The sequence below is a fragment of the Nocardia jiangsuensis genome (assembly GCF_042650385.1).
Lineage (GTDB): Bacteria > Actinomycetota > Actinomycetes > Mycobacteriales > Mycobacteriaceae > Nocardia > Nocardia jiangsuensis.
In genome coordinates, this window is record NZ_JBHSAX010000023.1 from 1 (window position 1) to 57,671 (window position 57,671).

Here is a 57,671-nt window from a genome sequence, read left to right on the forward strand (position 1 = left end):
GCAAAACAAAACGCCAGCAAAAAATTGCTGACTAAATGTCCCGACCCTCACACGGGGGTGCAAGAAATCGAGAACCAAAAAAATTTGGCACTGACATTCATCGACACACTATTGAGTTCTCAAAGAACACACGCACACACATCCGAACCGGATTTTCTCTCCGGAGTTTCAGTGAGGCTGTTGGATCAGCCTAGCCCATCAAGAGCTGGTATCCAAATCCGTCAGGCGCTCAGCCGTCCAACCTCGTGTCCCGGTCTCCCGGGTCGGTGTCCGTGTCGCTCTGACATGGAATAAGTTACGCGGCGGGAAACGCGACGTCAAATCGCCTGGTCGGCGCCGGGAAACTGCAGGTCAGCGCAGCCATACCCGGGCAGCGGCCCGGAATCACACCGTTGTGATCCGGGCCACTTTCAAGATCATTCTCGGGCGGCCCGGCGCACGCCGGCGAAGTTGCGCTTGCCTCGGCGCAACACCAGCCACTGTCCGTGCAGGTAGTCGCTGTCGCCGGGGGTCCAGTCGAGGTCGGTGACGCGCTCGTTGTTGACCGCGGCGCCCCCCTCGTTGACGGCGCGGCGGGCCGCTCCCCTGCTCTCCGACAGCCCGGATGCCACCAGCAGGTCGACGATGGTGTTCGCGCCGTTCGGGTCGATCTCGGCGACCGTCCCGTCCACCGCGGCCTCGCGGAGCGCGCCGGCGAGCGTCGCCTCGCCGAGCTCGCGCAGGTCGGCACGGCCGAAGAGGGCCTGGCTCGCCAGCTGTACGCCGCGGGTCTCGGCCTCGCCGTGCACCAGCGTCGTCATCTCGGCGGCGAGCCTGCGCTGCGCCTCTCTGGCGTGCGGGCGCTCGGCGGTGGCCGCCTCCAGCTCGTCCAGCTCCTCGCGGCTCAGGAAGGTGAACCAGCGCAGGTAGCGGACGACGTCGGCATCGGCGGTGTTCACGAAGTACTGGTACCAGGCGTAGGGGCTGGTCAGCTCGGGGTCGAGCCAGAGGCTGCCGCCGCCGGTGGACTTGCCGAACTTCTTGCCGTCCGCCGAGGTGACCAGCGGGACGGTGAGCGCGTGCACCGCCTCGCCGTCCACCCGGCGGTTCAGCTCGACGCCGGCGATGATGTTGCCCCACTGGTCCGACCCGCCGACCTGCAGCAGGCAGCCGTGACTGCGGCGCAGCTGCAGGTAGTCGTTGGCCTGCAGCAGCATGTAGCTGAACTCGGCGTAGGAGATGCCGTCGGTGTCGAGCCGCCGCTTGACGGTCTCCCTGGCCAGCATGACGTTCACCGAGAAGTGCTTGCCGACGTCGCGCAGGAAGTCGACGACCGACAGCGAGCCGGTCCAGTCCAGGTTGTTCACGACGGTGGCACCGGTGGGCGAATCGTCGAGGTCGACGAAGCGCTCCAGCTGGGCGCGAATGCGCTCGGACCACTCGGCGACGGTGTCGGCCGCGTTCATGGTGCGTTCGCCGACGTCGCGCGGGTCGCCGATCAGCCCGGTCGCGCCGCCCGCGAGAACGATGGGCCGGTGCCCCGCCCGCTGGAAGCGGCGCAGGGTGAGCAGCGGGACGAGGTGGCCCGCGTGCAGGCTGGCGGCGGTCGGGTCGAAGCCGGCATAGAGCGAGAGCGGCGCTGCGGCCAGGGCCGCGCGCAAGGCATCCAGATCGGTGGACTGCGCGATCAGGCCGCGCCAGGTCAGTTCGTCGATGATGTCGCTGCTCACGTGGACCGATTGTGCCGCACCGGCGAACCGGGGTGCTGGTCAGGCACCGAACCAGGAGGTCACCGGGTTGCCGCCGCGGCGCTTCGGGAAGGGGCGGTGCTGAAACTACGCGCGCGGGCTGCGGCGGTAGGCGGAGACGGCGGGGGAATCGGGGAGCCAGAAGCGCCACGGGACGTCGGCGGCCAGGCTCACCCCGACCCGCGGACCGGCCGCGACGGCCGCGTCCGGGAGCGGGGGGCCGAGTTCCAGACGGATCGATGTGGCCGGGTCGGTGAGGTCGGTGCCGTAGTCGGCCAGGCTCAGCCCGAGCGCGCTGCCCAGGTTGCCGGGGCCGCGGGCGAGCGCGGCGTCGGTGCGGGCAGCCGGGCGGCGGGAGCGGGCGACGTCGAGCCCGGCGAGCACCTCGCCGGAGCGGAGCAGGGTGGCGCCGGCGGTGCCGTCCGGGCCGGTGGTGACGTTGGCGCACATGTGCATGCCGTAGCTCAGGTAGACGTAGAGCGCGCCCGCCGGACCGAACATGACGGCATTGCGCGCCGTCCGGCCGCGCGCCGAGTGCGAGGCCGGGTCGGGCCACGGGCCGGCCTGGTCGCCGCCGTAGGCCTCCACCTCGACGATCCGCAGCCCCACCGGGCCCGACCAGAGCGTGGCGCCGAGCAGGCGGCGGGCGGCGGTGGGCGGGTCGGTGACGAGTTCCTGCACCCGGCCGATTCTGCCGAACGGTTGTGCCGCGCCTCGATCCGGGCGTAAATTCATCACACAGTGAATTCAACACTCGATGAATAGAGGCGAGATGCTCGATTCCTCCGAACCGGCCGTGCGGGTCGACGGCCTCGATGTCCGGCGCGGTGGCAGGCCGGTGCTGCACGGCATCGCGCTGACCGTTCCGCGTGGCTCGATCACCGGGCTGCTCGGGCCGTCCGGCTGCGGGAAGACCACGCTCATGCGCGCGATCGTCGGCACCCAGCTGGTGCAGGGTGGCAGCGTCACCGTGCTGGGGCGGCCCGCCGGGTCGGCGGCGCTGCGGGCCGCGGTGGGGTACGTGACCCAGGCGCCGAGCATCTACAGCGACATCAGCGTCCGGGAGAACGTCGCCTACTACGCCGCGGTCTACGGACGCGGTGCGGCCGCGGTGGACGAGGCGATCGCCGCGGTCGGGCTCGAAGAGCGTGCCGGCAACCGCGGCGACGCGCTCTCCGGCGGGCAGAAGACCCGGGTCTCGCTGGCCTGCGCGCTGGTCGCGCGGCCGGAGCTACTGGTGCTCGACGAGCCGACCGTCGGGCTGGATCCGGTGCTCCGCGTCGAGCTGTGGAAGCAGTTCGCGGCGCTGGCCGCGGCGGGGACGACGCTGCTGGTCTCCAGCCACGTCATGGACGAGGCCGAGCACTGCGACCGGCTGCTGCTGATGCGCGAGGGCAGGTTGCTGGCCGAGCTCTCCCCCGCCGAGCTGCGCGCCCGCACCGGCGAGCAGAACCTGGAATCCGCCTTTCTGGCGCTGATCACGACCGGAGTGACCGCATGAGCACCGCGCCCCTGCGTCCCTACACGGCCACCACCGGCCGCATCCTGCGCCAGCTGCGCAACGACCGCAGGACCGTCGCCATGATCCTGGTGGTGCCCGCGGTGCTGATGGCGCTGCTGTACTTCGTCTACCAGGACGTCCCCACCCCGCCGCAGGCGCAGTCGTCGCTCTTCGACCGGGTCGGGATCAGCATGCTCGGCATCCTGCCGTTCATCGTCATGTTCCTGATCACCGCCATCGCCATGCAGCGCGAGCGCAGCTCGGGCACGCTGGAGCGGCTGCTCACCACGCCGCTGCGCAAGCTCGACCTGCTCGGCGGCTACGGCACCGCCTTCTCGCTCGCCGCGGCGGCGCAGGCGGGGGTGGCCTGCCTGGTGGCGTTCGTGCTGCTCGGGCTGAACGCGGCGGGCAACCCGGGCTGGGTGATGCTGATCGCGGTGCTGGACGCGGTGCTCGGGGTCGCGCTCGGCCTGCTGGCGAGCGCCTTCGCGCGTACCGAGTTCCAGGCGGTGCAGTTCATGCCGGTGGTGGTGGCGCCGCAGATCTTCCTGTGCGGGCTGCTCGTCCCGCGGGGACAGCTGCCCGGCTGGCTGGAGGCGGTCAGCGATGTCATGCCGCTCAGCTACGCGGTGGACGCGCTGCAGGAGGTGGCGATCCATCCGGAGCCGACCGGGAAGATGTGGCGGGATCTGGCGATCGTCGCCGCCTTCGCGGTGGTCGCGCTCGGGCTCGGTGCGGCGACGCTGCGCCGCCGCACCGCGTGACCGGCGAGGCGCAGGGCCGCTCCGGGCGGCGTCCTGGCAACTCCGGGGCGCGCGCGGCGATTCTGGACGCGGCAAGGAGGCGGTTCAGCGAGAACGGGTTCGACGGGACCTCGATCCGGGCCGTCGCCGGGGACGCCGGGGTCGACCCGGCGCTGGTGCACCACTACTTCGGCAGCAAGCGGCAGCTCTTCGCCGCGGTGGTGGAGCTGCCGATCGACCCCGAGGTGGTCATGCGGGTATTCGCCGCGGCGCCGCTGGACGAGCTGGGGGCGACCATGGTGCGCACGCTGGTGACGCTCTGGGATTCCGAGCTGGGCAGCGCGGCGGTCGCGGTGCTGCGCACGATGGTGGCCGGCACCGATCCCGGGCTGGCGCGCAGCTTCTTCGTCGAGGTGGCGCTGGAGCGGGTGCGGGCCAGGATCGCCACCGAGACCGACGACGGCAGCGGGCGGGTCGCGCTGGTCGCCTCGCAGATGCTCGGCATGCTGATCGCCAGGAAGGTGATCGAGCTGGAGCCGCTGGCCGCCATGCCGGTGGACGCGGTGGTGGCGGCGGTCGGGCCGACCGTGCAGCGCTACCTCACCGGCGAGCTGGGCTGAGCTCAGGCGTCGGTGAAGGCGGCCGCCTCGGCGGCGCTCACCGGGAGCGCCTCGTCGATGAGCAGCACCGGGATGCCGCCGTCGATCGGGTAGGCGCGGCCCAGCCGCTCGTTGTAGAGCACGGTGCCGCCGTCGGCGGTGCGCACCAGCCGCAGCGGGCCCTTGTCCTCCGGGCAGGCCAGCAGGCTCAGCAGGGTCGGGTCGAGGGTGTACTGCTCCGGCATGGGGTCAACCTACCTCGGGCCGGCGGAAGGAGATGTGCCGGTGCCCGAAGAAGCTCGCGACGGCGACCAGCGCCATGACCACGACGGTGGACGGGATCTCCGGCAGCGCAAGCACGTCGACGGCGAGCGAGAGCAGGACGACGTTCAGCAGCAGGCCGCCGGAGTTCACCGCGACGAAGCCGAGGAAGTCGCGCAGCACCCGGCCGCGCACCCGGAACACCAGGGTGCGGTGCAGCGCGAACGCCGTCGTGGTGCCGACGGCGTAGGCGAAGACGACCGAGATCGCGGCGGGCCAGGAGTCCGGCAGGAACCAGAGCCAGAACAGGGTGAGCGCCATGCCGAAGACGGTGTTGAAGCCGCCGATCAGCGCGAAGCCGACCTCCTGGCGGCGCACCAGGCGCAGCAGGAGTCCGGGCTCGGGGTGCTCCGCGGCGGCGACCTCGACAGCGGCCGGACCGCCGAGCGGGGCGACCGGGTGCTGCGGGCCGGGCGGGGTCGTGTCGGCCGCCGCACCCGGCGAGTCCCCGGCCGCCGCACCGCCGGGCTCCGCTCCGGTGCCCGGGGCCGCGCCGCTCGGGTCGGCGAGCACGCCGCGGTCGGGCGGCGGGGCCGTGCTCATGGCGCGACATCCGCCAGGGGCCGGTCCGGCTCGGCGGCGGGAGTCTCGGCGGCCTCCGGCTCGGCGCGGCGGCGGGAGCGGACCCAACCCCACTGCAGGACGCCGAGCCCGGCCAGGCCGATGACGGCGGTGCCGATGCCGATCTTCCAGCCCGGCGGGCGCCAGGTCAGCTCCAGCTCGGCGTTCTCGGTGCCCGCGGGGACGTCGATCGCGATGAACGACTTCGCCACCGTGGTGATCGGGATGTCCCTGCCGTTCAGCGTCGCGCGATAGCCGGGCCAGCCGAGCCGGGCGAAGGTGACCTTGCCGCCGTCGGCCGAACTGACCCGGACCCGGCTGGTGGTGTCGGTCTCGCCGAGCGAGGTCGCGGTGACCCCCGCGCTGTTCGAGATCCGGCCGTTCACGGTGGAGATCAGCCCGTTCTCCCGCTCCAGCACCCAGATGTAGCGGGCGTTGCCCGGGTAGTCGACCCACTTCCAGCCCGCGGGGGCCGGGTTCAGCCCGGCGTCCGGGAAGAGCGCCTTCTGCAGCGTGACCCGGTCGACGTTCATCAGGTCGACCAGGGGCCTGCCGGTGCTCGGCTCGGGCGCGAACATGCGGCGGTAGGCGTCCGGGCAGACGCTGCCGTCCCAGCGCATGCAGAGCAGCTCGCCGAAGTAGAAGTGGCCGCTCGGGGTGTAGCCGTTGACGTAGTCGAGCTCGACCGCGCGGGCGTAGTTGCCGAAGACCAGCGAGCCGTAGGCACCGTCGACGCTCTTGTCCTGCGGCTGCAGCAGGCCGCGGTCACCGAGCTGCAGGGTGGTGCCGGGGAAGTCGGGGAAGGACTTCTGCGCGTCGGAGCGGTGCGCGGGCAGATTCCACGCCATCGGCGTCGGCTGCGCGGCGTCCACCTGGAAGTAGGCGATGGGGAACATGGCGAGCAGGGTCAGCGCACCGGCGAAGGCCGTGCCGCGGGTGCGGCCCAGATACACCACGCCCGCGCCGAGCGCGAGCAGCGCGACGGCGGCCAGCAGGTGCCAGACCACCCGCGCCGGGTCGGCGGAGAACGAGCGCACCAGCAGCGCGAGGACCAGCACCGCAGCGGCGATCGCGCGCGGCCTCCACTCGCGGACCGTGCCGAACCGGCCGATCAGCACGCAGACCAGCACCAGCAGCCCGATGGCGAGCATCGGCAGCACCCGCACCGGCCAGCGCAGCGGCCCGACCGAGCCGGGGCCCGCGGTCCACATGAGCATCATGATCGCGAAGAGCGCCACCGCGGTGAGCTCGCGCCAGGCGCCGCGCGCCTTCGTCCAGTCGATGAAGGCCAGCGCCGGGATCAGGAACCAGGCGATGTAGGTGACCGGCATCGGGTGCACGTAGCTCCACCAGGAGGTGAAGGCGGGCAGCGCGCTGGGCAGGCTGGCGTTCAGCGACTCCGACCAGGGCACGGTGAGGAACTGGTCGTTGATGATCTGCGCGGTGCCGCGCCAGGTGACCTTGGCCGAGAGCATGCTCGGCAGGAAGGCGATCAGCCCGGCCAGCCCGGCGCAGGCGGCGACCGCGGTGAGCCGGGCGATCGGCTGCCAGCGCTTCTGGTGGACCAGCTCGCCGACGGCGACCGCGGCCAGCATGAGCACCGCCTCCACGGCCGGGAAGATGTACTGCGTGGTGATCGTCAGGTAGAGGAAGACGAAGACCGGGATCGGGCCGCCGATGCCGCGGGTGTAGCGCACCGACGAGGCCCAGGCGTGCACCAGCCAAGCGGTGCCGGTGAGCGCCGTCATCCAGCTGGCCTGGTCGAAGAAGAGGAAGAAGCCGGAGAGCGGGAAGGCGACACCCGCCACCGCGGACCACACCGGCCGGGCGCCGTAGACCAGCGCGATCCGGTAGACGCCGAGCGCGGCGATGATCGCGAAGACCAGTTTGACCACGGTGGCGTACACCGCGACGTTGTCGATCGACGGCGCGATCAGGTCGATCAGGAGCTGCGGCGGGTTGAAGAGCCCCGCGTCGTCCATGGTGTTGTTCCCGGCCATCCACTGCTCGGGCACCATCACCGGGAAGACACCGTCCCGCAGCGAACGGCCGAGCCCGACCCAGAGCGCGGTGTACTGCGATTCGGTGTCGTCGGTGTAGTAATGCCTGGCATTGGCCAGCAGGACGGCGGCATAGCCCGCGATCACACCGAGAACGGTGACGAGGCCCCACCGGTACACATTCCGGCGCGACTCCGGTACTGCACTGTCGGTCACGAGTTCCAGACCCTACCGTGCGCGGGTCGCGCGGCAACCGCCCGAAGGGGCCCGCTCGGGCGCGGGGACCGTTACCGCACCGTGTTAGAGTTCCGGTCGTCTCGGGTCCGCCTCCCCCGCCGGGGAGTTGCCGGCACGCACCGTTGTCGAAAGTCGATCCAGCTGATGCCGATCCCCTCCGCTCGTCCCCCTCGTCCGGTCGAGACCGCGCCGCACGGCGAGTTCGCCCGGCCCGGCGTCGACCGGCCGCACTCGATCTCCGTCGTCGTCCCGGTGTACCGGGGCGAGGACACCATCGGGGCGCTGGTCGCGGAGCTGGACCGGCTCGCGGCGGCGGACACCACCCCCGGTGGCGCGCTCTTCGTCGTCGACGAGATCCTGCTGGTGCACGACCACGGCCCGGACCGCTCGGACGTCGTACTGCAGGAGCTGGAGCGGCGCCACCCGCAGGTGCGCCCGATCTGGCTGAGCCGCAACTACGGGCAGGACGCCGCCACCATCGCGGGCATGGCCGCGGCGCGCGGCGACTGGATCGTCACCATGGACGAGGACGGCCAGCACGACCCGGCCTGCATTCCCGCCTTCCTGGACGCGGCGCTCGCCGAGCGCGCCGACCTGGTCTACTCCAAGCCGAGCAACACCCGTCCGCACGGCTTCCTGCGCAACCTGACCTCGCGCGGCGCCAAGCTGGTGCTCGCCACGCTCTTCGCCTTCCCCGACTCCACCCGGTTCGAGAGCTTCCGGCTGATCCGCGGCGACATCGGCCGCAGCCTCGCCGACGTCGCCTCCAACGGCGCCTACCTGGACGTCGCGCTCTCCTGGGTGGTCGGGGCGGTGGCGCAGGTTCCGGTGGCGCTGCGCGCCGAGGGCCGCGAGGACTCCGGCTACAACTACCGCAGGCTCTTCTCGCTGTTCTGGAAGATGGTGCTGTGCAGCGGAACCCGCGGGCTCCGGCTGGTGAGCATGCTCGGGGTGACGCTGGCGCTGGCCGGTGTGGTGGTCGCGGGCGTCGTCGTCTGGGAGGCGATGACCACCGAGGACTGGGCGCCGGAGGGCTGGGCGTCGATGATCGTGGTGGTGCTGCTGTGTTCCGGGGCGACGCTCTTCTCGCTCGGGCTGATCGCCGAGTACCTCGGGGTCGCGCTGCACATCCTGGTCGGCAAGCCGCTGTACCTGACCGTGCGCTCGCCCATCCCCCGGCTCGACCAGCACGCCGGGGAAACCATCACCACCAGGGAGGTAGAGCAGGTTGAGCACTGAGCGCATCCTCTTCAGCCGCCCGCACCGCGCGCAGCGCGAACTCGTCAACCTGGAGGCGGTGCTCGGCTCCGATCACAGCCACGGCGACGGGCCCTTCACCGCGGCGGCCACCGCCAAGCTGAAGGCGATCACCGAGGCGCCGCACGCGCTGCTCACCACCTCCTGCACCTCGGCACTGGAGATGGCCGGGCTGCTGCTCGAGCTCGGCCCGGACGACGAGGTGATCGTCCCCAGCTTCGCCTTCACCTCCACCGCGACCTCGATGGCGCTGCGCGGGGCCACCTGCGTCTTCGCCGACATCGATCCGGAGACCGGCAACCTCGACCCGGCCGCGGTGGCACGCGTGGTGACCGCGCGCACCAAGGCCGTCGTCGTCATCCACTACGGCGGCGTCGCGGCGGACATGGCGGGGCTGCTCGAGCTCGCGGCCGCGCACGGCTTCGCGGTGGTCGAGGACAACGCGCACGGGCTCGGCGGGCGCTGGCGCGGCAGGCCGCTCGGCACCCTGGGCACGCTCGGCACGCTGAGCTTCCACGACACCAAGAACGTGCACTGCGGTGAGGGCGGCGCGCTGCTGCTCTCCGACGAGATCCTGATGGCGCGCGCGGAGATCATCCGGGAGAAGGGCACCGACCGGGCCCGGTTCCTGCGCGGCGCGGTGGACAAGTACTCCTGGCAGGACATCGGCTCCAGCTACCTGCCGAGCGAGCTGAACGCCGCCGTGCTCGACGCCCAGCTGGACGAGTTCGACCTGATCCAGACCGGCAGGCACCGGGTGTGGCACGCCTACGCCACCGCGCTGCCGGAGTGGGCGCGGCGCAACGACATCCGGCTCATGACGGTCCCCGCCGACCGCGAGCACACCGCGCACCTCTACTACCTGCGGGCCCCCTCCGAGCGGCGGCGCGACGATCTGATCCGGCACCTGGCCGGGCTCGGCGTCTCCGCGCCGTTCCACTACGTGCCGCTGGACTCCAGCCCGGCCGGGCTCAAGCTCGGCCGCACGCCGGTGCCGTGCGCGCACAGCGCGGAGTTCTCCGCGACGGTGCTGCGCCTGCCGCTCTGGCCGGATCTCGCCGACGAGCAGGTCGAGCGGGTGATCGACGCGGTCACCGCGTTCACCGTCTGACGGGCCCGCGCGCTACGGCTCGAGGACGTACAGCTTCTCGCGGCCGCCGGCGATCAGCGTCGCCTTGGTGACGCGGTCGGCGTAGCGGCCGAGCTGCGCGTCCAGGGTCTCCTCGGTGTAGCGGTGTGCCTGGGCGCCGTCGCCGGCATCGGTGTAGCGCTTGCCGAGCGCGGCCAGCAGTTTGTTGTCGCTGCTCGCCATGTTGCGCACGGGCTCGGCGATGACCACCCGGTCACCGGCGGCGGCGAGCATGCGGTCGACGACCGGCGAGGCATCGGGCAGGAAGTGATAGAGGCTGGCGTGCATGAGCACCACGTCGGCGGCGGGCAGCGGGGCGCCGTCGCCCAGATTCCAGACGTCGGCGCGGCCGCCTGCCTTGCGCACGTCGGCGACGAAGCGCTCGTTCAGGTCGAGCCCGTGGTAGTCCACCTCCCGGTCACGCAGGTACCGGGTGTAGAGCGTGGACGGGCCGCAGCACAGGTCGAGCACCGACGCGCCGTGCGGGATCTCCGCCGCGACGGCGCGGAACCGGTCCGGGTAGTGCCGCCCGTAGAGGGCGCGCATCAGAACGCCGTAGACCATGCCGTTGCGGTAGATGAGGCTGGTGCTCACGGGCCCCGACTATGCCATCCCCGGATCCGCTCGCGCACGCCGGGTTTCGCGACGAGCGCGAGCGGAGCCGCCGCCGGGCTCCGGCGCGGGTCGATCACCCCGGCAGCCGGCCGGCCTCCGCCTCCGTGAGCACCTCGTAGCTCTCCGACTGCCGGTCGTAGTACCAGGTGTCCGGCCCGGGGGCGGGTGGCATGGTCTCCCGGACCGCCCGCGTCGACGGCCGGAAGGTGGCGCTGCGCGGGATCTCCGGAACCACGTGCACGATGTCGGGGCGCTGGTCCGGGTCGAGCGCGCGCAGCGCCTCGGTGACGTCCTTCGGCTCCAGCCGGTGCCCTTCGCGCACGCTCACCGCCGCCACCGCCAGGCAGTGCCCGCCGTCGGGGAGGCCGTAGGCGACCTCCATGTCCACCGCGCCGATGTCGTTCAGCACGTCGACGATGGGCTGCGAATAGACCGGGCCCCGCTTGCCCTGGATCACCGTGTCGCGCCGGTCCATGAGCCAGTAGTCGCCGTCGGAATCGCGGCGGAAGAGGTTCTCGGTCGGCATCCAGGAGTCGCCGCGCGCGAAGACCCCGCGCAGCCCGCCGGTGGAGAGGTCGACGCTGTCCGCGGCCTTGCCGATGAGCAGCCCGACCTCGTTGTCCGCGCAGCGCCTGGCATAGCCGGAGTCGTCGACCAGGACCTCCTCCGCGATCGGGTCGTAGGCGACCAGCTCGACCCGCGCGGTGCCCGGCACCGGCCTGCCCTTGCAGCCGTGCTTGACGCCGCTGACATTGGCGAGTACCACCTCACCCTCGATGGAGGCGTAGAACTCCAGCACCCGGGCGGGCTCGAACTGCTCGACCGTGCGCCGCCACAGCCCCGCGGGCATGCCGGAGCCGATGAAGAGCCGGATCGGGTGCCGGTGCCCCTTCGGGAAGACCTCGGCGTCCAGGATGTCGCGCATCATGGTCCAGGTGTAGGTCACCACCGTGACGCCGTAGCGGTGCACCTCCTCGCCGAAGCGGTGCGGGTCCAGCGAGCGGGCCAGCGCGATCCGGCTGCCGCCCGCGATGGCGCCGCCGAGGCTGACCAGCAGCCCGGACGAGTGGTGCAGCGGCGCGAGGCAGTACACCGTGTCCCTGCGGTCCAGGTCGGCCGAGGTCGCGGTGCCGAAGGCGGAGAGCGCCCAGCGGTGGTTGGTGATGTACTTGGTCTCCAGCCGGTCGCCGGTGCCGATCACCAGCACGAAGGCCAGCTCGCGGGCCAGCCCCGGGTCCGGGGTGTACCAGCCGGGCAGTGGCACGGCGGCGGGGTCGACCTGCTCCAGGTCGGTGACGTCGCCGCCGGCGGGGATGTCCAGTTCGCGGTCGGCGCCACCGCCGAGGACGAGCACGCGGGCGCCGGTGGCGGCGGCCTGGCGCAGGTTCTCCGGGTCGCTCACCACGGTGCGCACCCCGGTCACGGCGAGCGCGCGCTTCAGCTCGCTGCCCGGCGCGAGCAGCACCGCGACCGCGCCGAGCCGGGAGACCGCGGCGACGGTGGCCAGCGCGCTCGGCCTGGTCTCCATGATCACGCCGACCCGGTTCGCCGGGCGCACGCCCGCCGAGATCAGCCCGCGGACCACATTGTCGATCCTGGCGTTCACCGCCTCGTTGGTGTGCACCCGGTCGTCGAAGAGGAAGAGGTCGCGGTTCGGCGCCCGGTTCGCCTGCTCGGCGAGCAGCCGGCCGAGCGAGATCCGGGTGTGCGGCTGGATGGTGCCGAGCCGGGTGAGCCGGGGCAGCGCCCGCGCGGCCTCGCCGACCAGCTCCACCGAGCCCTTCATCGCCCCGGAGGCGAGATTTTCCAGCGCCTTGCCGAGCCCGGTGCCCGCCTCCACCAGCGAACCGGCGGTGTGGATGGCGCGGGCCGCGGCCGAGCGCGGGGTGTTCGGCGCGACGTACTCCGACATGGGCGTGATCTCCGGCGGCAACGTGTGCTCGCGGTCGAGCCAGTCGATCCACTGCCGCACCAGCGGCCAGGTGCGGTTGCTCGCGGTCGAGCCTGCGACCAGGCCGAAGTGCCCGGCCAGCAGCGTCGCCTCGTAGACGTCGGCGTGCGGGGCCGCGCGCACGATGCCGCGCACCGCGCCGGGCTGGCCGATGTCGTCCACCTCGCCGACGAAGGCGAGGATCGGGCAGCGGAGCTCGGCCAGCGACACCGGGTGGTCGCGGATCACGAAACCGCCGGACATCATCCGGTTGTGCGCCACGAACTGCTTGAGCAGGTCGGCCGCGGCCGGCCCGGCGTAACCGACCCAGCCCTCGCTGTTCAGAAAGCGGCGCTGCCGCTCCTTGGGCAGCAGCGCCTCACGGTCGTGCAGCTGGCGCAGGAAGTCGATCCGTGACTTGGCGGTCTTGACCGGGTCGAGCAGCTGGAAGCCGATGCGCACCATGGAGTCGGTGATCGGCAGCCGGTTCAGCACGTGGTCGGCGACGAAGTCGGCGGCCTCGGAGACCATGCCGTAGGGCAGCCCGAACGGCATGCCGTTGACGATGTCGACCGGGCTGCCGAAGGTCACGATGCTCTCGACGCCCTTGCCGTAGCGGTAGGCGGTGGTCTGGTAGGCGAACATGCCGCCCTGCGAATACCCCATCAGGTGCACGTCGCTGCCGGTGGCCTCGGTGACGGTGTCGATGGCGCTGCTGATCGCCAGGATGTGGTCGGCCAGGTCGCGCTGCCAGCCGCCCTCCTCGGTGGCGGGCGAGCCGAAGTCGACCACCCAGCAGTCGACGCCGCCGCGGTTCAGGATGCCGACCGCGCCGTCCTCGGCGCCCACGTCCCAGATGTCGGCGTTGACCATCAGCGGCGGCACCAGCAGCGCCACCGGGCGGCCGTCCGCGACCTCGTCGGGGAAGTAGTGCCTGAGCCGGTACATGCGTCTGCGCTCGACCACCTCGAACGGCGACGACTCCACATCGTGCGTCAGCCCGCCGAAGCGGATCACCTCGAGCCCGTTCTGTGCCGTCGCCATCAGACGCTGCACCGAACCGGCGATTCCCTGCACACCGAAATTCACGATCGCTCCTGGCCGTACCTCACCGTGACCGCTCTCACACGCATCCGACGTGCCCCGTCGAGCTTCGCACATCGCGTACCCATTATGTCCCGGCCCTACGACCCCGCCGGTCAGGTGCGGCCGGGCTGTGACCCGGGTTCGCCGATAGGCTGGAGAAATGACCGACATCGCGCAGCCGCCGGCCACCGATCGCGAGACCCTGCCCGTCGAGCTCGTCGACGAGACCGGGCAAGCCGTCGGCGCCTGCCCCGTGCTGGAGGCGCACCAGCAGCCCGGCCGGCTGCACCGCGCCTTCTCGGTGGTGCTCTTCGACTCCGAGGGCCGGGTGCTGCTGCAGCGCCGGGCCGCGGTCAAGACCAGGTTCCCGCTGCTCTGGGCCAATGCCTGCTGCGGGCACCCGGCGCCGGGCGAGCCGGTGGTCGCCGCCGCGACGGTCCGGCTGATCGAGGAGCTCGGGCTGACCACCGGGCTCACCGAGCGCGGCGTCTACAGCTACCGCGCCGACGACGAGCGCACCGGCCGGGTCGAGCACGAATGGGACCACGTGCTCACCGGGACGCTGGCGCACGAGGTGCCGCGCCCCGACCCCGCCGAGGTCGCCGAGGTGCGCTGGGTCGCCCCCGACGAACTGCGCGCCGAGCTGCGCGCCCGCCCCGGCGACTTCACCCCGTGGCTCACCGGCGTCCTCGACGTCGCCCTCGGCTGACTTCCCCCGCGTCCTCTCGGGCGCGGGGTTGCCGGTCGATCAACATAGTTGGATGCGCATATCCCGGTATCGACGATCGAAAGACTTGGGGAACTCACAGGCTGGGCTCAGCACCCGGCCAGCAGCCCCGGCCAGAGTGGAACTCGAACGGCGATCACCCCTGATCGCACGCGACGCAACCGGGAGGTCTACCGATGGTCGAGCTGGAGCTGGACGAGTCGACGGTGACGCTGAACGTGCTCGGCGGACACCGCATCCTGGCGCTGCGCGGGCAGCTGACCCTCGACGTCGCCGATATCGAGACCATCACCTCCGCCGAGGTGGATCTGCGCCCGCCGTGGGTGCGCGCCCCCGGCACCTTCTTCCCCGGGGTGATCGCCGCGGGTACCTACCGGGGCAGGGGCCGCAAGGAATTCTGGGACACCACCTTCACCGGCCGCGCCATCCGGATCGACCTGGCCGGTGGCGAGTACACCCGGCTCGTGGTCGACGTGGCCGACCTCGAGGCCGAGCTGGACAAGCTGACCGCCGCCGTGGCGGCCTGAGAACTCGCCCGTCGGGCAGACGGGCCCGCGGGATACCGGCCGGGTAGCGCACTCCGCGCGCCCGGCCGGCGTCGTCTCCGGCTACCGGCTGTAACGCAGCATGGTGCGTACCATCCGGCAGGTGGCGTCCGACGGCGGCCGGATGCCGACCTGCTCGGCGGTGCGCCGGATCTTCTCGTTGTTCGCCTGGGTCGGCAGGTAGGTCCCGGCGTCCAGTAGCGCGATGGCCAGCCGCATGGCCTTGAGCCTGCGGTTGTGCGTGATGTACCAGTGCCTCGGCTTACCCGCGGGCAGCGGGCGCCGGACCAGCGGCGTGTACGGCGTGAGCGGTTCCGACGCGGGCCGCCGGTAGCGGTGGCTCGCGCTGCGGAGTTCGGTGACGCTTCCGATGCGGGCGGTGGCGGATTCGGTCACGGGGCCCTCCCATCCCTGATGGTGTCGAACGCACGGACTCGCGTTCGAACACACTGTCGATTCTACCGGGGGGGTCCGACAAGAAACAGGGTCTGACAGCGGGTTTCGCGACCGGGCCGCGAGGCCGACGCGGGGCTCAACGAGCCTGTGGCCGGACGGGCGACGCGGCCGGACGGGTCCACGGTCGCGCCGCCACCTATCCGCGCAGCCGCGCGACCTCCGCCTTCACCTCGGCGAGCTGATCCGCCACCCGCACACCCGCGGTACCGCCCTTCGCGTCGCGGGAGGCGATGGAACCCGCCACCGTGAGCACCTCGCGCACCGCGGGGGTGAGCGCCGGATCGACCGCCGCGAACTCCGCGTCGGTGAGCTCGTCCAGCCCGACCCCGCGCGCCTCGGCCGCCCGCACGCAGCCACCGGCCGCCTCGTGCGCGACCCGGAACGGAACCCCCTGCCGCACCAGCCATTCCGCGATATCGGTGGCCAGCGTGAAGCCGGCCGGGGCCAGCGCCGCCAGCCGCTCCGGGTGGAAGGTGAGCGTGCCCACCAGCCCCGCGATGGCGGGAAGCAGCAGCTCCAGCTGGGCCACCGAGTCGAAGAGCGGCTCCTTGTCCTCCTGCAGGTCCCGGTTGTAGGCGAGCGGCTGTGCCTTGAGCGTGGCGAGCAGCCCGGTGAGGTTGCCGATCAGCCGCCCCGCCTTGCCGCGGGTGAGCTCGGAGACGTCCGGGTTCTTCTTCTGCGGCATGATCGACGAGCCGGTGGACCAGGCGTCGGCCAGCGTGATGTAGCCGAACTCCGGCGTGCTCCAGACGACGATCTCCTCCGCCATCCGGCTCAGGTCGACGCCGATCATGGCGAGCACGAAGGCCGCCTCCGCCGCGAAGTCGCGGGCCGAGGTGGCGTCGATCGAGTTCGCCGCCGCCGCGTGGAAGTCCAGGTCGGCCGCGATGGCCTCCGGTTCGAGACCGAGCGAGGAGCCGGCGAGCGCCCCCGAGCCGTACGGCGAGATCGCCGCCCGCCTGTCGAAGTCGCGCAGCCGGTCGATGTCGCGGAGCAGCGGGTGCGCGTGCGCGAGCAGGTGGTGCGCGAGCAGCACCGGCTGCGCCGCCTGCAGGTGCGTCTTGCCCGGCATCACCACGTCCGGGTGCGCCTCGGCCTGCGCGACCAGCGCGTCGACCACGTACAGCAGCCCGGCCTCGACCCGGCGGGCGGCGTCCCGCAGCCACATCCGGAAGAGCGTCGCCACCTGGTCGTTCCGGGAGCGCCCCGCGCGCAGCCTGCCGCCGAGCTCCGCGCCGACCCGCTCGATCAGCCCGCGCTCCAGCGCACCGTGCACGTCCTCGTCCGACTCCGCCGGGCCGAACGCCCCGGACGCCACATCGGCGTCCAGCCCGTCCAGCCCGCTGAGCATGGCCTCCAGATCGGGCGCCGAAAGCAGCCCGGCCTTGTGCAGCACCCTGGCGTGCGCCTTCGACGCCCGGACGTCGTACGGGGCCAGGACCCAGTCGAAGTGCGTCGACTTGCTCAGCGCCGCCATGGCCGCGGCCGGGCCGTCGGCGAACCGGCCGCCCCAGAGCGCGCCGGTATTGGTGCCGCCGCTCACTTCTGGTTCAGGTCGCGCCGCGCGGCGACCTTCGAGGAGAGGCCGTGGATCTGCACGAAGCCCTTGGCCAGCGACTGGTCGAAGGTGTCGCCCTCGTCGTAGGTGGCCAGGTTGAAGTCGTACAGCGACTGCTCGCTGCGGCGCCCGTTGACCACGACGTTGCCGCCGTGCAGCACCATCCGGATGTCACCGGAGACGTGCTCCTGGGTCTCCGCGACGAAGGCGTCCAGCGCGCGCTTGAGCGGCGAGAACCACAGGCCGTCGTAGACCAGCTCGCTCCAGCGCTGCTCCACCTGCCGCTTGTACCGCCCCAGCTCCCGCTCGACCGTCACGGCCTCGAGTTCCTGGTGCGCCGTGATCAGCGCGATGGCGCCCGGCGCCTCGTAGATCTCCCGGCTCTTGATGCCGACCAGCCGGTCCTCGACCATGTCCAGCCGGCCGACGCCCTGCCGCCCCGCCCGCCTGTTCAGCTCGACGATGGCCTCCAGCACCGACACCTGCTTGCCGTCGATGGCCACCGGAACGCCCCTGTCGAAGGTGACGATGAGCTCGTCCGGCGCCTCGAAGTTCACCGTCGGGTCGGCGGTGTAGTCGTAGACGTCCTTGGTGGGCGCGTTCCACAGGTCCTCCAGGAACCCGGTCTCCACCGCGCGCCCCCACACGTTCTGGTCGATCGAGAACGGCGACTTCTTGGTGACGCTGATCGGCAGCTGGTTCTCCTCGGCGAAGGCGATCGCCTTCTCCCTGGTCCAGGCGTAGTCGCGGACCGGCGCGATGACGTTCAGATCCGGCGCCAGCGCCCCGATCCCCACCTCGAACCGCACCTGATCGTTGCCCTTGCCGGTGCACCCGTGCGCCACCGTGCTCGCCCCGTGGAACTTGGCCGCCTCCACCAGGTGCTTCACGATCAGCGGCCGGCTGATCGCCGACACCAGCGGGTACTTGCCCTGGTACATCGCGTTCGCCTGCACCGTCGGCAGGCAGTAGTCGTTCGCGAACTCGTCCCGCGCGTCCACCACGATCGCCTCGACCGCCCCGCAATCCAGCGCGCGCTGCCGCACCGCGTTCATGTCCTCGCCGCCCTGGCCCAGGTCGATGGCGACGGCAACGACCTCGGCGCCGGTCTCCTTGCCGATCCAGCTGATGGCGACGGAGGTGTCCAAGCCACCGGAGTAGGCGAGTACGACGCGATCGGACATGGTGTGTGTGCTCCTAAGTTTCTGTGTGGGGTGCTGCCCTCTGCAAATGATTATGCATGAGTCTGCAAAGCCATTCATCGGCGGGGGTCGGGGTGCTCGGGGAAGAGTACTGCGTACCCGCGGGTTCACCATCGTTTGACAGGACGGAGGCGGAGGGAGCAGAGTTGCCGAGCGACGCAGAAGGTACTGGGGGGTAGCAATGGTCGACTCGAGCCGCACTGTCCACGCACGCATCCCGCGGTGAGCGATCACCGTGGCGGTCAGCGGGCACTTCAATCACTACGACAACCCCGACGAATTCTGGGACGACGAACCGCTGGAGCAGCCCCGCGGTGACCGGAGCCGAACCACCGAGGTAGCTACGCGGCCCAGCGGTTCGGCCTTCGCGGCCATGACCTTGGACCGGGGACTCCTGCCGATCGGCATCGCGTTCGACGCGGAGTGGCAGCGATATGTGGCACCGCACGAAGTCGGCGACGAATTGCTGCGGGCCTACCACTTCGCGGTGCAAACGCGCATGACTGCCCTGTTCGCCACCGAGCGGATCCCCACCCCGCACGAGATCTCGGACAATGCGGTGCCGGACCAGCGCACGGTCATGGCCATCCTGCTGGAGACCACGACGTGGGAACAGTTCACAACGGTATCGAGCAGAATCGTCACCAACGAGCGATACGAAGTGCACGGGGGCACCCTGTTCCGCGGCGGGCCGGCTACCACGGTCCGAGCAGACCGAGACTATCTCCTCGCCATCGAGGTCCAGTCGCCGTGGGCGGCAGGGGTGGAGCCGCACCGAATCTTCGACGACATCGTTCGATGCGCCGACCGCGTCCGCGCCCTGCGTCCCCGCTTCGCCGTGACCGGCGACTATTCCCGCTACTCGAACGCCGACCTCGAGTTTCACCTGGATCGGCATCGCCAACGGCTTTTCGACGAGAGGACGGTCTGAGTTGGCCGACAAGGTAGTTGTCTCCCTGGCTTTGATGGAGCACGCGGCGGGAAAGTGGGAGGAGGCCGCCCACCACTTCGAACTCGCGGCGACCAAGGCAATGGGGCTGACCATCGCCGCGAGCAAGGCGGGGGCGTTCGCGGGCGCCCTGGAGAAGTACGCGCCGGCTCCGGGATACTTCACGGACCGGATGCGCGAGGGCCGAGCGGTCTTCGAGGACATCGCCACGGTGCTGCAGCAGGCCCACGACAGCTACCAGGCGAACGAAGAGGCCGGCGCGCACGCGATCCAGAACACCCAGGGCCCGAGATGACCAGCCGGGACGAACTGCTGCGCCAGATCGACACGATAAGGTCGGGCCAGAGCGCGATAGACGAATTGCCGAGCAAAGTCCAGGACTGGCACGGCAAACTCGCCTCTTTGATCCGAACCAATGGTGCCGCCGCCGCGGCGACCGGAAATGTCGCGGCCCCGGTGCTGGCCGAGCGCCAGGTCGATCTGGTGTGGAAAAACAGGGACGACATCAATTCGGCGCTGGGCGAGACCGGAGACAGACTCGCCGGAATGGAACCGGGGTTGAATGTTCCGGTCGAATTCATCGATTTCGCCCTGCAGTGGCGGAACGTCAAGAACGACATCAACAACGCGTTCACAGCGATATCCGAGACGGTCCTCTATACCGAGTGGCAGGGCGATGCGTCGAACCGCTATCGCGATATCCACCAGCGGCAGGGCTTGGCATGCACGTCACTGTCCGAGGCAGCCACGCAGATAGCGGGCAGCCTCGAAAACATCGCGGCGGCCGAACTCGCGCTCTACACCGACCTGGCCACCAAGATTCAGGACATGATCAACACGGTGACCAACCTGACGGGTTCCTATATCTCGTCGGCACTCAACTTCCCCATGGGATACATCACGGCATCGTCGAACCTGGTCAGCGCTACACAGGCGTCGAAAAGCCTGGTGCTCGGCCTCGCCACGTCGATCGCGGACAATGCCTTGACGAACATGGTCGAAGGCAACAAGGTATATGACGCCGTGGCCGCCCCGAGAGGCTTGCCCGCGGGTCGGTGGCCACCCGCCGTCGTCACCAGCTACGGCTACGGCATCGAAGCAGTCCGCGATGCCATCGGAGACGCCTCGGTCACCGATGGCGACAAGTCGGATTGGGAACTCTGATGCGCAGGCCATGGCGCCTCGCCGCACCCGAAATCGCCACCGCGGCCACAATTCTCGTCGCTCTCCTCGCAGGGTGCGCCACGGGGGAGCAACCCGGCACCACGGTCGCCCCTGAGCCGTCCGTGCAGGTCGCGCAGTTGTGCGACTCGGTGCGCGACTTCTTCACCGGCGACCTGGGAGCGGTGGACGTGCGAACGGCGCCGGTCCTGAGCCCGGATGCCACGGTCACCCGCTGGGGCGAGTGTGCGCTCGTCAATGTCGGCGACGGCCTGCGTGTCGGCAACTATCAGCTGCGGCACTCCCCCGACGACCCCGATCCCACCGGCAATTACAAGGGCTACGAAAAGACCGTTCGGGACGGCAGGGAACTCTGGATCTGGGACTGGCGCCGCAATCCATGGTTCGGCTCCGGACAGGTGCTCCTGGCCGCCCGGGTCGGACAATGGAACGCGACACTGGAAATCGTTGTCCCGCAGACTCACACCGCTTCGGGCGAATTGATGATGACAGACGACAACCTGCGCAAAGCGATCGACTTCCTCTTCCGCTATACGGACACACTCATCAGCGAACTGCCCGGCGACCCAGCTTCTCCCGCACCTCCTCGCTGAGCGCTCGCTTTCTGCCATCGGGCTTCCGGAACCAACACATCGCCCGCAGACTCGGCGTGGATATCGGCGCGGCGACACCGACCGACCGCAGGGTCGGTCGGTGTCGTGGAAATGACCCTCGACGCGACCCGCCACTACGATCGGCCCATGACGCGGGCGCGTCTGTTCGGTTTGCACGCGGGCCTTTTCCCACCGGCTACTCCGGCAAATCACGCATCACGGTCGGCGGCTGGCGCACCAACGAGACCGGGCCGATGGAGGTGATCTCCGGCCCGTACGGCAGACAGCGCGTCCCGAACCCCCGGTGCTCAAAGCCGGCCTGGCACACCTGTGGTTCGTGACGATCCATCCGTTCGACGACGGGAACGGCAGAATCGCTCGTGCCATAGAGGACCTCGCTTTCGCTCGATCCAGCAGAGCCGCCGCCGCGTCTACAGCCTGTCCGCCCAGATCCAGCGCGATCGCAAGAACTACTACGCCATCCTCGAACACACTCAGCGAGGCGATCTCGACGTCACCGGCTGGCTGCTCGGGTTCCTCGACGCACTGCGTCGATCGATCAGCGACGCCGATGCCACCATCGACGCGGCACTCGCGAAAGCGAACTTCTGGCGGACCTGGCACACGGCAGCGATGAACCCCCGTCAGCTCGATATGCTCACCCGAATCCTGGACGGCTTCGACGGAACACTGACCACCCGAAATCGGGCGATCAACACCAAGACCTCCCAGGGCTCCGCGACATCAACGAACTCGTCGACCTCGGCGCGCTCCGATGCTCCGATTCGAGCGGACGAAGTACGTCCTACGAACTGATCACCACCGAGGGCGGTTTCCGGCCGGAACGCGATACGCCATAATTCGGTACCGCCGTACCAGCGCAAGACCACTCCTGCGCAGAGCAATTGGCGAGCAAGTAAGGTTTCCGCTGTGACGTCTCCGATTCTGCAGCGTGGACAGAACCTCGTCATTCCCGCGGGCGTGCAGCGCGTCGTCGCGGTGATCGGGTGGGGTGCTTCCGGCGTCGAGGTGGACGCCTCCGCGCTCCTGCTCGGGGACGATCACAAGGTCAGGTCCGATGCCGACTTCGTCTTCTACAACCAGCCGCACTCGGCCGACGGCTCGGTGCGGTTCCGGGCGGGTGCGGGCGGCCCCGCGAATCAGGCGTTGATCGACATCGGGCTCACGGACGTTCCCGCGGGCGTCCGGACCATCGCGCTGGTCGGCAGCGTCGACACCGGCACCTTCGGTGCGCTCGGCGAGCTTTCGCTGACGATTCTCGGTGAGAGCGGCGAGCCGCTGGCCACCTTCGCCACCGCCGACGCCACCACGGAGTCCGCATTCTTGTTCGGGGAGGTCTACCGCCGGGACGACACCTGGAAAGTACGGGCAATGGGGCAGGGCTGGGATTCCGGGCTGGCCGGGCTGGCGACCGACTTCGGCGTCTCGGTGGCCGACGACGACATCGCGCCGGAGGTCTCCACACCCGACCTGGCGCCGTCGGACACCGAGCACGCGGCCGACCCGGTCTACCCGCTGTGGGGGCAGAACCGGAGCTGGCAGAGCTATGACCTGGCGATCGAGAAGGAGTTCCTGCCCGCGATCCGGAGCCTGTACCCGCCGGAGACCTCCGGCCGGTACGGCGACCTCTCCCCCGTGGTCCGGCTGGTTCCCGAACCGGACGGACCGCGCGGGCCGTGGAGTGTGTCGGTGCGCGCGGCGGGCCGCACCATCGGGTATCTGAAGCCGGGCGACGCGCAGACCTGGGCGCCACCGCTCCGGCGCATCGTGGCGTCGGGGCTGTTCCCCATCACGTCGAGCACGATCCGGCTGCACGAGTACGACGACTGGGAGGGTAGGACCGAGGTCGACGCCGACGTGCGCATCGGCTTGGAAGAGCCGGTCCTCGCTATTCCCGTCAACGACCCGCCGAAGTCTCCGTACACGCTGCTGCCGCGCTCCAGGATCGTCCAGGTGACCAAGGAGCACGAGCACTTCGGGGCGCTGTCCCGGTTCGTGCCGGAAGGCGGCATCGGGCTGCTTTTCGTCACCCTGCACGAGAACTCGGCGCCGGGCAGCCGGGCGAAGCCGCACGTCGAGGTCCGCGTCGACGGCATGCGGGTCGGTCAGCTGACGCCGCAGACGAGTCAGCGGTTCCTGCCGATGATCCAGCACCTGGAGTCGCGGGGGCTGCTCACCGCCTGCTGGGGTGAGATCACCGGCTCGTCGGTCGCGGCCAAGCTGCGGATCGACGCCGTCAAGGCGAACGAGGCGAGCCCCGCTGTCCTGGACGGTCCACCGATCACGGTTCCGCTCCTGCGACCGCCGCTGCGCGACCCCCGCGACTACGACCTGACCGCCATGCGACCCCACCTCGCGCCACTGCCTCCGGCGCGACATTCCCCCTAGGATGCTCTGAACGAACAGCGACCGCATGCCGAGCACGGCCGGGACGCGGGGGTGACCGAGGCGAGGGAGTGGCGCGGATGGCGCTGGTGGTGCTGGCGACCAACAACAAATCGATGCCGCGGCTCGACGGCTCGGTCAAGAACAAGGTGTACGACTTCTTCGAGAAGGTGCGTGCCGATGACACGCTGCCGGGGCTGCACATCGAGCCGATCAAGGGCGCGGTGGACTCCCGGGTCCGCACCGGGCGGGTGGATCTCAACTACCGGGCGATCATGTTCCGGATCGACGGCAGGGCGGTCGAGACCACGTACGTCTACCTCGGCACCTGGAAGCACGACGAGGCGAACCAGCTGGCCGAGAAGTCGACGCTGCGGGTGAATCCGGTGAACGGGGTGCTCGAGGGCATCGTCGGCGAGCTGGACGGGCACGGCGATCGCAGGAAGCGCACGGTGGTTCCCGACCCGACCGGGGCGCTGGCCCGGCTCGCGACCCGGCCCGCCGTCGGCTACCTCAGCCACATCGGCTTCACCCCGGCCGATCTGACCGACCGGCTCGGCCTCGCCCCGGAGCTCGCCGAGCGCGCGCTGGCGGCGCCGGATCAGGACGCGGTGCTGGCGGCGGCCCAGACCACCGAGGTCACCTGGCAGCAGAACGCGCTGCTCGAGCTCGCGGTGGGCCGCGCCATCGAGGACATTCGCGACGCGCTCGGCTTCACCGAGCAACCGGTGGATCCGAGCCTGGACGAGAACGAGCAGGTCATCGCGGCACTCGACCACCCGGCGACCAGGATGCAGTTCACGCTGGTGGACGACAACGACGAGCTGCGCCGGGTGATCGAGGAGGGCGACTTCAAGGCGTGGCGCACCTTCCTGCACCCCAATCAGCGGCGGTACGTGGAGAAGAGCAACCGTGGCGCCTTCCGGCTCTCCGGCGGCGCGGGCACCGGCAAGACCGTCGTCGCGCTGCACCGGGCCCGCTACCTGGCCACTCGCGCTCCCGGCGCGCGAATCGTCCTGACCACCTTCAACAAGACGCTGGCCCTGACCATGGAAGCCGACCTGCGCGCGCTCGACCCGAAGCTGCCGATCGCCGACCGGCCGGGGGCGCCCGGCGTGCATGTGACCGGGTTGGACAGCCTCGCGCAGGCCGTACTGACCAGGGCCTCCGCTCACCACTACCAGAGCGCGGCGGAACAGGTGCTCGGTCCCGGTGCGGGTGCGAGGCGCGGTAAGCGCACCGGCGACGACCGAGGGTGGGCCGCCGCCGTCCGGGCAGCGGGCGTCGATCTCGATCCACGCCTCCGGAACAGCTCGTTCCTCGCGCCGGAGTACGTGGCGGTGGTCCTCGGCAATGAAATCACCACGCTGGAGGGGTACGCGCGGGTGCCGAGGGCGGGGCGCGGCATCCGATTGTCACGCGCCCAGCGCACCGCGGTCTGGAAGGTCTTCGAGGAGTACCGGAAATCGAACCGGGTCGGCGGCAGCCTCAGCTACCCCGAAGTGCTCGCCGTCGCGGCCGCGGTTCTGCGGGTGCAGGCCGAGGCCGGGAACGGATATCAGGCCGACCACGTCATCGTGGACGAAGCGCAGGATCTGCACGCCACGCACTGGCGACTGCTGCGTGCCCTCGTCCCCGATGGCCCGGATGACCTGTTCATCGCCGAGGACTCGCATCAGCGGATCTACGGCCAGCCCGTCGTGCTCAACCGGCTCGGCATCAATATCCGCGGCCGGTCGAGCAGGCTGACCCTGAACTACCGCACCACCGCACAGAACCTGCAGTTCGCGGTCCGCATCCTGGACGGCGCGAACTACACCGACCTGGAGGAAGCAGCCGAGACGACGGCCGGGTACACCTCGGCCCGGCTCGGCCCCGACCCGCGAATGCTCGAATGCGCCTCGCCGGGGGAGCAATTCGAGACGGTGACCGCGACCGTGCAGCGCTGGCTCGGCGAACGCGGCGTGCAGCCGGGCGATATCGCGATCCTCACCCGCGGCGCGAACGACCGCGACGAATTCGTCACCGAACTCCGCCGCCGCGGCATCCCCGCCATGGCGCTGGACAGGGAGCCGGCCACCGACGACGCGGTCCAGGTGCTGACCATGCACCGGGGCAAGGGGATGGAGTTCCGCTGCGTCGTTCTGGCCGGGATCGACAGCGACCACGTGCCCGCGAAGGTCGCCGTGCAGGTGCCGGAGGAGGAGCAGGCCGACGCCAGGCAGCGGGAGCGGTCGCTGCTGTACGTCGCGGCCAGCCGCGCCAGGGACGAGCTGGTCGTCACCTGGTACGGCGCCCGCTCCGAGCTGCTGCGCTGAGTCACTTCGCGGCCAGCAGCTCTTCCAGCCCGGCAGCGGTGGCGTCGGTCATCGGCACGACGTGGAAGCCGTCCGCGGCGAGCCCGGTGTCCCGGTCGTCGTCCGCGTCGCCGACCACGACGACCTTCGCGTCCGGCCAGGCGATGTCCACCGGCCAGTAGTACCGGCCGATCTCGGTGTCCACCTCCGGCTCCGGCGCGCCGCGGCGCTGGAGTTCGGCCAGCAGCGCGCGCACGGCGTCCGGCGCGTGCACGGCGTTCTCCGACCAGGCCGGCTCCGGCGGCTCGGCGGCGACGAGCTCCAGCTGTGCGAAGACCTTCAGCGCGCCCGCCCTGGTCAGCTGGGGGTGGAAGCGCTCGTTGCGGTACGAGCGCAGGCAGCCGTAGCAGGATGTCTCGCTGCCGCATTCGCAGCGGGCCACCCGGTCGGCGGCGTGGCGCAGCACCTTGTCGAGCTCGGCGGCGATCCGCTTGGCAGCGCCGGCGCCGGCGGGAACGGTGTCGAACAGCACGATGCTGCGGGCGCCGGCACCGCTCCAGGCCAGCGTGCCGTCGATATCGTCGCGGCTGATCTCCAGTGCCTCCGATGCCCCTTCCAGCAGGGCATAGAGAACGGAGAGCCACTCCGCCTCGGATTCCCTGGTGTAGTCGTAGTCCGAGAAGGTGAACTCGGCGACGTCGGTCTCGTACTGGTGGGACAGGGACACCACACCGAGCTGCCCGGTGCACGGCGCCCCGGTGACCGGGTGCTCGTGCTTGGCGGCGCCCTTCGCGCTGCCCTGCGGATCGGCCCAGCCGCACCGCCCGCACAGCAGGAAGCCGGCGCCCGTTCCCTCGCTGATCACCATCATCTTCGCCCGGGTGCCCGCCCTGGCCCACACCTCCATACCGCCGGCGGAGCGCCACGGGAACGGGTCCGAGCTGTCGCCGATCGACTGGACATAGGTGGCGCCGGACCAGTTCCGCTGCGGCACCTCGGAGCGCACGTCGTGCGGGCGGCGGGCGGCCACGAAGCCGAACTCCGGGAACACGCACCGGCGGAGCTGCCCGAACTGCTCGTGGCAGTTCGGGCACGGAGCCGCCGGATCGAGGTCGTGGCCGCATTCGAGGTGCTTGCACTCGCGGCACACCCGGTACCGCATCTCCACCAGCTCCCGCTTGGGCAGCTTGTGCAGGCCGCGCGAGGTCCAGACCTTGCCGCCGGCCACCACCTGGTTGCCGGGGGCGTAGTCGTAGATCGCGCGGCCGAGATCGCGGGCGAGCTCGAGTTTCGCCCCGAGGTCGGTCTCACAGTGCGCGGTGCGCAGCTCGACGGTATCGACCGGGAAGCCGTACTTCGGCAGCACGTTCTTGTTGGCGAGGTAGCCGAGCAGCTGCCGCTCCCGGATCGTGCGCAGCGTCTTCTGCAGCCGCCCGCCGAGTTCCAGGCGACGATCGTTGATCGCCTCCGCGATCAGCGCGTCGAAGACCGCGATGTCGTTGCGGATGTCCTGCTCCGCCACGGCGAGGGTGTCGCACAGCGCGTCGACCCAGCGGTCGTCGTCCACCCCGATCTCGGCGGCGGTGGCCGGGGGAAGCACCGCACGCAGCGACTGCCGCACCCGCTCCGGCACCGGGGTCAGGAAGTGGCGGACGCCGGCGACAGCGGTTTCGCCGTCGCCACTGGACTCGAAGAACGCGCCCGCGTGCCGCCACTCGACCCCGTCGCTGTCGTAGCGGTCCCGGAAGTAGGCGGCCAGCGCGATCGAGTAGGCGTGCCTGCGGCCGATGCGCGGGTTGTCGATGGGAATCCACGGGATGCGCATGATCCCGGCGATCATCCCGGCCGGGTGCTGGAACTTGGACAGGTCGTGCGAGCTCCGCTTGGCGTAGGTGACGACGAGCGCGGCCGAGGCGGCCCTGCGCCCGGCCCGGCCGGCCCGCTGCACGTAGTTCGCCGTCTTGGGCGGCATATTGCGCAGCATCACGGCCTGCAGCTCGCCGACGTCGACGCCGAGTTCGAAGGTGGTCGAGCAGGAGAGCACATTGACCTCGCCGGTGACGAACCGCCGCTGCACCGCGGCGGCCTCCATCGCCGCCCACTGCGCGGTGTGCTCCTGCGCTGCCAGCGGCACCTTGGTGAGGGTTCGGTACAGCATCCGGTAGTGATTGGTGTCCGCCGCGGCGGCGGGCACCGAGTAGGGCACCAGAGTGCCCGGGCACGCGCCGTGCGGGCAGATTCCGCGAATATCGTGCGGGGTGAGCCGACGGCACACACCACACCGGAACCAGGTGCACTCGCTGCCCGCGTGCAACCGCAGCTTCTCGTGCGAGACCTGGTAGACCACGCCGGCGGTCTTGTCCTGCTCGGCGCTGAAGCACCCCGCTTCCCGCAGGTAGTCCCAGCACGCGTCGAGCACCTTGCCCGCCGGGGCCTCCGACCCGATGGCGGCGAGCGCCTTACGGACGAGCACGATCCGGTTGTTGGTGGTGCCGGGCTTGCCACCCGGCCGCCAGCAGATGATCCGTTTACGCCGGTCGGAGTCGGCCGAGCGCATTCGGATCCGCGCATTGCGCGGTTCGAAGAGCGGGTCGGTGATGTCGACGTCGTCCAGCAGGGTGAGTGCGCCCTGCAGGCGCACGGTCCGGACCAGCTCGGCGAGCAGGCCTCGCAACTCGTCCTCGGTGAATCCGAGCCGCACGAGACCGGAGGGGATCGGTATCCGGCGGGACGGCAGCAGGGAGACCGCGAGCAGCCCGAGACCTTCCAGCGATTGCCGCTGATCCATGGTCATCAGCTCGGCCATCACCCAGGGGTGGACCGCGCGCCGCTTGGTCGCGCGCGTCGCGTCTTCGTCGAAGTGCTGGGCCCGCTCGGCGACCTTCTGCACCGCGGCGGCCAGATCCTCGACCGTCAGCGGCTCTCCCGCGTTCCGCGGATCGTGCAGCGCCTCGGTGATGTAGCGCCGGGTCAGCACGCTGCCGTAGGTGCTGGAGAGGTACGGCGCCGCGAAGGCCGCGGCCTGCCTGGAGTCGGAGAACATCAGCAGCTTCCGGCCGCCGCCCACCTGATCGCCCGCCTCGCCCTCGGCGGCGGGCAGGTGCTGGTAGAGCGCCGTAGCGATGACGGCCGGGGCGGCGTTGACATCGGTGCGCAGCCGCCGCACCACCTGCCGGGCGAGCGCGCCGCACTCGGTGCAGGAGCTCATCACCCGGCGCGCCGATCGGTGCTCCCGCACCGTCAGCACCGGACCGCCGGGGCACCGCAGGGTGCAGGCTGCGCCGAGGACCCCGCAGCCGGTACACAGCGTCCGCTGTCCGGTCTCCGCCGGATCGCCGTCGTCCTCGGCGAGAGTCGCCTCGTCCTCGTCCACGACCGAATCGGCGGTGTCGGTCAGCACCAGCCAGCGCACCGCGGTGTCCTTCTTCGCCGGGCGGAAGTACGCCACCCCCTCCTCGGTGACCCGCTCGCCCGCGAGGTGCACCGCCCCGCAGCGCTGGCAGGTGCCGAACTCGAAGACCGCCCGCCCGCTCGACGGATCGATCTCGTGCCTGCTCAGAAAGACCGCGGGGCCGGAATCGCCGAAGCTGACGAAAGCGCCCTCGGTGGCCCGCACGAACATGTGGTACCGCGCCGAGAGCACCGGATTCCCGCCGCTGTCGATCGCCTTCGAACCGAGCGCGACGAGCGCCTCCAGTTTGGCCGGCCCCTCCGCGTCGTCCGGCCACAGCTTGCCCGCCAGCGTCAGCACGTCCACCGGACCTGCGTGTGCGAACGCCTTCAGGTCCGCGATGCGGCGCTCGGCGTGCAGCGAGTCGGCGACATCACCGGAGGCCACGTGCTCGCCGATGTCGGACAGGTCGGCATCGGGCGCCGCCAGGCGGAGCAGGTCGGCGTCGGTGATGGTCCAGGTCGGCTCGCTCCGGCGCCGCATCCGGGTGGCGGTCACCAGATCCTGCCGGTCCGGGTCGCCGGCGACGAACTCGAAGTCGGCGTCGAAGAGCTTGCGGGCGAAGCCGGTCGCCTCGGCGCCCTGGCTCTCCTCGGTGCTGCCGGAGAGCGATGCCGAGGTGGCGATACAGCGCAGCGGGCGGTCGGCGGCGACCCGGTCCCGGAGCCGGCGCAGCAGCAGCGCGACCTCACCGCCCTGCGCCCCGTCGTAGACGTGCGCCTCGTCCAGGACCAGGAACTTCCAGGTGTCGCGGTGCTTGCCGTCGAAGAGTTCCAGGTCGCGGGGGCGCAGCAGGAGGTACTCGAGCATCGCGTAGTTGGTCAGCAGGAGGTGCGGCGGCGTCGCCCACATCTCCTCCCTGCTGAGCAGCTCGTTGGGCAGCCGGTCGACACCGGGATGCATCTGCGCGAACGCCGACTCGGCGTCGGACCGCTTCTCCTTGGTCTCCCCGGTGTAGCGGCCGAAGGTGATCTCCGGGGTGGCGGCCAGCAGGTCACGCAGCCGCTTCAGCTGATCATTGGCCAGGGCGTTCATCGGGTACAGCAGCAGGGCGCGCACCCCGGAACCGAGGGTGCCGGCCGCCTGCTCGGCCACCAGCTCGTTCAGGATCGGGAACAGGAAGCTCTCGGTTTTTCCCGAGCCGGTTCCCGTGCTCACCACCAGGTTCCGGCCTGCCGTGACCTTGCGGATCGCGGTCTCCTGGTGCTGGTACAGCGGCCGGTCCAGCGCTATCGCCGACTCGAACGCGGCGAAGCCGGGGTGCAGCACACCCTCGGCGACGAGTTCGCGCAGCGACCGGCCCGGCTCGTAGGGCGGGGTGAGCTCGAGCAGCGGGCCCCTGGTGAGCAGCGGCGTGTCGTGCACCTCGCGGGCGAACACCTCGGCGAGCACCGGATCACGCGGGGCGATGAGGGTTTCGAGGTAGCGCTTGTAGCTCGCCTCGATGGCGGCGCCCGCCGCGAGCGGATCCAGCCGGTCGGTCACGTCGGTTCTCCGATCACGTCGGGGTGGCGGTCGTGGGTGGTCAGCGCGTCGGCGATCAGCAGATCGGTGCTCACCAGCGCGGGACAGAGGCGGGCCAGTCGTGCCCAATCCGCGCGGAGCGCGGGGGTGATCGGCGCAACCCGCGAACCGCGGGCGGCCGACCGGGCGACCACCGCCAGCAGCAGCGACTGCATCGACATCAGCATCCACGGCAGCTCAGCGGTGTCGACGCCGTCCAAGACCTCGTTGCGGGCGGCGATCTGATCGTAGACGGCCCGCGACGCCCGGCGCACCGCCGCGAGGAGTGGCCGCGAGCCGCCGCTGAGCCGCCCGCTCGCGGGGTCGTCCTGCCAGGCCAGGCGCTGCTCGAAGGCTTCGAACATGGCCGATGTGCGGGTATCGGTGTCGAGCAGCGCCGCGGGGACGATCTCGCACGCCGATTTCAGCTCCCGGATCGCCGCCGGATCCATGCGGTGCATGCGCACCGCCGAGAGATCGAAGACGCCTTCGCCCGGATTGCCCGCATCGCCCGCCAGCATCCGGGGCAGCCGCTCGCCGCCCGCTTCGGCGAGCCGGCCGATCAGGTCCCGATACCCGGCCGAGCCTCGGTCGCGGGCGAGTACCGGCAGATCGGCGATGTCGAGCAGGCAGCCGAGCCACGGATCGGCGGGCAGCGTCGTTCGCACCACGGAGGCGAAGTCGGCCTCCGCCAGCCCGGCGGAGATGAGCAGGGCCGGATGGCCGGAGGGCGGGATCGCGGTGTCGGCCAGCGCTTCGAGCGCGGAGCGCGGGTCCCGGCGGAGCAGTTCGTGCATGACCGCGCGCATCGGACGCGTGGCCGTGGCCCCGGCCAGCGCGGCCCACACCTCGGGCAGCACCGCACCGTCGGCCGGCGCGGGCCCGAGCCCGGCGAGGAACCGGGAGAGCGCCGTCCGGGCGGGGTCCGGATCCGTGAACCATCCGGGCCGGTCGATCCGCAGGGCATCGTCGCCCGGCTGCTCCGGCACCACGGTGACCGACCACGGGTCATCGACGTACACCTGTACGGTGAGCGGTCCCGCGTCGAGCAACTCCGGGGGCAGCACCGCGCGGGGGCCGTCGAGCACGAGCTGGTCCGGCTCCCGCCAGGGCGCGGTGTCCGCCCAGACCAGCGCCGCGAGGTCACTGCCGGAGACACCGTCGAAGAGCAGCGCGCCCGCCGCCACCCCGACCCCCGTGCACAACGCCGGTGGCCTGATCCGGGCCAGCGGAACGGCGCGTGTGCGTCCGTCGGCGGCATCGATCCGGGCCAGCAGCGCCGAGACACCCAGGCTTCGCGCCGTGTCCAGGAAGGTCCGGGTGGGCACGCGGAAGACGTTGCCCGCGGCGACGTTCGGCACTTCGATCTGGCGGACCGCGCCCGCCTGATCGGTCAGGACGATGTCCACCTCGACCTCGCCGGGTACCCGGACGGCGATCGTCGCGTGCTCAGCGAGCTGGTCGGTGGTCAGGGTCGCGGCCGTGGAGCGCCACTGCGCCACCGTGCCCGCGCTGTCGACCCGCAGCTCGATGTGCGGCGGGCGGACGAGCAGCCGCTCCGAACGATCGCCGGAACCGACCCGGATCTCCAGATCGCGGACCGCACGACCGAATTCGAGCCGCTGCGCGTCGACGGTCAGCGGCGAGCGGGCGGTGAGCGCGCACGAGGAAGGGGCGAGGCCGTCGCCGTCCGGCACCCGGAACTCGGTGCTGTACCGCACCGCGAGTCCTTCGGCGAGGAACACCGAATGCCGCAGGTCCGAGCCGAGCGGGCCGCTGACCACCACATCGAACAATCCGAGCAGCCCCGGCGCGACCCCGTCGAACGGGTCGAGCTCGGTCTCCTCGGCGTCGGCCTCCCACTCGTCGTCGGTCAGCCAGTCGACGGTTCCCGCGCGCCGGGTGCGGACCCGCCACCTGGTGGGCACACCAGCGGGCGGTAACTCGACCGTCGGGCGTTCGGCGTAGACGGACAGGCCGCTCCGGGTGCTCACCCCCGGTAGCGGCGCACCGAACCCGAATCGGGCGGCCGCACTGGCCCGCACCTGCCGCAGCGGCCCGGTGCGCGGCCCGCGCCGCCACCGGATCGCGGCGGGCCCGGACAGGTCGTAGGTCCGGGCCCGCCAGTCCTGCCAGCCCACCGGGACCAGCTCGTCGATAGGTTCCAGCGGCACCCCCGCATCGGCATCGATCACCGACGCGTCGTGCGGGCACACCGCGACCACCATGCCGCGCGGGAGCGCGGCGTGCCGCGACAGCGCCCGCCCGGACTCGTCGAACAGCAGCAGCGGATCGTTCTTGTCGACCAGGGGTAAGCGGACCATGCCCGCCAGGGACTCGTGGCCGAGCACGATCTGGCGGACGGGCCGCGGCACCGGCACCGGGGTCGCCGGCTGCGCCCCGTCGCCGCTGCTCCCCCAGGCTCGTTCGGCGTAGACCGTCTGCGGCGCCCCGTCGAAGAGGACCCGCCACGGCGACTCCGGCGCGGCCTGCGGGTAGGGCACCTCGACGACGATCCGCTGATCCAGCGGCGAGTACGCGACGAGCGGCTGCCTGGTCCGCGCCACCGCGGCCGGCTCCAGGGGACCGGAGCCGAGCGGGCGGCCGTCCAGCCGGTCGATCAGCGCGTCGAGCAGCAGGTTCGGCAGGCCCGTCGTCGCGGTGTCGAGGGTGAGGTCGTTGGCCGCCTCGGGGTGCTCCGCGAAGTACTCCGCGAACTCGATGATCCGGTCCACGATGTCGACGGCCACCTCGCCGCCGAGCCGCAGGAAATTCCGGACCGGCACGTCGAGCGGATCGAGCCGGTAGGCCATTCCCGGTGCGGTGAGCCACTCGAAGAGCGCGGCGCCGGTGGCGGTGCGCCCGGCGGTGATGTGCTGGTCGATGACGTCGACCAGATCGCCGAGGCAGTGCACGGGGATGCCGGCGTGCACCGCCATCACCTGGACGTATTGATGCTCGAGCTCCGGGAATTCCCGCATCCCGAAGGTGCGCAGCAGATCGCGGAGCACTTCGCGCAGCAGCTTCTCGAAGTCGATGTCGCGCGCGAGACCGAGTTCCGCCCAGAAGCTGTCCCAGTACCGATTGCGGTCGTAGTACAACCCGGCGTGCCCGATGAGCGTCGTCAGGGTCAGGGCGGGGAACCGGCCGATGATCCACTCCGGGCCCCTGGCGCGGTGGTAGCGGCGGATCATCTGCGCGAAGAGCTCCGTGCTGCGGGCGATCTCGTCGGCATCGAGGTTGAGCTCGGCGAAGAGCGCGATCCGGCGCAGGTCGGCGGCGCGCGCGCGTTCCAGTTCACCCGCCTGCTGTACCGAGAACGACTCCGTCATCGCACGCCCCCTGATCGTGTCGCGGTTGCCGCCCCTCTTGTCGTCCGGAGCAGCCCACACGCTACGTCCCGGCCACGAACCGGACATAATTTTGTCCGGCGGCCGATCGTGATCGGTGTGCCTGCGGGTGTCGCGAAGATCGGGAGGTACGGAATGCGGGCGTCTTTGGAGTCACAGGTCCGTGCCCTGCTGCGTACCGCGGGACCCATGTCGGCGCGCGCGCTGACCGAGGCGATCGATGACCCGGCCGTCACCAGGACAGCGGTCAACAGCCTGCTGCACGCCCACCAGGACATCTTCGGAAAGTCCGACGACACCCCGCCGATCTGGTCGCTGCACGGGGTCGGCGCACCCCGCGGCAATGCCGGGCGGCCCGTCGGCAGCGCGGCGAGCGCGCCGACCGGGAGCCGGAAGGTGGCGGCCCCCGGCCGGACCGGGCCGTCCCGCCTACGGTTGCGCACCTGGCAGGAGCAGACGCTGGCGGGCTGGCGGAACCGGGGCTATCGGGGCATCGTCGAGGCGGTCGACGGCGCGGGCAAGACCGTGCTCGGCATCGCCGCCGCCGCGGAGGCCGTCGAGGCCGGACATCAGGTCGCGATTCTCGTCCCGGACGCCGATCAGCAGCGTCGGTGGCTCGAGGCGCTCCGGAATACGCTGCGCGACCACAGCATCGGCGGGTCCGGCGGTGCCGCCGGTCGGCTGCCCGCCACTGGCGATATCACGATCGTCACCGCCTACGCCGCGATCCGGGACCGGCTGATCGACAAGCACACCCAGCACCGGCCGACGGTGCTGATCGTCGATGACGTGCACGGCTACACCGCGGGCGCGTACGCCAAGGCGCTGCTCCCGGTCTTTCAGTGGCGCCTCGCGCTCACCTGCGGCGCCGAACGCGGCGACGACCTGATCCGGACCGTCGTCCAGCCGTACTTCGGCGACATCATTCCCGGCTGCGACTACCAGCACGCCGTGCACAACGGCCTGCTCCCCCGGATCTCCCTCGTCCAGGTGCCGGTGCGGCTCACCGAGAGCGAGGATCGGATCCTCCGGGCCGCCGAGGACCGGGCCGAGCGTTCCCTCGACACGCTCGTCGGCACCTACGGCGCGCCGGACGCCCCCACGGCCACCGAGGAATTCGCCAGGACGCAGGTGGATACCAGGGGGCCGGCCGCGGTGTTCGCGAAGCGCTACCTGGAGGCGATCGGCAAGCGCGCCGAGGTGCTCGGCGGGTGCCAGGAAAAACTGGCCGCACTGCGCGGTCTGCCGCCCGCGCTGACCGGCACGCAGACGATCTTCTTCACCGACCGCACCGCCACCGCGACCCGGCTGGTCCAAGCCCTCGACCGTGCCGATTTCAGGATCGCCCGGGTCGGCGAGGACATCAGCGCTGTCGCCCGCGACGACATCGCGCGGCGGCTGCGGGAGCGCGGGATGCACGCGGTCGTCGAGCACCGCGGGCTGGATCCGGTGCTGACCGTCCCGTACGTCGGCATGGGCGTCTTCGTCACGCCGGACCTCACCGAGCGGCAGCTGGCGCACCGGCTGGGCCGGGTGATCCGTCCCGGCGCGGCGCGGGCTCCCGTCGTTCTGCTCGTCTATGTCGAGAACTCCGCGGAGGATCCGCGCCGAGCCGGTGCGCACATTCGTAAGCTCAGGCAGATCGCCGCGGAGGAGGTGACCATCGGGGCCGCCGAGCTCCCCGGTCTGCTGACGCGCCTGCTCCCCGCCGCGGACGCCGCCGATCCGGAATCCACTGCACCGGCACCGGCTTCGCGGACCGCCGCACCAGGACCGAAAGCGGAACCTGGGCGTCCTACGCCGCGCAGCATGCCCGCGATACGCCACACCGACCGCCCGAAACCGGAGCCGGTACCCCCGGCGCCGGACCCCTCACCCATCGAACCGGAGGCCGACCCCGTGACGACCGAACTCGCCGACCAGCTGCACGCCCAGGGCGGTATCGCGACCGCCGACGAGCTCGGCGACCTCATCGGGCTCACCGATCCGCGCGCGATGGCGACGGCGGTCAGCGCGGCCGCCGCAGCGGGAATCCTCGACTTCCGCCCGATCGAGGACGAGGCCGAGGAGCTGGTGCTGCTGGCGACCGCGGCAGGCGGCACCGCCGCCCAGCGCGGAGCCGCGCTCGACCTCGTCACGGAATGGGCGGTGCGCGCGGACGACCCGATCGCGGAGTTCCCGCGGCTGGTCCGCGCACTGGCGCCGCTCCGGGTGCCACATCATCGGCTCATCGGCGTCGCGGCCTTCCTGCGCGGCACCACGCCCGCGGGGCTGCTCTGACAGCCCGCGTCAGGACCCCGTCGTGACCTCGACTCGCGCCAGCGGCCACGCCAGGGCCAGCGCAGCGACAGCCCGCTCGGTGAACTCGGACTGACCGATGCTCCGTAACGCGCGGCGCATCACCTCCCTGCGCTCCGCCGAGCCCGGTTCCCCGCTCGCCACAGCGATGGCCTCCGCCAGTTCCCGCAGCGGGACCTGGTCGACGGAGCGGGGGCCGAGGGTGCGCAGGTCGGTCGGCGGCTGCTCCGGGGTGCGGTAGGCGCGCAGCGCGGGATCGCCCGTGGCGCCGAGCGGGTCGTCGGCGAGCAGGTCGCCGCCCTCGACCGCCCCGGTCAGCAACGGCTCGATCGTGGCGTCGCTCGCGGCGCCGCCGGTGGACCGCCGGTAGGCGGCCAGCAGCCGGGCGCCGGTGACCGGGCCCTCGACCTCGATGATCCGCACCAGATCCTTGGTCACCGCGCTCGGCGCGGCGGCATCCGGCGCGGCGAGCGGCTCGGTGAACGCGCGGTAGTCGCGCACCGGCGGCTCCGGCGCCGCAGAGCGCGGCGGCACCGGCGTCCGCGGCTGCGGAGCAAGCGGCGATTGCGGAGTCAGCGGCGGCGCCGGTCGCCGCGGCGGTGGTGCCCAGTCCGACTGCGGTGCGCGCTCGGGCGCAGGGGCCAAGCCGGACGACACCGGCGCCCGCGGCGCGACCTCCCGTATCCCGTCCGCGGCGGCGTTGTCCGCGCCGGACAGCTCGGTGCCCCCGCCGTCGACCGCTTCCGCCGCGACCGGAAGCAACCCGATCTCGTCGAAGGTCGCCCACAGCGGCGCCATCGCCGCCTCCGGGTCGCGCAGGAACTGCGACTGCCGGATCCGCACGAACGGCCACCCGCACCGCTGCAGCTCGCGCTGGCTGGACAAATCGTTGTCGAACTCCTCCGGCCCGTCCCAGCGGTCCCCGTCGCACTGCACCGCGACCCGCGCGTGCGATCCGGTGACCACCATGTCGATGTCGTACCCCGTGGTGGAGTACTGCGCCTCGACGCGATACTCCCGCTCGGCGATCCGATTGAAGACCTGCTGCTCGAACAGTGAATCGAAGGGCGCGACCACCCGATCCTCCGGAACCGGCGGCGTCCGTCCCGCGGCCTGCTCCACGTCGTGCTGCCAAGCCTCCAGGCAGTAGTCGAGCAGCCGGTACCGCATGTCGGAGGGGTTGCGCAGGTCATCGAGGGTGACCGAGTGGAACAGCCAGAGCTGGTCCCGCGCCCGGGAGACCGCGACGTTGTAGCGCTGGATCGCCTCGTCCCGGCTCTGCGCCACCAGCCGCGCCTCCGGCCCGCGCGCCTTCACCATGGACAGGAAGACGACGTCGCGCTCGGCGCCCTGGAAATCCGCCGCGTCCCCGCACCGCAGCTGCCTGCGGATCAGCTCCTCGGGCTGGAACCGCGCGAGCAGCTTGTCCCAGATCAGCTTCGCCTGCGCGGTCCCGAGCAGCGAGATCACCCCGAAGGTCCTGCCGTCGTACGCAGGGTCGGCGGCACAGCGCTCGATCTGCTCGACGATGCGGTCCGCCTCGGCGATATTGACATTGTTCTTGCCCGGATTGGCACCGTCGGGGACGTGCACGGTCCGGATCGGTGGCAGCCGGTCGGCGCCGAACATCCGGACCGGGATCAGCGGCACGTTGTAGGGCTCGTAGGCGATCTTGTTGGAGAAGCCGATGATCTCGGGCACGCAGCGCCGATGCTCCCTGAGCGTCAGCCGCGCCGGGAACCGCATCGTCGCCTCGTCGAACAGGCTCCGCTTCGGCTCCTGCCAGGTCGCCCGGTACTTGTCGTCGAACAGGTACTGGCCGGCCAGCTTCTCGAGCTCCTTCTGGTCCACCCCGACCGCCGACGGCGAGACCTGCTTGTCGTCCCCGATCACCACGATGCGCGGCGCGAGGTACTGCAGGAACACCGATTCCAGCCCGGCCTGGGACGCTTCGTCGACCACCACGACGTCGAACATGTCCTGCTCGATGTCGAGCTGTTCGACCACCCGGTAGATCGGCATGATCCAGACCGGGACGGCGGACCGGCAGCGCGCGAGGGTCTGCTTGATCTCCGCCCGCCTGCGGCCGGCGTACATGCCGGTCCCCTTGCCGAGTTTGCGCACCAGCTGCACGTACTGCCGCAGATCCGCCCGCGAGCTGTTGCTCAGCCGGCCCGGCCCGACCGCTCTGGTCCACGCCCTGGTCACCGCGAGCACGGTGGCCTCGGCGCGCAACTGCTCCTCGATCGCGTCGAGTTCCCGCAGCAGGTCGTTCACCTGCTCGTCCGCCAGCTGGTCCAACCAGGCGCCCGCGGCGGACCAGCTCCAGGCGGCGGGGAGTTCGCGCAGCCGGGTGTCCCAGCCGGAGTCCTGGATGGTCGCCCGGATGTGCGCGTGCAGGGCGGGCACCGTCGTGATCCGTGCCTCCAGTTCCTGCCGCTGTGCGCGCAGTTCCCGCAGTCTCCGCAGCTCCGTGAGCCGGGCCAGCGCGCGGTGGTAACCGGGGCCGTCCGCGTGCTCGACCGCGGCGCGCAGCTCGTGCAGGTTGGCGGTGGCGCGCGGGTCGTTGCCGAGCGAGACCAGCCGCTGCAGCAGGTCGGTGATCGGCGCCTGCGCCGCGTGCAGCTCGTCGAGGGCGGTCACCGCGTGGAAGGCCTCGACCATGCGCTGCACCGAGCCGGGGTCGGCCCAATCCGGCTCCGGGAGTCCGTACATGCGCAGCTTCGCGCCGGCGCCCTGCAGCTGCGTGCCGAACCGAAGCACGCCGTCGAGCCGTGCGAGCCGTTCCCGGTGCCAGGCCAGCCGCCAGCTCGGCGCGCCCGACGGTGGCTGGGCGACGCCCTGCCACGCGGCGTCGAGCTGGTTGAGGAGCCGGCTCGCGTGCTCGTACTGCCGGAACTTCTCCAGTTGCTCGGCGGTCGTGGGGATCCGGCCGTCCACCCGGACGTTGTCGAAGAGCGGCTTGGCCTCCTTGATCACCTTGGCCGTGGTGAGCCCCGCCTTCGGCGACCCGTCGCTCTGGGTCTTGAGCTCACCCTTCCGCTCGATGTGCGCCAGCACCGCCTCCGCGAGCGCGACCAGGGGTGCGAGATCGTTGCTGTGCACGGTGATCTCGCTGATGCCGACCGCTCCGACCGCGGCCTCGACCGGGACGAGCAGCTCGCCGATGCGGTGCGCCCTGGTCTGCCACTCCGCCGGCCGCCCCCCGCGCAGGTCGAGCAGTGCGTCCCGGATCCAGGTCTCGCGCTGGTCGGTCAACTCGGCGGCGGCCCGGTCCTGCCCCTGCACCAGTTCCTGCAACTCGGCCCTGGTGTGCGGCGCCAGGGTCTGCGCCCGGCGGACCCATTCGGTCTGTCCCACCTCCCGGTAGTCACGGCAGCGCTGCTCCGCCTCGGCGCGGCGGGCGAACCACTGGTCGACCTGGGCGCCCGGCGGCAGCTCCGCGTTGCTGACGAGGGTCGGCGCCTGCACCTCCGGATCGCGCAGCGACTCGTCCAGCACCAGTTCCCGCCAGCGGAGGAATTCCGGCGCCGAGGCGGGCGGCGCCTCGGTTATCCCGGGCGTGGCGAGCTCGGCGATCCAGCCGAACCGTTCCCGGTCCGCGCGGTGCGCCGACACCAGCGCGGTCAGCGTGCCGTGGTACCCCGCGATGTCGTAGGTGCGCACCTCGGCTTCCCTGGCCGCGCGCAGCCGGCCCATGACCCCGGCGCGGCGCTCGCGCAGCTCGCCGATTCGCCGTTGCGCGCCCGCGATCACCCGGTCCGATTTGGCCTGGTCGTGTTCGGCGGCGGCCTCGGAGATCCGCTCGACGGCCACCTCGAGGTCGGCGAACGAATCCCTGGACGCGCCGACCACGGCGACCGAGAGCGGCTTGATGGCGTCCGGCAGCTTGCCGCGCACTTCCTCCAGCGCCCGGTCGGTGTGCGCGGTGACCAGCACCCGTTTGCCCTGCGCGAGCAGGTGGGCGATGAGCGCGGCGGCGGTGTGCGTCTTCCCGGTGCCCGGCGGCCCCTGCACGATGGTGTGCGCGCTGGAGTCGACGTGGTCGAGGATGCGCAGCTGGACGTCGTTGAGCGGCATCGGAAGAAAGCTGTCGGCGCCGTCGCGGACGATCGCGCCCTCGTCGCTCGGCTGGTCGCGGCGCGGCACGTAGTCGGGGTCGACCAGGTTGCGAATGCCGTCGGGCACCGCCCCCTGCTCGCGAATGCGCCGGGCGATGGAGTCGAGCACCCGCACCAGTCCGCGCTTGCCGCGCGAGCGCAGGATCAGCGCGGGGGCGTAGGCGCCGGTCGCCTCCCGGCCCGGCACGGCCGGGGTCATCTGCTCGAGGTAGTCGGCGCCGTAGTTGATGCAGTTGATCACCCGGCGGACCAGCCCGCCGACCGCCGGCTCGTCGAACGGGTCGACGGCCTCGCTGCGGGCGAACTCCTCGGCCTGGTGCAGATTGGTGGCGCTGCCGAGGTGGCCGTGCTCGAGGAAATCCATGAGCTCGACCGACATCCCGCTGCCGCCGCTCTCCACCGCGACCGCGAGCGCACCGGAGTCGGTGTCGAAATCGATCTTCACCGGAACCGTGAGCACGTGCCTGCGCACGGTCGCGCCGGTCGGCGGCTTCCAGCTCAGGCAACCGAGGCCGAGCACCGCCTCGGTCGTCTCCGACGCCGCGCTCAGCCGGGTGTAGATATCGTAGAGCTCCCGGTAGAGCCGGTGCGCGAGCTGGTCGCGGCGGGCCTTGTACGCCCAGGGCCGCCATCGGGTCATCCAGGAATCGAAGGCGCGGCGAATGTCCGGGTGATCGCTCAGCAACTCCTCGCCGTCGGCGCCCATCCGCCGGAGGCGCAGCTCCGGCTCGGTGTCGGGATCATCGATCCGCCCCGGCGCCAGCCAGGCGAGCACGCGGGTGTCGTGCAGCTCGATCACCGGCTCGACCCGCACCTTGGCGACCCGGAGGAACGGCTCGCCCGGTGCGTCCCGCTGATACTGCACAGCCGGATGCACCGGGAGATCCGCCAGCCAGAGCACCGTTCCGAGGTCGGCGACATCCGAGATCTTGGTCATGCCGATGTCCTGCACCCGGGCCAGGTACTGGAACAGCCGTGCCCCGCGATCCGCCGGGGTGGCGCCCCCGCCCGCCAAACCCGTCACCGTGTCCTCCTTATCTCGATCTGCCGAACGGTCCCCGCTGGTCCCGAACGCTATCGCCAACCCCGGCGGGGTTGCTACACGATCGCCGCTACGGCTCCGGCCGCGGCTCGCGGGCGAGCGCCCTGATCTCCGACACCCGCCGGTCCGCCGCGCCGTACCTGGCTTCGAGCTGAGTCTGCAACCGCCGGAACCGCTCGCGCGCCTCGCCCGTGTCGCCGAGGTGCAGCAGGCACTCGGCGAGCCTGCGCTGGCAGTACACGACCTGGTCGTCGTAGGGGCCGCGCTCGGCGGTGAGATCGTCGATGAGCGCTCGGTAGAGCGGGGCGGCTTCGGCGTACTCGCCGGATTCGAACCGCAGCCCGGCGAGCTGGACGCGGGCGTCGACCACGTCGGCGTCGCGGGCGCCGAGCAGCGGGACGGCCGCGCGTACGGCGGTGTGCAGGTGCCTGACCGCCGGGTGGTAGCGGGATTCGTCGGCCAGCTTGCGGGCCCGCTGGACGGCGCGGTGCAGATCGCCGCGGCTCAGATCGCCGGTCGGTACCCGTTTCCCGGCGGCAGACGGGAATTCCGCGGGATCGTCGACCGGGCGGGCCGCCGAAAGGGCTGGTGCGCTCACCGCGGCCGCGTACAGCCGGGCGGGGCTGTCGGCGTCGTCGACGAGTTCGGCGAGACCGGTGGCATGCCGCATCAGCACGGCGTGCACGACGGTGGCACCGGCCGGCCTGGCCTCCGGCTTCTTCTCCAGCATGCACATGAGCACCCCCGCGAGGTCGGCGGGGATGCCGGGGCAGGCGGCGCGGATGTCGGGGGGCGCCGCCGAGACCTGCCGCGACCACACGCTGAACGCGTTGGCACCTGCGAAGACCCGCTCCCCGGTGAGCAGTTCGTGCAGGATGAGGCCGAGCGCGTACAGGTCGGTCTGCGGCGTGATCTCCCGCGATTCGATCTGCTCGGGGGCCATGAAGGCGGGCGTTCCGATGGTCTGCCCGGTCGAGGTGTAGCGGCTGCGGTCGGTATCCGGAGCGACGGCGAGCCCGAAATCGAGGACCTTGACGGTGCTGTTGTGGCAGAGCATGAGGTTCGACGGCTTGAGATCGCGGTGGTAGATCCGGTGCCGGTGGGTGGCGGCCAGAACCGCCGCCACCTGGGCGCCGAGCGTAGCGACGACGCCGAACGGCAGGCGGCGGTGCCGGGCCAGCACGTCCTCCAGCGTCACCCCGTCGACGAACTCCATCACCAGGTACGGCCGATGCGGCTCGGTATCGGTGATTCCGGCATCGTGGATGGCGGGCGCGCCGGGGTGGCCGACGGTGGCCATGAGTTCCGCCTCGCGCAGGAAGCGCCTGGTCCACTCGCTGTCCGTCTCCAGATCGATGTGGGTCAGCTTGACCGCGACTCGCCGCTTGAGGTTGCGGTCGAAGCCCTCGAAGACCTGCCCCATGCCGCCGGCCCCGACCTGGCGGATGAGGTCGTAGCGTCCCCCGACGACGGTCACGGTCACCTCGGCTCCTCGGCCGGGCGCAGCCGACCGGCGGCGAGTCCGCGAAATCCGGCGCGGACCAGCTGGTCGAGTTCGTCGCGGTACCGCAGCCACTCCGCTTCGAGCGCCCGCAGCCGGACGAAGGCCGCCGCGTACCGGCGCTGCTCGGCCGGGGTGAGCCGCGGCACCGGCACGGCGTAGAGGTCCACTCCGCCCGCATCCTCGACCGCGGCCCGCAGCACGCCGGCGAGGAATTCGGGATCGAGCACGGACGGGTCAGCCCTGAGGAGTTCGATACCGGGTCCGAGCAGCACTCCCTCCTCCCGGCACACCCGGGCCACCCCCTCGGGCACCAGCACGGCGACATCCCCGGCCCGCGCGGTGACCGCGCCAGGAGCGGCCGCGTCGCCCGCGCGCGACGGCGCCCGGCCGAGCCGCACATCCTTGGCTGTCCACATCGGCGCGTCGCCGCCCATCGCGACCGCGGGCGGCGATTGGCGCACCGCGACCATCTCGGCTTCGACCAATTCACCCAGCGTCACCGCGCCCGGCGGCTCGATCGGCGCCAGCTGCGGCAGGCCGGGATCCGGACGATCCAGCAGGCGCGCTCGCAGCGCGGGGTAAGGGCACTGCTGCACGGGGGTCGGCGGGGTCAGGTCGATCCGGTCGGCGAGCCGATCGATGCCGCGGACGACATGCGGCGCCGGCAGCGGATCCGCCGGGTCGGCGCGGAAGGCCCGCCAGACCTTCGCGACCCGGCCGACATCACCCGCGGCGTCGAGCAGCAGCACTTCGTCCACCCGCTCGCCCGCGGCGAGCACCCACAGGTCACGATCGGCGTCCAGGCCGGTCACGAGCGCGCGCAGTACCCCGCCGCGCAGCAGCTCACCGCGCAGCGCCCGCGCCTGTTCGCCCGCCACCGCGGCGACCGGCAGCGGAACCGCGACCAGTCCGGCGGCCGACACCTGGGTGAGGCACTGGCGGATCCAGGCGGCCGCCCCCTCCGCCGACCGCCAGCGGCTGTCCGCGTCGTGCCCGTACAGGCCGGGGTCGTAGCAGCCGGCGTCGAAGACCTGCCCGGCGACGTCATCCCACATGCCGAACCCTCCCACCCGCTACCCCTCGGCGCCGAACGGATCGCCGTCGATGTGCTCCGGCGCGCCGGCCGGTGCGAGCACACCGGCGGTCAGCCCGGAAACCATTGTGTCATTGAGTTCTTCGATCGCGGCGGCGGCTCGTCCCGCGGCCTTGCGCAGCCGGAACATGGTCCGCAGCAGCGCGCCGTAGCGCCGCTGCTCCGGCAGGGCGAGCACCGGGACGCGCAACTTGCCAGGGTCGAAGCGCACGGTCGCGGTCCTGGCGGCGGCGCCGTTGCCCGCGAACAGGAAGCCCGCCAGGAACCAGGGGTCGAGGTGCTCGGGGTCCACGCGGAGCGTGTGCAGGTTCGGTCCCCGCGCGTCCGCGACGTCCTCGGATTCCGCCACCCGTACCGCGTGCCCGTTCAGCCGCTCGGCACGGCCGAGCGCGACGAGCACATCGCCCGCCTCGATACCAGGGTCAACGGAGTCCTCGCGCTGGGATCGGAACCACCGCAGCCAGCCGTGGTCGGCGAGTTCGGCAATGCTCACCCGCCGCCAGCCGCGGCCGGGCCCCTCCAGCCAGTCGTCGAGCGCGTCCCGGAGCGCGCCGAGCTCCGCGGCGGCAGCGGCGGACCGGCGGGTCGCGCTCTCCAGCCGGGCGGTGAGCGCTCCGGTGTCGAGAGCCGGGTGCACGTGCCGCGCGGGCGTGAGGTCGACGGCTTCGTCCAGCAGGTCGATCGCGGCGACCACCGCGGCAGCGGGCTCCGTGCCGCCACCGGCCCGCCAGGCGCCGAGCACCCGCTCGGTGAGCACCGCCCAGTCGATGTCCTGTTCGTCCGACATCTGCGTGATGTCGACGAAGAGCACGGATTCGGCGGACCGCGGCTCGGGCAGCGGCCGGCGCAGCACCCAGATCTGCAGCCCGACCTGCCACGGCGCCGACGCGCCCTGCGGCAACCCGATGACCGCCCGCAACACTCCCGCCCGCACCAGCCCCGCCCGGATCTTCCGCCCGGACGCCCGCGCCGCGACGGCGGGCGGCAGCAGCACGGCGGCGCTGCCCCCTGGCCGCAGGTGCGCGATCGCGTGCTGCACCCAGGCGAGCTCGGACTCCATCTTGGACGGCAGTCCGTACTGCCACCTGGTGTCGAAGGCCAGTTCGGCGGCGCCCCAATCTCGCTGACCGTAGGGCGGATCGGTGAGCACCGCGTCGGCGAGCAAGCCAGGGAAGGCATCCGCCCGCAGGCTGTCGCCCAACCGGATGTCGATGTCGAGCCCGGTCTCCGCCGCCACCGTGAGCCGCGCGCGCTCGACCTGCACCGGCACGGTGTCCTGCCCACGCAGCTCGGTCGCGCCGTTGTTCGCGGCCGCCAGCAGGAGCGCGCCGCTGCCGCAGGCGGGGTCGAATACGGTGCGCAGCGGATCGGCCGGGTCGGTGACCAGCTCCGCCATCAGCGCCGCGAGCGGCTCAGCGGTGCGGTGCAGGCTCGGCGCGAGCTCGTCTTCGAGTGCGCGATCGGCCAGCGCGTCGACCGCGACCCGGACACCGTCCGCCCGCCGCACCCGCTCCAGCAGGGGCACTGCCCGTGCGGCGAGCACGGGGTCCGTGGCGTCGTCGAGCGCCCAGGCACCGTCGGCGAGCCGCAGCTCTCGCATGAGCTGCGTGACCGCCTCCGGCCGCACTTCGCCGCGCAGCAAAGTCCGTAGTTCGGCGAGCGGTGTCTCCCCGGCTTCGATCCGATGCTCGGCCAGCCAGCTCCGCACCTCGTCGAGGTCGAAGACGGGCCGCGTTTCGGTGCCCCCCACAGGTTTCGGGAAGTCAGCGTGCCTGCGCCGCCAGTTGCTCACGGTGGCCCGGGTGACACCCGCGAGCCGGGAGAGGTCGGCGGCGCTGATCGTGGTCACGGGTCCCACCCTCCGACATGAATGGGCGAAAATCAACACCCGAATATTGATTGACAATGTTTTCACGTTGCCCGTACTGTCCTGTTTGCATTCGCACCCACCTCGACAACTTCCCCGGGGGAATCCCATGGCTACCGCCACTCGCACGCTGTCGTCCCTGTTCGCGCTCTGCGCCGCCGCCGCGGTCCTCGCGGCGCCCGCCACCGCCGCGCCGCCGTCCGGCTCAGCGGGTGGCTCCTCCGCCAGCGGCTGCGGCCCGCGCTCCGCGGCCGATCACCGCTTCCTCGAGGACGCCCACTACGACGACTCCTCCTGCGCCCTGCAGGATTCGGTCATCCAGCTCGCGCACACGAGCTGCAGCTGGCTCGACGGGCGCGGCAACTCGGCGCGCAACCGGATCACCCTGGCCGAGGAGCTCTCCGAAGCGGTCGAGTACCCGTACACCTTCGTCAAGGCCGCGATCAACGCCTACTGCCCGCGGCACCGGTACTGAGGAGGATTTCCATGTCCGACAACCACATCGGCCTGCGCGAGCACGACGGCCTCGATCAGGCGCTCGCCGCTGCCGCCGCCGACGCCGCCGCAGCGGGTTCCAGGGTGTTCCCCTGCACCGTCTTCCGCCAGGGCAGGCGCACCATGATCTCGACGTCGTTCCCCTACGCCTTCCTGGCCCGCCAGGTGGTCGCGGAATCGGTGGAGAAGGGCGGCGACCCGGCCAACACCACCAACCGCCCGCTCATGACCGACCACGTCAAGAACATCAACAGCTACGTCCGGGAGAACCGCGCGGACTACATCCTGCCGCCGGTCACGCTCAATGCCAGGCAGCTGCCCGCGCTGCACCTGCCGCGCGGCAACTTCAAGAACCGGCTCGGCTTCATGGTGGTCGGCGACGACGTCCGCTTCTACGTGACGGACGGCCAGCATCGGATCACCGCGATCCGCGGCCACGGCTCCGGCCGCTCGGCCATCCCCGGCTTGGTCGATCTGGAGCAGGGCTTCGAGGACGACAGCCTCGCGGTGCTCATCGTGGTGGAGGAGGATCTCAAGCGGATCCACCAGGATTTCGCCGACGCCGCGCAGACCAAGCAGATCCCGGCGAGCCTGCTCGCCGTCTACAACACCCGCGAGCCGGTGAACGGCGTGCTGGCCGACCTGGTCGACCGCACCCGCCTCTTCCGCGGGCGAGTGGACGCCACCTCGAAGACGCTGCCGAAGGCGTCGCAGGCGGTGTTCCTGCTCAACCAGGTCCGGCAGTTCGTCAAGGAGCTGCTCTTCGCCGACTACGCGCTCTCCGAGGACTCGGTGGCCAGGCAGAGCTCCCGGCTGCTCGCGGACCCGCGGGCCAGGGACGAGCTGGTGGCCGATGCCGTCGCCCTGGTCGAGGCGCTCTCCGAGCACATGGACCCGTGGCGGGAGATCTGCGCGCTGCCCACCACCGGCGGGCCCGCCAACCAGGTCGCGGACTTCCGCCAGCAGTACGTCAACATGACCGCCACCGGCCTGGTGATCATCGGCCGCGTCGCCTACGAGATCCGCAAGAGCGCGGACCTGGATTGGAGGCAGGACGCCTACCGGCGGCTGGCGACCGAGATCGACTGGCGCCGTTCGGGTTCGCTCTGGGCCGGAACCATCCTGTCGCCCGACGGCAAGATCAGCACCCAGCGCGGCCCGGTGCGCGAGGCGGCCGACCGGGTGAAGCACCAGCTCGGCCTGCTCGCCGCCGCCTGACCTGGCACCGAAGGGAGACGACGATGAGTAACCCGCGGTGGACGACGATCACCGAGTCCGCCTACCCGCACGAGCGCTCCGCGCTCGACCGCATCCGCGCCGCCATGCCGGACACCGGCCCGTGGCGGGCCTGGTCGAACTTCACCTTCGCGACCGCCGCGGGCAAGCTCTACGAGATCGACCTGCTGATCGCGGCCCCGGCCGGGCTGCACATGGTCGAGCTCAAGACCTGGAACGGCGAGGTCACCGCCACCCGCGACGGCTGGGTGCAGACCAACGAGTCCGGCGAGCGGATCGCGCACGGCAACCCGCTCGAGCTGACCTGGCACAAGAGCGGCGCGCTCGCCCGGCTCATCGAGGCGGCGGGCGAACCGGTCTACATCCGGACGTTGGTCGTCTTCGCCGGACACCAGCCCGTCCTGCACCTGCCGGACCGGGAGTTGCGCTACATCGTCCCGGTCGACGCGCTGATCGACCGGCTGGCCCGCCCCGCGCACAACGTCCGCCACCGCATGCCCGACGAGCGCGCTATTCGCATCGCCGAAGCACTGGAGAACGCCGGAATCGTGGCCCCGGAGGCCTGGGAGCAGCACAATGGGTCGCTGGGGGATCTGACCGGCGGGAAACGCGCCGCTACCTCCGAACGGTACTAAGTTGAGCTGTTCGACGCCCAGAGACCAGGAGCCGCCTCGATGACCTCCGCGCCCCCGCGCCCCGACCTCACCGTAGCCCCCGGCTCGATCGTGGTGGTCCGCGACGAGGAATGGCTGGTGACCTCGGCGGAGCAGGGCTCGGACGGCTGGCTGCTGCGGGTGCGCGGCCTCTCCGAGCTGGTCGCCGACACCACCGCCACCTTCTACTCCAGCCTGGACGACATCCAGGTCCAGGACCCGGCTGCCGCCGAGATCGTCCCCGACGGCTCCTCCGGCTACCGCGACGCCCGGCTCTGGCTGGAGGCGCTGCTGCGCAAAACCCCGTTCCCCTACGGCGACCAGACGCTGACCGTCGCCACCCGCATGCTCGCCGATTCCCTCGGCTACCAGCGCGCGGCGGTGGCGAAAGCGCTCGACCCGCGGCTGATCCGGCCGCGCATCCTGCTCGCGGACGCCGTCGGCCTCGGCAAGACCCTCGAAATCGGCATGATCCTCGCCGAACTGGTGCGCCGCGGCCGCGGCGAGCGCATTCTCATCGTCACCCCGCGGCACGTGCTGGAGCAGATGCAGCACGAGCTGTGGTGCCGGTTCGCGCTGCCCTTCGTGCGGCTGGATTCGGGGGGCATCCAGAAGGTGCGGCAGAAGCTGCCCGCCACCCGCAACCCGTTCACCTTCTACAAACGCGCCATCATCTCCATCGACACCCTGAAGAGCCCCCGCTACAAGGCCCACCTCGAACGCCACCACTGGGACGCCGTCGTCATCGACGAATCCCACAACCTGACCAATACCGGCACCCAGAACAACGAACTCGCCCGAATTCTCGCCCCGAACACCGAGGCCCTGATCCTGGCCTCGGCGACCCCGCACAACGGCCGCGAAGAGTCCTTCGCCGAACTACTGCGCCTACTCGACCCGACCGCAGTGGCCCCCGACGGCTCGTTCCAGCGCACCGACGTGCAGTCACTGCTGATCCGCCGCCACCGGCACCACGCCGAGGTGGCCGCCGAGGTCGGCAGCGACTGGGCCGAGCGCGCCGAGCCGGTGCACCGCCTGGTCCGCCCGTCCGGCGCCGAAGACGCGGTGGCGCGGGAACTCTCGCGGGTCTGGCTGCACCCCGAGTCCGGCTCCTCGCCCTACTCCGGCGAAACCAAGGCCCTGTTCCCGTGGACGCTGGCCAAGGCGTTCCTCTCCTCCCCCGCCGCCCTGCGCGAGTCCATCGCCCTGCGCCGCGCCAAACTCGACCCGCGCATCCCCGAGCAGCGCACCGAACTGGCCGCGCTCACCAACCTCGCCGACCTGAACGACAAGGCGTTCACCGAGGCCGCGGGCAAGCAGGCCGCGCTGGTCGACCGTCTGAAAGAAATCGGCGTCGGCCCCCGCAGCGACACCCGAGCGGTCGTCTTCGCCGAGCGCATCGCCACCCTGAAGTGGCTCACCGAACAACTGCCGCGCGCGCTCGGCACCAAGCAGGAGAGCGTCGTCATGCTGCACGGCGGCCTCTCCGACGTGGAGCAGCAGGAAATCGTCGACGGCTTCAAACTGGAGACCTCACCCATCCGCGTCCTCGTCACCGGCGACGTCGCCTCCGAGGGCGTCAACCTGCACGCCCAGTGCCACCACCTCATCCACTACGACATCCCCTGGTCGCTCATCCGCATCGAGCAGCGCAACGGCCGCATCGACCGCTACGGCCAGCGCCGCCCCCCGGTCATCTCCTCGCTCATCCTGGAACCCTCCGACCCAGACTTCTCCGGCGACCTGCGAGTGCTCTCCCGCCTGCTGGAGAAGGAGAACGAGGCACACACCGCCCTCGGCGACGTCGCCTCGCTCATGGGCAAACACAGTGTGAGCGAGGAGGAGTCGGCCATCCGCGACGTGCTCGCCCGCCGCACCGACCTGGACGACCAGGTCCGCACCCTGGACGAAGTCCTGGCAGGCGACGACATCGACGCCCTCTTCGCCGAACTCGACCAGCTCGAGGAGGCCACCCCCGCCCTCCCCGAACTCCCCCGCCAGAGCCTCTACCCCGACGACCTCACCTTCCTCGACGAGGCCCTGCGCGCCGCCTTCAAGGATGTACCGCACGCCGCCCCCGCCGCGGGCGGCGTCGGCTGGACCGTGCACCCCAACCACGGCATCGCCGAACTCGTCCCACCCCGCGACCTGCGCCAGCGCCTGGCCCAGCTCCCGCAGAACTACCTGCAGCACGGCGGCGTCCTGGAACGCCTCAAACTGGCCACGACCCCGCAGATCGGCAACACCCAGCTGCGCGCCGCCAAGCAGGGCAAGGGCGTGAACAACACCACCTGGCCGGAGGCCCACTTCCTCGGCCCACTGCACCCCGTGCTCGACTGGGCGGGCGACCGCGCGCTCAGCGCCCTCGGCCGCAACCAGGTCTTCGCCATCCGCGGTGCCATCGACCACCCCACGGTCCTGCTCATGGGCACCCTCATGAACCGCCGCGGCCAGCTGGTCTCCCGGGTCTTCGCCACCGCCGAATTCCCCATACCCGGCAATCCCGCGTTCGCCCTCGTTCAGATCCACCAGAATCTCGACTTCCTGCTCACCGACACCGGCCTGAAACCCGAGACCGCCAACCCCGGCCCCCTCGACGACGCCGCCGCCCTGCGCCCCCTCATCCCCCGCGCCGTCGAAGAGGCCGCGCAAGCGCTGAAAATAGTCCTGGACCAGCAGGAGAAGACCGCCACCGAACGCCTCGAACACTGGCGGGCCAGAGCGAACCGCTGGTACAGCGCCGCCGAACAACTCGAGCTCTTCGGCACCCAGAGATCGAAGGTCGACCGCCTCACCCGGCGCATCGCCGAGGAGCAGCGCCTCGCCGAATCCCTCGCCCCCACCCAGCAGCTGGTCCGCCCCCTGCTGGTGATCGTCCCGGAAAAGGATCAGTGACCGTGCCTTCTTTCGACTCCATCGTCGTCGGCGAGGACTGGATCAGCGAGCACTACTTCACCACCGACTCGGTGAAGGAGTCCTTCCACGGCCGGGTCATGGAGCTGCGCAAAGCCTGGGACGCCGAAGCCAAGGAGGGCCGCGCCACCGTCCGCACCAGCCTGCTCGCCGCCGCCCGCGACCTGCAGACCGGCCTCGCCGCGCTCGCCGAGAACCCGGAGTCCGCCCCGAAGGCGCACGCCCTCGTCCGCGCCGCCCTCGGCCACGACGGCGAACTCACGGCCTTCACCGCCGAACGCGCAGGCGCCGACCTGCACATCCCCGACGCCCAGCTCCCCGGCACTGCGAGCGTCCTCTTCCTCCAGGCGCACCCCGCCGACACCGTGGAGGCCCTGCTCGCCCCCGAGACCGGCCACCTGATCACCCCCGCCACCGAGGACGGCAAGCCGCTGGAGCCGGTCTCCAAGGCGGTCTCGGCCGCCTTCCGCTCCGACACCCCGCCCGCCTTCGTCGTGGTCCAGGCCGGCCGCTGGCACCTGCTCGCCGAGACCGAACGCTGGGCCGAGGGCCGCTACCTCGCCGTCGACCTGCTCGTCGTCACCGAACGCCGCCACGACGCCCGCGGCGGCGAAATCGACCGCTGCGCTGCCATTTTCGGCCACCAGGCCCTGCGGCCCGACGCCGACGGCACGATCTGGTGGACCGGCGTGCTGGAGGACTCGGTCAAGCACACCGTCGGCGTCTCCAAGGACCTGCGCGAAGGCATCCGCCTCTCCATCGAGATCATCGCCAACGAGGTCGTGCGCCGCCGGTCGACCATGGATGGCGTCGACGGCAACGACCTCGCCAAGCACGCCCTGCGCTTCCTGTACCGCATCCTGTTCCTGCTGTATGCCGAGGCGTCCCCGGAGATGCGGGTGCTGCCCACCGGCGCCGCCGAGTACGAGGAGGGCTACGGCCTCGACCGCCTCCGCGAACTCACCCTCACCGAACTCGTCTCACACCGCGCCCGCACCGGCACCCACCTCTACGAGTCCCTGAAGAAACTCTTCGACCTGGTCGATAAGGGTCACACCCCCGCCGAGCGCGAGCCCGGCTTCGACGACCCCGCGCCCGGCCTCGAATTCAACCCGCTGCGCGCCGACCTCTTCGCTCCGAAGGCCACCGAGCTCATCGACAAGGTCAAACTCGGCAACGAAGCCGTGCAGCAGGTGCTCGAGCATCTGCTGCTCACCAAGGAGAGCAAGTCCCGCAAGGGCGCCGACCGCGGCTTCATCAGCTACGCCGAGCTCGGCATCAACCAGCTCGGCGCCGTCTACGAGGGGCTGATGTCGTACACCGGCTTCTTCGCCGAGGAGGACCTGTACGAGGTCGCCAAGGACGGCAATCCGGAGAAGGGCTCCTGGGTGGTGCCCCACGGGCGGCACGACCACCTCGCGGAGTCCGACTTCGTCCGCAAGGAGAACCCGCACACCCACGAGCTGGAACCGGTCGTCCACGAGAAGGGCACCTTCGTCTTCCGCCTCGCAGGCCGCGAACGCCAGCAGTCGGCGTCGTACTACACCCCCGAGGTGCTCACCAGATTCGTCGTCTCCCAGGCCCTCGAGGAACTGCTCACCCCGGAGACCACCCCCGAGCAGATCCTGCGCTTCACCATCTGTGAACCCGCCCTCGGCTCCGGCGCCTTCGCCATCGAAGCCGTGCGCCAGCTCGCCGCCGAGTACCTGAAACGCAAGCAGGAAGAACTCGGCGAACTCATCGAAGCCGACCGCTACCCCGTCGAACTGCAGAAGGTGAAGGCGCACATCGCCCTGCACCAGGTGTACGGGGTCGACTTGAACGCCACCGCCGTTGAACTCGCCGAGATCTCGCTCTGGCTCGACACCATGGTGGCCGGGTTGCAGGCGCCCTGGTTCGGCCTGCACCTGCGCCGCGGCAACTCGCTGATCGGCGCCCGGCGGGCCGTGTACCAGCCTGGTCAGCTCGCGAAGAAGGCGTGGCTCTCCGCGGTTCCGAAGGATGTGTCGCTCGGCACCGAGGTCGGTGCGGGGATTCACCACTTCCTGCTCCCCGCCGACGGGTGGGGCGCGATCATCGACACCGCCGAAGCCAAGACCTACGCACCCGAGCGTCGCGAAGAACTCCGGTTGTGGCGCAACGACATCCGCAAGACGCCCAGCAAGGAAATCACCCGCCGCCTGGCCGCCCTCGCCCAGCGTGTGGAAACTCTCTGGGAGCTCACTGCCCGCCGTCTCGCCATCGCCGAATCCGCCATCCGCCGCGACCTGCACCTCTGGGGTGGGGTGGCTGTCGACCCCGCCCCCGCCGTCACTCGCGAACAGATCGAAAAGGTTCTGCACGAACCGTCCGGCGCCTACCAGCGCCTGCGGCGCGCCATGGACGCCTGGTGTGCCCTCTGGTCTTGGCCGGTGACCGGCGATCTCCCCGCGCCCGGCTGGGACGAGTGGATCGGCGGCTTGGAGGCGGTGCTCGGCACGCAGCCAAAGGCGGGCAAGTTCGAGAAGCACGGGCAGATCAGCATTGCTACCGATTTGAGCTGGTACGACCTCGATATCGCCGAGGACACCGATCGCACCTTCGCCCAGGCGCAGCCGATCGACACCGCTCTGCGGGTGTATCCCTGGCTCGAGGTCGCCGCTCGGATCGCGGGCGAGCAGGGGTTCCTGCACTGGGAGCTGGATTTCGCGCCGGTCTTCGCGAACGGCGGGTTCGACCTGCAGGTCGGGAATCCGCCGTGGGTTCGGCCGGATTGGGATGAGGCCGCGGTGCTCGCTGACTTCGATCCGTGGTGGCAGTTGGCGCATAAGCCGTCGGAGGGGGCGAAGCGAGAGAAGTTGGCCGAGGCGATGGGGGCCAATGGTATTCGGGCGATGTATCTGGATGAGCGGGCGAAGCAGGCGGGGCAGAGTGCGCATTTGGGGTCAGGGATCGATCGGCCGGTGCTGGCGGGACTTCGCCCAGATATGTACCGGTGCTTCATGGAGCGCACTTGGCGTACCAGTGGGCACGGCGGAGTAATTTCACTGGTTCACCCCGAGAGTCATTTCACCGAGATTCGAGCGAACACGCTTCGACGTGAGTGCTACCACCGACTCCGCCGACACTGGCATTTCCGCAATGCTTTAAAGACGTTCGTCGAGATCGACAATGGGGTTGAGTACGGCGTACATGTCTACGGTGCACCCTCCAATATAAAGTTCCTTCAAGCGTCGTCCCTTTACCATCCGGACACCGCTAGCCGATCGCTGCGGCACGATGGATATGGTCCCGCACCAGGCCTCAAGGACGCCGACAGCCGCTGGGATACGCGGCCACATGCCGAACGCATTATCGAAGTCACTGAGACTGTATTATCAGGGTGGGCAGCCCTGATCGACCACCCCGGGACTCCTGCCGCCGAAGCCCGAATGTTGAATGCAGTGAACCGGGCTAGCGCCGAAGTCTTGGAGAAGATCGCTGCCGCCCCTCGCCTCTCCGACATCGACTTCCACTGGACGGCAGGTTGGCACGAATCTGCCGATCGAAAGCTCGGCTACTTCGAGTCTCGCTCCGCGATCCCTGCACGTTGGTCCGACGTCATTCTGCAAGGCCCCCACCTGACCGTAGCCACCCCGCTTTACCAGCAGGGCAACCCGACCATGCGCAGCATGAAGGATTACTCATCACTCGATCTGGAGCTCCTGCCGGAAGATTTCATTCCCCGCACCAACTACCAGGTAGCACGACCCGATGCCGATTACCAGGCAGCCTATCCTCATTGGAACGGCGAGCCGAGCTCGAAATTTTTCCGGCTCGCCTGGAGAGCAATGGCGGACCCAGCTACTGTTCGGACGTTGCACTCAGCAATTATTCCACCAGGACCGTCGCATGTCTTAGGGCTTTTTTCGCTGTCGTGCCCGTCTTCGCGAGACCTCGTTCTAGCCGCAGCATTCACTTCATCGCTAATATCCGATTTCGTTGTCAAAGTCACCGGAGTAGCTAACGTCAAAGTTGGCGTGCTTGACAAGATGCCACATATCAAAGGCCACCAATTAGAGTCACAGCTATTGTTGAGGACACTTCGTTTGAATTGCCTGGTTCGCCCGTACGAACAGCTCTGGCGGGATCTATATCGACCCGAGTGGCAACTTGAAGAATGGCCGATGACAACCGAGTTAGGCCCGTCTTGCTCGACTACCTCAATTGGCCCTTCATGGAATAAATTGGTTCCTCTCCGCATCGCAGCCGAGCGCCGACGAGCACTGATAGAGGTTGACGCCATCGTCGCAGTGATGCTGAATATAACCGCCGAAGAACTTCTTACCATCTATCGCACTCAGTTCCCGGTTCTCCAGCGCTATGAACACGACGCCCGCTACGACGCCACCGGTCGCCAGCTTCCCACGAAGGTCGCGTCGGAACTCCGCAAGGACTCCACTCTCGGTCGCACTGACATCACGGCCGACGGCATCACCTATGCCGCCCCCTTCACTAGCGTGGACCGCGAGCAGGACATGCTGCGCGCACACGACCACTTCACCACGATCGCGGCGAGTGCTACCTCCTGACCCTGCAGCATCAGACGTTCTCTGCTGATACGGACCCAAGCTCCCAAGCCACCCAAGCGAAAGGCACGGCAGCCCTCGCGGCCATCGCCGATGGTCAGGGCGCCAACCGTCCAGTACATTCGACATACGGCGGCAGCGACGGCTGAGGGGTGGAACATGCGGGTGAGTTCAGTGCTGATCGCAGCGGCGGCGGCTACTTTGGTCTCTGCGTGCGAGTCAGAGCCATCGGCGAGTTCACCGACGACCACGATTGCCCCGGAGGCGCTGTTCGATCCGTGCACCTTGCCGGACGAGGCGATCCGAGCAGCCGGTGCGAATCCGGCACGGCGGGACGATAATCCGCTCGGTACCAAGCGCACCAAGTGGACCGGCTGCTCCTGGGGAGCGGATCAGTACGCACTCCGCGTCTTCGCCACGACCATCAGCGTCACCGAGTTCCGTGAAAACATGAACTTCGACGGGTTCGCTCCGATCGCCGTTCCCGGTCGCGACGCGCACTCGTTCCACGAGACATACCCTTCACCAGACGACAATTGCAGCATCGTGTATCCCTCGCCAAAGGGAACGATCAACTTCTACGTCACCTACGATTTCGGCTCCACAGTCGCTGAGGAACCGTGCAGCCTCGTCCTTCGAGCGGCAACAGCCCTGGACCCCTACCTACCGCGGTGAGGATTGACAGTGGCCGAGGAATCGATGGCTCAGGAGTTCGTTCGTTTCGCGGAACTGGCAGCTGACAACCAGCTCATGCTCGCCGAAGGTGTAGCCGAGCGATGTGCACAACTGTGCGACGACTACGCGGAACGCCTACTCAAGCTGCAAAATCAGACACGCTCGATTATGTATGTTGACTCTTTCGGGGCACTTCGATCAGCTCAAGAACTCGGCCGCAAGTTCGAGCAACTCGCGATTGGCGGACCAGGCAGCGGCTCCTTCGCCGCTGCGCTGGAAGCGCACATCGCGGTAGTCGAAGCGATGGCCGATATGTTCCGGAAAGCCGGCGCCGCCTATCAAGCCACCGAATCGGGTAGTGCATCTGACATCACATCGACCACCTGACGCCGAGCAGCGCCAACGTCGGCGCGCTCCGTTGCGACACGAATCAGCCGGCTGGGTCGGGCAACGCATCCCTTCCATGCCGTCCGCCCGCCAACCGCGACCACTATCAGGGGCTGTCGAACTCTCCGTGCCGCGAGCCGGTGAGGAAGGCAGTCCACTCCGACGAGGTGAACACCAAGGCACCCCGACCAGGGTTCTTCGAGTCGCGGACGCCGACCATACCAGCATCTAGGTGAGCGACCTCGACACAGTCTTTGCCGGCCGAACTGCGGGTGCTCTTGAACCACCGCGCACCGGACAAGTCAACGGACACAGTCGTACTCCTTCGCTACCTGCCGCAGCAGACGTTTGGTACTTGGAACGTCCAACGCTACCTGCTGCATCACCGTCATCGCAGCTCGATACCGGGACACAGACGCGTCGCGCTCAAGATAGATGTCGCCCGCGTAGCTCTCGGCGTAGACCACCGGCGGCTCCAACGTCCGGCCGTCGTGATCACTGGCGAAGTCGAGGATCGTGAAGGGACCCGAAGAGGTTCCCAGCGGAAATCCTGCGTCGAATGGGAGCAAGCTCACGCGGACATTCGGCGGCAGGCCCGCCAGGTGACGCAGCTGCGCCGCCATGACACGCGGGCTGCCCACTGCCCTCCGGATGACCGCTTCGTCCAGCATGAGCGCTACGGTCATCGGCGCGAGGTCGCGCGTAATCAATCTCTGCCTCTTGCGTCGGACATGTACCCGCCTCTCGATCTCCTCCGGGGTGTCACTCGGGAAGTAGGTCCGGTCCAGTGCCCGCGCGTACTCGGGAATCTGAAAGAGTCCGGACAACATGTCCGGTCGATAGCCGGTGAGCGACGAGGCGGCAGCCTCCATCTGCAGATACGCATTGAACGTCGGATGTACCTGGTCGGAGTAC

40 protein-coding genes (1 of these 40 running past the window's edge) are annotated in these 57,671 nt (G+C 70.4%); 22 read left to right on the forward strand and 18 right to left on the reverse strand.

What is annotated here, in order from left to right; translation table 11 throughout:
* Nucleotides 1–416: 416 nt before the first annotated feature.
* Nucleotides 417–1,709, reverse strand: coding sequence for a tyrosine--tRNA ligase (tyrS, locus tag ACFO0B_RS27480; RefSeq protein ID WP_378615883.1), 1,293 nt, complete (start codon nucleotides 1,707–1,709; stop codon nucleotides 417–419).
* A 105-nt stretch (nucleotides 1,710–1,814) separates the two neighbouring features.
* Nucleotides 1,815–2,462 carry a DNA-3-methyladenine glycosylase gene (locus ACFO0B_RS27485; protein ID WP_378616244.1) on the reverse strand — a complete coding sequence of 216 codons (648 nt, stop codon included), beginning with the start codon at nucleotides 2,460–2,462 and terminating at the stop codon, nucleotides 1,815–1,817.
* 37 nt (nucleotides 2,463–2,499) lie between these two features.
* Here ACFO0B_RS27485 and ACFO0B_RS27490 point away from each other — a divergent pair, with 37 nt between their 5' ends.
* The 3 genes from ACFO0B_RS27490 to ACFO0B_RS27500 are packed head-to-tail and all read left to right on the forward strand — an operon-like array spanning nucleotide 2,500 to nucleotide 4,591.
* A complete protein-coding gene (locus ACFO0B_RS27490; RefSeq protein WP_378615884.1) occupies nucleotides 2,500–3,228 on the forward strand; it encodes an ABC transporter ATP-binding protein in 729 nt (242 codons plus the stop codon).
* Complete coding sequence (locus ACFO0B_RS27495) at nucleotides 3,225–3,992, forward strand: ABC transporter permease (protein WP_378615886.1); 768 nt, start codon at nucleotides 3,225–3,227, stop codon at nucleotides 3,990–3,992. The genes ACFO0B_RS27490 and ACFO0B_RS27495 overlap by 4 nt, the downstream gene beginning before the upstream one ends.
* On the forward strand, nucleotides 3,989–4,591 hold the full coding sequence (locus tag ACFO0B_RS27500; RefSeq protein ID WP_378615888.1) for a TetR/AcrR family transcriptional regulator: 603 nt from the start codon (nucleotides 3,989–3,991) through the stop codon (nucleotides 4,589–4,591). The genes ACFO0B_RS27495 and ACFO0B_RS27500 overlap by 4 nt, the downstream gene beginning before the upstream one ends.
* 2 nt (nucleotides 4,592–4,593) lie before the next feature.
* Here ACFO0B_RS27500 and ACFO0B_RS27505 read toward each other — a convergent pair whose 3' ends face one another.
* Genes ACFO0B_RS27505 through ACFO0B_RS27515 form a run of 3 tightly spaced genes read right to left on the reverse strand, consistent with a single transcriptional unit; the run spans nucleotide 4,594 to nucleotide 7,599 of the window.
* Nucleotides 4,594–4,815 (reverse strand): Trm112 family protein, encoded by a 222-nt coding sequence (locus ACFO0B_RS27505; protein ID WP_378615890.1) that lies wholly within the window; start codon nucleotides 4,813–4,815, stop codon nucleotides 4,594–4,596.
* Between the two features lie 4 nt (nucleotides 4,816–4,819).
* Nucleotides 4,820–5,434: a GtrA family protein gene (locus ACFO0B_RS27510; RefSeq protein WP_378615892.1), complete on the reverse strand. Its 615-nt coding sequence runs from the start codon at nucleotides 5,432–5,434 to the stop codon at nucleotides 4,820–4,822.
* Nucleotides 5,431–7,599 (reverse strand): hypothetical protein, encoded by a 2,169-nt coding sequence (locus ACFO0B_RS27515; protein ID WP_378615897.1) that lies wholly within the window; start codon nucleotides 7,597–7,599, stop codon nucleotides 5,431–5,433. The genes ACFO0B_RS27510 and ACFO0B_RS27515 overlap by 4 nt, the downstream gene beginning before the upstream one ends.
* A 234-nt stretch (nucleotides 7,600–7,833) precedes the next feature.
* Between ACFO0B_RS27515 and ACFO0B_RS27520 the strand changes: the two genes are divergently transcribed.
* Nucleotides 7,834–8,928, forward strand: a complete 1,095-nt coding sequence (locus ACFO0B_RS27520) for a glycosyltransferase (RefSeq protein WP_378615899.1) — start codon at nucleotides 7,834–7,836, stop codon at nucleotides 8,926–8,928.
* A complete protein-coding gene (gene rffA / locus ACFO0B_RS27525) occupies nucleotides 8,918–10,057 on the forward strand; it encodes a dTDP-4-amino-4,6-dideoxygalactose transaminase (RefSeq protein WP_378615901.1) in 1,140 nt (379 codons plus the stop codon). The genes ACFO0B_RS27520 and rffA overlap by 11 nt, the downstream gene beginning before the upstream one ends.
* Nucleotides 10,058–10,069: 12 nt before the next feature.
* On the opposite strand, the gene ACFO0B_RS27530 is transcribed toward rffA, so the two are convergent.
* Both ACFO0B_RS27530 and ACFO0B_RS27535 read right to left on the reverse strand, forming a co-directional pair.
* Nucleotides 10,070–10,669, reverse strand: a complete 600-nt coding sequence (locus tag ACFO0B_RS27530) for a class I SAM-dependent methyltransferase (RefSeq protein WP_378615903.1) — start codon at nucleotides 10,667–10,669, stop codon at nucleotides 10,070–10,072.
* Nucleotides 10,670–10,763: 94 nt separating this feature from the next.
* Nucleotides 10,764–13,664: an AMP-binding protein gene (locus ACFO0B_RS27535; protein WP_378616246.1), complete on the reverse strand. Its 2,901-nt coding sequence runs from the start codon at nucleotides 13,662–13,664 to the stop codon at nucleotides 10,764–10,766.
* A gap of 202 nt (nucleotides 13,665–13,866) precedes the next feature.
* Between ACFO0B_RS27535 and idi the strand changes: the two genes are divergently transcribed.
* Both idi and ACFO0B_RS27545 read left to right on the forward strand, forming a co-directional pair.
* Nucleotides 13,867–14,415, forward strand: coding sequence for an isopentenyl-diphosphate Delta-isomerase (gene idi / locus ACFO0B_RS27540; protein ID WP_378615905.1), 549 nt, complete (start codon nucleotides 13,867–13,869; stop codon nucleotides 14,413–14,415).
* Nucleotides 14,416–14,609: 194 nt separating this feature from the next.
* Nucleotides 14,610–14,960, forward strand: coding sequence for a hypothetical protein (locus tag ACFO0B_RS27545; RefSeq protein WP_378615907.1), 351 nt, complete (start codon nucleotides 14,610–14,612; stop codon nucleotides 14,958–14,960).
* 81 nt (nucleotides 14,961–15,041) lie between these two features.
* Here the strand turns inward: ACFO0B_RS27545 and ACFO0B_RS27550 are convergent, their stop codons facing one another.
* The 3 genes from ACFO0B_RS27550 to ACFO0B_RS27560 form a co-directional block, all read right to left on the reverse strand.
* Nucleotides 15,042–15,374, reverse strand: coding sequence for a hypothetical protein (locus ACFO0B_RS27550; protein ID WP_378615910.1), 333 nt, complete (start codon nucleotides 15,372–15,374; stop codon nucleotides 15,042–15,044).
* A 196-nt stretch (nucleotides 15,375–15,570) separates the two neighbouring features.
* Entirely contained in the window at nucleotides 15,571–16,977 is a 1,407-nt protein-coding gene (argH, locus tag ACFO0B_RS27555; RefSeq protein ID WP_378615912.1) for an argininosuccinate lyase, read from the reverse strand.
* Nucleotides 16,974–18,176: an argininosuccinate synthase gene (locus ACFO0B_RS27560; RefSeq protein WP_378615914.1), complete on the reverse strand. Its 1,203-nt coding sequence runs from the start codon at nucleotides 18,174–18,176 to the stop codon at nucleotides 16,974–16,976. The genes argH and ACFO0B_RS27560 overlap by 4 nt, the downstream gene beginning before the upstream one ends.
* Before the next feature lie 253 nt (nucleotides 18,177–18,429).
* Between ACFO0B_RS27560 and ACFO0B_RS27565 the strand changes: the two genes are divergently transcribed.
* The 7 genes from ACFO0B_RS27565 to ACFO0B_RS27595 all read left to right on the forward strand — a co-directional run bounded on the left by ACFO0B_RS27565 (nucleotide 18,430) and on the right by ACFO0B_RS27595 (nucleotide 25,642).
* On the forward strand, nucleotides 18,430–19,125 hold the full coding sequence (locus ACFO0B_RS27565; protein WP_378615916.1) for a hypothetical protein: 696 nt from the start codon (nucleotides 18,430–18,432) through the stop codon (nucleotides 19,123–19,125).
* Between the two features lies 1 nt (nucleotide 19,126).
* A complete protein-coding gene (locus ACFO0B_RS27570; protein ID WP_378615918.1) occupies nucleotides 19,127–19,438 on the forward strand; it encodes a hypothetical protein in 312 nt (103 codons plus the stop codon).
* Nucleotides 19,435–20,307, forward strand: coding sequence for a WXG100 family type VII secretion target (locus tag ACFO0B_RS27575; protein ID WP_378615920.1), 873 nt, complete (start codon nucleotides 19,435–19,437; stop codon nucleotides 20,305–20,307). The genes ACFO0B_RS27570 and ACFO0B_RS27575 overlap by 4 nt, the downstream gene beginning before the upstream one ends.
* Nucleotides 20,307–20,918: a hypothetical protein gene (locus ACFO0B_RS27580; RefSeq protein ID WP_378615922.1), complete on the forward strand. Its 612-nt coding sequence runs from the start codon at nucleotides 20,307–20,309 to the stop codon at nucleotides 20,916–20,918. Before ACFO0B_RS27575 ends, ACFO0B_RS27580 begins: the two co-directional genes overlap by 1 nt.
* A gap of 304 nt (nucleotides 20,919–21,222) precedes the next feature.
* The gene (locus ACFO0B_RS27585; protein WP_378615924.1) at nucleotides 21,223–21,555 is read left to right on the forward strand and encodes a Fic family protein; all 333 of its coding nucleotides are present in this window, start codon (nucleotides 21,223–21,225) and stop codon (nucleotides 21,553–21,555) included.
* Between the two features lie 293 nt (nucleotides 21,556–21,848).
* Nucleotides 21,849–23,327: a TerD family protein gene (locus ACFO0B_RS27590; protein ID WP_378615926.1), complete on the forward strand. Its 1,479-nt coding sequence runs from the start codon at nucleotides 21,849–21,851 to the stop codon at nucleotides 23,325–23,327.
* 77 nt (nucleotides 23,328–23,404) lie between these two features.
* Nucleotides 23,405–25,642: a 3'-5' exonuclease gene (locus ACFO0B_RS27595; RefSeq protein WP_378615928.1), complete on the forward strand. Its 2,238-nt coding sequence runs from the start codon at nucleotides 23,405–23,407 to the stop codon at nucleotides 25,640–25,642.
* A 1-nt stretch (nucleotide 25,643) separates the two neighbouring features.
* On the opposite strand, the gene ACFO0B_RS27600 is transcribed toward ACFO0B_RS27595, so the two are convergent.
* Together ACFO0B_RS27600 and ACFO0B_RS27605 are read right to left on the reverse strand one after the other, a co-directional pair.
* Nucleotides 25,644–30,557: a DEAD/DEAH box helicase gene (locus ACFO0B_RS27600; RefSeq protein ID WP_378615930.1), complete on the reverse strand. Its 4,914-nt coding sequence runs from the start codon at nucleotides 30,555–30,557 to the stop codon at nucleotides 25,644–25,646.
* On the reverse strand, nucleotides 30,554–33,907 hold the full coding sequence (locus ACFO0B_RS27605; protein WP_378615932.1) for a hypothetical protein: 3,354 nt from the start codon (nucleotides 33,905–33,907) through the stop codon (nucleotides 30,554–30,556). The genes ACFO0B_RS27600 and ACFO0B_RS27605 overlap by 4 nt, the downstream gene beginning before the upstream one ends.
* Before the next feature lie 207 nt (nucleotides 33,908–34,114).
* Between ACFO0B_RS27605 and ACFO0B_RS27610 the strand changes: the two genes are divergently transcribed.
* The gene (locus ACFO0B_RS27610; RefSeq protein ID WP_378615934.1) at nucleotides 34,115–36,205 is read left to right on the forward strand and encodes a DEAD/DEAH box helicase; all 2,091 of its coding nucleotides are present in this window, start codon (nucleotides 34,115–34,117) and stop codon (nucleotides 36,203–36,205) included.
* Nucleotides 36,206–36,214: 9 nt separating this feature from the next.
* Here the strand turns inward: ACFO0B_RS27610 and ACFO0B_RS27615 are convergent, their stop codons facing one another.
* The 4 genes from ACFO0B_RS27615 to ACFO0B_RS27630 all read right to left on the reverse strand — a co-directional run bounded on the left by ACFO0B_RS27615 (nucleotide 36,215) and on the right by ACFO0B_RS27630 (nucleotide 45,832).
* Nucleotides 36,215–41,368, reverse strand: coding sequence for an AAA domain-containing protein (locus ACFO0B_RS27615; protein ID WP_378615936.1), 5,154 nt, complete (start codon nucleotides 41,366–41,368; stop codon nucleotides 36,215–36,217).
* Nucleotides 41,369–41,456: 88 nt separating this feature from the next.
* Complete coding sequence (locus ACFO0B_RS27620) at nucleotides 41,457–42,869, reverse strand: serine/threonine-protein kinase (protein WP_378615938.1); 1,413 nt, start codon at nucleotides 42,867–42,869, stop codon at nucleotides 41,457–41,459.
* Nucleotides 42,866–43,945, reverse strand: a complete 1,080-nt coding sequence (locus ACFO0B_RS27625; protein WP_378615940.1) for a hypothetical protein — start codon at nucleotides 43,943–43,945, stop codon at nucleotides 42,866–42,868. Before ACFO0B_RS27625 ends, ACFO0B_RS27620 begins: the two co-directional genes overlap by 4 nt.
* Before the next feature lie 18 nt (nucleotides 43,946–43,963).
* Nucleotides 43,964–45,832, reverse strand: a complete 1,869-nt coding sequence (locus ACFO0B_RS27630; protein WP_378615942.1) for an N-6 DNA methylase — start codon at nucleotides 45,830–45,832, stop codon at nucleotides 43,964–43,966.
* A 127-nt stretch (nucleotides 45,833–45,959) separates the two neighbouring features.
* Between ACFO0B_RS27630 and ACFO0B_RS27635 the strand changes: the two genes are divergently transcribed.
* From ACFO0B_RS27635 to ACFO0B_RS27665, 7 genes are all read left to right on the forward strand, one after another.
* On the forward strand, nucleotides 45,960–46,325 hold the full coding sequence (locus ACFO0B_RS27635) for a DUF732 domain-containing protein (RefSeq protein ID WP_378615944.1): 366 nt from the start codon (nucleotides 45,960–45,962) through the stop codon (nucleotides 46,323–46,325).
* Nucleotides 46,326–46,336: 11 nt separating this feature from the next.
* Nucleotides 46,337–47,563, forward strand: a complete 1,227-nt coding sequence (locus tag ACFO0B_RS27640) for a DNA sulfur modification protein DndB (protein WP_378615946.1) — start codon at nucleotides 46,337–46,339, stop codon at nucleotides 47,561–47,563.
* A gap of 23 nt (nucleotides 47,564–47,586) precedes the next feature.
* A complete protein-coding gene (locus ACFO0B_RS27645) occupies nucleotides 47,587–48,216 on the forward strand; it encodes an NERD domain-containing protein (RefSeq protein ID WP_378615948.1) in 630 nt (209 codons plus the stop codon).
* A 39-nt stretch (nucleotides 48,217–48,255) separates the two neighbouring features.
* On the forward strand, nucleotides 48,256–51,129 hold the full coding sequence (locus tag ACFO0B_RS27650) for a helicase-related protein (RefSeq protein ID WP_378615950.1): 2,874 nt from the start codon (nucleotides 48,256–48,258) through the stop codon (nucleotides 51,127–51,129).
* Nucleotides 51,130–51,131: 2 nt separating this feature from the next.
* Nucleotides 51,132–55,697, forward strand: a complete 4,566-nt coding sequence (locus tag ACFO0B_RS27655; RefSeq protein WP_378615952.1) for an Eco57I restriction-modification methylase domain-containing protein — start codon at nucleotides 51,132–51,134, stop codon at nucleotides 55,695–55,697.
* Between the two features lie 162 nt (nucleotides 55,698–55,859).
* Nucleotides 55,860–56,369: a DUF3558 domain-containing protein gene (locus ACFO0B_RS27660; protein WP_378615954.1), complete on the forward strand. Its 510-nt coding sequence runs from the start codon at nucleotides 55,860–55,862 to the stop codon at nucleotides 56,367–56,369.
* 9 nt (nucleotides 56,370–56,378) lie between these two features.
* On the forward strand, nucleotides 56,379–56,756 hold the full coding sequence (locus tag ACFO0B_RS27665) for a hypothetical protein (RefSeq protein WP_378615956.1): 378 nt from the start codon (nucleotides 56,379–56,381) through the stop codon (nucleotides 56,754–56,756).
* A 106-nt stretch (nucleotides 56,757–56,862) separates the two neighbouring features.
* Here ACFO0B_RS27665 and ACFO0B_RS27670 read toward each other — a convergent pair whose 3' ends face one another.
* Nucleotides 56,863–57,069, reverse strand: coding sequence for a DUF397 domain-containing protein (locus tag ACFO0B_RS27670; RefSeq protein ID WP_378615958.1), 207 nt, complete (start codon nucleotides 57,067–57,069; stop codon nucleotides 56,863–56,865).
* Nucleotides 57,059–57,671, reverse strand: the 3' portion of a protein-coding gene (locus ACFO0B_RS27675) for a helix-turn-helix domain-containing protein (protein ID WP_378615960.1). Its footprint extends 536 nt past the window's final position; 613 of the gene's 1,149 nt are visible here — the last part of the coding sequence; the start codon falls outside the window, past its right edge — the gene reads right to left on this strand; the stop codon is at nucleotides 57,059–57,061. Before ACFO0B_RS27675 ends, ACFO0B_RS27670 begins: the two co-directional genes overlap by 11 nt.

What these genes read in the sequence shown, in the direction of transcription:
- ACFO0B_RS27485 (WP_378616244.1), bottom strand. Translation starts at nt 2,462, where the DNA reads ATGAATTTACGCCCGGATCGAGGCGCGGCACAACCGTTCGGCAGAATC.
- ACFO0B_RS27490 (WP_378615884.1), top strand. Translation starts at nt 2,500, where the DNA reads ATGCTCGATTCCTCCGAACCGGCCGTGCGGGTCGACGGCCTCGATGTC.
- ACFO0B_RS27495 (WP_378615886.1), top strand. Translation starts at nt 3,225, where the DNA reads ATGAGCACCGCGCCCCTGCGTCCCTACACGGCCACCACCGGCCGCATC.
- ACFO0B_RS27505 (WP_378615890.1), bottom strand. Translation starts at nt 4,815, where the DNA reads ATGCCGGAGCAGTACACCCTCGACCCGACCCTGCTGAGCCTGCTGGCC.
- ACFO0B_RS27510 (WP_378615892.1), bottom strand. Translation starts at nt 5,434, where the DNA reads ATGAGCACGGCCCCGCCGCCCGACCGCGGCGTGCTCGCCGACCCGAGC.
- ACFO0B_RS27520 (WP_378615899.1), top strand. Translation starts at nt 7,834, where the DNA reads ATGCCGATCCCCTCCGCTCGTCCCCCTCGTCCGGTCGAGACCGCGCCG.
- ACFO0B_RS27535 (WP_378616246.1), bottom strand. Translation starts at nt 13,664, where the DNA reads ATGGCGACGGCACAGAACGGGCTCGAGGTGATCCGCTTCGGCGGGCTG.
- idi (WP_378615905.1), top strand. Translation starts at nt 13,867, where the DNA reads ATGACCGACATCGCGCAGCCGCCGGCCACCGATCGCGAGACCCTGCCC.
- ACFO0B_RS27545 (WP_378615907.1), top strand. Translation starts at nt 14,610, where the DNA reads ATGGTCGAGCTGGAGCTGGACGAGTCGACGGTGACGCTGAACGTGCTC.
- ACFO0B_RS27560 (WP_378615914.1), bottom strand. Translation starts at nt 18,176, where the DNA reads ATGTCCGATCGCGTCGTACTCGCCTACTCCGGTGGCTTGGACACCTCC.
- ACFO0B_RS27575 (WP_378615920.1), top strand. Translation starts at nt 19,435, where the DNA reads ATGACCAGCCGGGACGAACTGCTGCGCCAGATCGACACGATAAGGTCG.
- ACFO0B_RS27580 (WP_378615922.1), top strand. Translation starts at nt 20,307, where the DNA reads ATGCGCAGGCCATGGCGCCTCGCCGCACCCGAAATCGCCACCGCGGCC.
- ACFO0B_RS27595 (WP_378615928.1), top strand. Translation starts at nt 23,405, where the DNA reads ATGGCGCTGGTGGTGCTGGCGACCAACAACAAATCGATGCCGCGGCTC.
- ACFO0B_RS27605 (WP_378615932.1), bottom strand. Translation starts at nt 33,907, where the DNA reads ATGACGGAGTCGTTCTCGGTACAGCAGGCGGGTGAACTGGAACGCGCG.
- ACFO0B_RS27610 (WP_378615934.1), top strand. Translation starts at nt 34,115, where the DNA reads ATGTCGGCGCGCGCGCTGACCGAGGCGATCGATGACCCGGCCGTCACC.
- ACFO0B_RS27625 (WP_378615940.1), bottom strand. Translation starts at nt 43,945, where the DNA reads ATGTGGGATGACGTCGCCGGGCAGGTCTTCGACGCCGGCTGCTACGAC.
- ACFO0B_RS27635 (WP_378615944.1), top strand. Translation starts at nt 45,960, where the DNA reads ATGGCTACCGCCACTCGCACGCTGTCGTCCCTGTTCGCGCTCTGCGCC.
- ACFO0B_RS27640 (WP_378615946.1), top strand. Translation starts at nt 46,337, where the DNA reads ATGTCCGACAACCACATCGGCCTGCGCGAGCACGACGGCCTCGATCAG.
- ACFO0B_RS27645 (WP_378615948.1), top strand. Translation starts at nt 47,587, where the DNA reads ATGAGTAACCCGCGGTGGACGACGATCACCGAGTCCGCCTACCCGCAC.
- ACFO0B_RS27650 (WP_378615950.1), top strand. Translation starts at nt 48,256, where the DNA reads ATGACCTCCGCGCCCCCGCGCCCCGACCTCACCGTAGCCCCCGGCTCG.